The organism is Streptomyces sp. NPDC006551 (assembly GCF_040611675.1).
In the GTDB taxonomy this organism is placed as follows: domain Bacteria; phylum Actinomycetota; class Actinomycetes; order Streptomycetales; family Streptomycetaceae; genus Streptomyces.
Genome location: NZ_JBEXOT010000026.1, coordinates 1 through 56,290 on the forward strand (window position 1 = coordinate 1; position 56,290 = coordinate 56,290).

At 70.5% G+C, this 56,290-nt stretch carries 47 protein-coding genes and 4 pseudogenes; 32 read left to right on the top strand and 19 right to left on the bottom strand.

From position 1 onward, the window contains the following. Positions 1–127: acyl-CoA dehydrogenase family protein (locus ABZY12_RS22040; protein ID WP_356892975.1), on the bottom strand; the 127-nt coding region annotated here is incomplete at its 3' end. 166 nt (positions 128–293) lie between these two features. Further along, positions 294–1,244, bottom strand: coding sequence for an RNA polymerase sigma-70 factor (locus ABZY12_RS22045; protein WP_356892827.1), 951 nt, complete (start codon positions 1,242–1,244; stop codon positions 294–296). A gap of 173 nt (positions 1,245–1,417) precedes the next feature. Here ABZY12_RS22045 and ABZY12_RS22050 point away from each other — a divergent pair, with 173 nt between their 5' ends. The 3 genes from ABZY12_RS22050 (at position 1,418) to ABZY12_RS22060 (ending at position 3,192) form a co-directional block, all read left to right on the top strand. Beyond that, positions 1,418–1,903 carry a carboxymuconolactone decarboxylase family protein gene (locus ABZY12_RS22050; protein ID WP_356892977.1) on the top strand — a complete coding sequence of 162 codons (486 nt, stop codon included), beginning with the start codon at positions 1,418–1,420 and terminating at the stop codon, positions 1,901–1,903. Positions 1,904–2,142: 239 nt separating this feature from the next. Then, positions 2,143–2,502, top strand: a complete 360-nt coding sequence (locus ABZY12_RS22055) for a hypothetical protein (protein WP_356892829.1) — start codon at positions 2,143–2,145, stop codon at positions 2,500–2,502. Positions 2,503–2,691: 189 nt separating this feature from the next. Beyond that, entirely contained in the window at positions 2,692–3,192 is a 501-nt protein-coding gene (locus tag ABZY12_RS22060; RefSeq protein WP_356892831.1) for an N-acetyltransferase family protein, read from the top strand. Positions 3,193–3,235: 43 nt separating this feature from the next. Here ABZY12_RS22060 and ABZY12_RS22065 read toward each other — a convergent pair whose 3' ends face one another. Next, entirely contained in the window at positions 3,236–3,649 is a 414-nt protein-coding gene (locus ABZY12_RS22065; RefSeq protein ID WP_356892833.1) for an arsenate reductase ArsC, read from the bottom strand. 90 nt (positions 3,650–3,739) lie between these two features. Between ABZY12_RS22065 and ABZY12_RS22070 the strand changes: the two genes are divergently transcribed. From ABZY12_RS22070 to ABZY12_RS22080, 3 genes are read left to right on the top strand one after another with little or no spacing between them, the layout of a single operon-like run. Further along, positions 3,740–4,048, top strand: a complete 309-nt coding sequence (locus tag ABZY12_RS22070) for a metalloregulator ArsR/SmtB family transcription factor (RefSeq protein WP_069737852.1) — start codon at positions 3,740–3,742, stop codon at positions 4,046–4,048. Next, complete coding sequence (arsB, locus tag ABZY12_RS22075; protein WP_356892836.1) at positions 4,045–5,142, top strand: ACR3 family arsenite efflux transporter; 1,098 nt, start codon at positions 4,045–4,047, stop codon at positions 5,140–5,142. Before ABZY12_RS22070 ends, arsB begins: the two co-directional genes overlap by 4 nt. Continuing rightward, complete coding sequence (locus ABZY12_RS22080) at positions 5,139–6,200, top strand: ArsO family NAD(P)H-dependent flavin-containing monooxygenase (protein ID WP_356892838.1); 1,062 nt, start codon at positions 5,139–5,141, stop codon at positions 6,198–6,200. Before arsB ends, ABZY12_RS22080 begins: the two co-directional genes overlap by 4 nt. A gap of 49 nt (positions 6,201–6,249) precedes the next feature. Here ABZY12_RS22080 and ABZY12_RS22085 read toward each other — a convergent pair whose 3' ends face one another. After that, a complete protein-coding gene (locus ABZY12_RS22085) occupies positions 6,250–6,615 on the bottom strand; it encodes a metalloregulator ArsR/SmtB family transcription factor (protein ID WP_356892840.1) in 366 nt (121 codons plus the stop codon). Positions 6,616–6,756: 141 nt separating this feature from the next. Here ABZY12_RS22085 and ABZY12_RS22090 point away from each other — a divergent pair, with 141 nt between their 5' ends. Further along, positions 6,757–8,127 carry an NAD(P)-binding domain-containing protein gene (locus ABZY12_RS22090; protein ID WP_356892842.1) on the top strand — a complete coding sequence of 457 codons (1,371 nt, stop codon included), beginning with the start codon at positions 6,757–6,759 and terminating at the stop codon, positions 8,125–8,127. A 6-nt stretch (positions 8,128–8,133) separates the two neighbouring features. Next, a pseudogene (locus ABZY12_RS22095) lies at positions 8,134–9,321 on the top strand (MFS transporter); the annotation flags it as partial. Positions 9,322–9,379: 58 nt separating this feature from the next. On the opposite strand, the gene rox reads toward ABZY12_RS22095, so the two are convergent. Next, on the bottom strand, positions 9,380–10,831 hold the full coding sequence (gene rox / locus ABZY12_RS22100; RefSeq protein WP_356892844.1) for a rifampin monooxygenase: 1,452 nt from the start codon (positions 10,829–10,831) through the stop codon (positions 9,380–9,382). A gap of 254 nt (positions 10,832–11,085) precedes the next feature. Here rox and ABZY12_RS22105 point away from each other — a divergent pair, with 254 nt between their 5' ends. Genes ABZY12_RS22105 through ABZY12_RS22120 form a run of 4 tightly spaced genes read left to right on the top strand, consistent with a single transcriptional unit; the run spans position 11,086 to position 17,740 of the window. Beyond that, a complete protein-coding gene (locus tag ABZY12_RS22105; RefSeq protein ID WP_356892846.1) occupies positions 11,086–11,508 on the top strand; it encodes an SseB family protein in 423 nt (140 codons plus the stop codon). Beyond that, positions 11,498–12,148: a hypothetical protein gene (locus ABZY12_RS22110; protein ID WP_356892848.1), complete on the top strand. Its 651-nt coding sequence runs from the start codon at positions 11,498–11,500 to the stop codon at positions 12,146–12,148. Before ABZY12_RS22105 ends, ABZY12_RS22110 begins: the two co-directional genes overlap by 11 nt. Before the next feature lie 47 nt (positions 12,149–12,195). Further along, positions 12,196–16,968, top strand: a complete 4,773-nt coding sequence (locus ABZY12_RS22115) for a putative T7SS-secreted protein (protein ID WP_356892850.1) — start codon at positions 12,196–12,198, stop codon at positions 16,966–16,968. Positions 16,969–16,981: 13 nt separating this feature from the next. Then, entirely contained in the window at positions 16,982–17,740 is a 759-nt protein-coding gene (locus tag ABZY12_RS22120; protein ID WP_356892852.1) for a hypothetical protein, read from the top strand. 105 nt (positions 17,741–17,845) lie between these two features. On the opposite strand, the pseudogene ABZY12_RS22125 reads toward ABZY12_RS22120, so the two are convergent. Then, positions 17,846–17,974: pseudogene (locus tag ABZY12_RS22125) on the bottom strand (TetR family transcriptional regulator); the annotation flags it as partial. Between the two features lie 524 nt (positions 17,975–18,498). Beyond that, the gene (locus ABZY12_RS22130; protein WP_356892854.1) at positions 18,499–20,403 is read right to left on the bottom strand and encodes a rhamnogalacturonan lyase; all 1,905 of its coding nucleotides are present in this window, start codon (positions 20,401–20,403) and stop codon (positions 18,499–18,501) included. A gap of 659 nt (positions 20,404–21,062) precedes the next feature. Here ABZY12_RS22130 and ABZY12_RS22135 point away from each other — a divergent pair. The 9 genes from ABZY12_RS22135 (at position 21,063) to ABZY12_RS22175 (ending at position 31,844) form a co-directional block, all read left to right on the top strand. Next, a complete protein-coding gene (locus ABZY12_RS22135; protein ID WP_356892856.1) occupies positions 21,063–23,915 on the top strand; it encodes a hypothetical protein in 2,853 nt (950 codons plus the stop codon). Between the two features lie 267 nt (positions 23,916–24,182). After that, on the top strand, positions 24,183–25,691 hold the full coding sequence (locus ABZY12_RS22140) for a DUF4246 domain-containing protein (protein WP_356892858.1): 1,509 nt from the start codon (positions 24,183–24,185) through the stop codon (positions 25,689–25,691). A 553-nt stretch (positions 25,692–26,244) separates the two neighbouring features. Beyond that, the gene (locus ABZY12_RS22145) at positions 26,245–26,355 is read left to right on the top strand and encodes a keywimysin-related RiPP (RefSeq protein ID WP_215072813.1); all 111 of its coding nucleotides are present in this window, start codon (positions 26,245–26,247) and stop codon (positions 26,353–26,355) included. A gap of 25 nt (positions 26,356–26,380) precedes the next feature. Next, on the top strand, positions 26,381–28,249 hold the full coding sequence (locus ABZY12_RS22150; RefSeq protein WP_356892860.1) for a lasso peptide isopeptide bond-forming cyclase: 1,869 nt from the start codon (positions 26,381–26,383) through the stop codon (positions 28,247–28,249). Between the two features lie 28 nt (positions 28,250–28,277). Next, positions 28,278–28,532, top strand: a complete 255-nt coding sequence (locus ABZY12_RS22155) for a lasso peptide biosynthesis PqqD family chaperone (protein ID WP_356892862.1) — start codon at positions 28,278–28,280, stop codon at positions 28,530–28,532. Further along, positions 28,529–28,960 carry a lasso peptide biosynthesis B2 protein gene (locus ABZY12_RS22160; RefSeq protein WP_356892864.1) on the top strand — a complete coding sequence of 144 codons (432 nt, stop codon included), beginning with the start codon at positions 28,529–28,531 and terminating at the stop codon, positions 28,958–28,960. The genes ABZY12_RS22155 and ABZY12_RS22160 overlap by 4 nt, the downstream gene beginning before the upstream one ends. A 78-nt stretch (positions 28,961–29,038) precedes the next feature. Continuing rightward, positions 29,039–29,656 carry a hypothetical protein gene (locus ABZY12_RS22165; RefSeq protein WP_356892866.1) on the top strand — a complete coding sequence of 206 codons (618 nt, stop codon included), beginning with the start codon at positions 29,039–29,041 and terminating at the stop codon, positions 29,654–29,656. 351 nt (positions 29,657–30,007) lie between these two features. After that, positions 30,008–30,364: a hypothetical protein gene (locus tag ABZY12_RS22170; RefSeq protein ID WP_356892979.1), complete on the top strand. Its 357-nt coding sequence runs from the start codon at positions 30,008–30,010 to the stop codon at positions 30,362–30,364. Between the two features lie 187 nt (positions 30,365–30,551). After that, on the top strand, positions 30,552–31,844 hold the full coding sequence (locus ABZY12_RS22175; protein ID WP_356892868.1) for a cation:proton antiporter: 1,293 nt from the start codon (positions 30,552–30,554) through the stop codon (positions 31,842–31,844). Between the two features lie 62 nt (positions 31,845–31,906). On the opposite strand, the gene ABZY12_RS22180 is transcribed toward ABZY12_RS22175, so the two are convergent. After that, complete coding sequence (locus tag ABZY12_RS22180) at positions 31,907–32,206, bottom strand: SHOCT domain-containing protein (protein WP_356892870.1); 300 nt, start codon at positions 32,204–32,206, stop codon at positions 31,907–31,909. A 43-nt stretch (positions 32,207–32,249) separates the two neighbouring features. Beyond that, positions 32,250–32,702 (bottom strand): DUF6325 family protein, encoded by a 453-nt coding sequence (locus ABZY12_RS22185; protein WP_356892872.1) that lies wholly within the window; start codon positions 32,700–32,702, stop codon positions 32,250–32,252. Positions 32,703–32,921: 219 nt separating this feature from the next. Here ABZY12_RS22185 and ABZY12_RS22190 point away from each other — a divergent pair, with 219 nt between their 5' ends. Together ABZY12_RS22190 and ABZY12_RS22195 are read left to right on the top strand one after the other, a co-directional pair. Further along, positions 32,922–33,356 carry a DUF2550 family protein gene (locus tag ABZY12_RS22190; RefSeq protein WP_356892874.1) on the top strand — a complete coding sequence of 145 codons (435 nt, stop codon included), beginning with the start codon at positions 32,922–32,924 and terminating at the stop codon, positions 33,354–33,356. After that, positions 33,356–34,552 carry a DUF2254 family protein gene (locus tag ABZY12_RS22195; RefSeq protein WP_356892876.1) on the top strand — a complete coding sequence of 399 codons (1,197 nt, stop codon included), beginning with the start codon at positions 33,356–33,358 and terminating at the stop codon, positions 34,550–34,552. The genes ABZY12_RS22190 and ABZY12_RS22195 overlap by 1 nt, the downstream gene beginning before the upstream one ends. A 218-nt stretch (positions 34,553–34,770) precedes the next feature. Here the strand turns inward: ABZY12_RS22195 and ABZY12_RS22200 are convergent, their stop codons facing one another. After that, positions 34,771–35,760, bottom strand: coding sequence for a DUF1214 domain-containing protein (locus ABZY12_RS22200; protein ID WP_356892878.1), 990 nt, complete (start codon positions 35,758–35,760; stop codon positions 34,771–34,773). Between the two features lie 311 nt (positions 35,761–36,071). Here ABZY12_RS22200 and ABZY12_RS22205 point away from each other — a divergent pair, with 311 nt between their 5' ends. The 3 genes from ABZY12_RS22205 to ABZY12_RS22215 all read left to right on the top strand — a co-directional run bounded on the left by ABZY12_RS22205 (position 36,072) and on the right by ABZY12_RS22215 (position 38,206). Continuing rightward, a complete protein-coding gene (locus tag ABZY12_RS22205) occupies positions 36,072–36,476 on the top strand; it encodes an SHOCT domain-containing protein (protein ID WP_356892880.1) in 405 nt (134 codons plus the stop codon). Between the two features lie 147 nt (positions 36,477–36,623). Next, on the top strand, positions 36,624–37,169 hold the full coding sequence (locus tag ABZY12_RS22210) for an LURP-one-related family protein (RefSeq protein WP_356892882.1): 546 nt from the start codon (positions 36,624–36,626) through the stop codon (positions 37,167–37,169). Between the two features lie 365 nt (positions 37,170–37,534). Further along, complete coding sequence (locus ABZY12_RS22215) at positions 37,535–38,206, top strand: GAP family protein (protein WP_356892884.1); 672 nt, start codon at positions 37,535–37,537, stop codon at positions 38,204–38,206. A 55-nt stretch (positions 38,207–38,261) separates the two neighbouring features. Here the strand turns inward: ABZY12_RS22215 and ABZY12_RS22220 are convergent, their stop codons facing one another. Then, complete coding sequence (locus ABZY12_RS22220; protein WP_356892886.1) at positions 38,262–39,389, bottom strand: magnesium and cobalt transport protein CorA; 1,128 nt, start codon at positions 39,387–39,389, stop codon at positions 38,262–38,264. 201 nt (positions 39,390–39,590) lie between these two features. Here ABZY12_RS22220 and ABZY12_RS22225 point away from each other — a divergent pair, with 201 nt between their 5' ends. After that, positions 39,591–40,706 (top strand): winged helix DNA-binding domain-containing protein, encoded by a 1,116-nt coding sequence (locus ABZY12_RS22225; RefSeq protein WP_356892888.1) that lies wholly within the window; start codon positions 39,591–39,593, stop codon positions 40,704–40,706. A gap of 41 nt (positions 40,707–40,747) precedes the next feature. Here ABZY12_RS22225 and ABZY12_RS22230 read toward each other — a convergent pair whose 3' ends face one another. Next, positions 40,748–41,563 carry a LuxR C-terminal-related transcriptional regulator gene (locus tag ABZY12_RS22230; protein ID WP_356892981.1) on the bottom strand — a complete coding sequence of 272 codons (816 nt, stop codon included), beginning with the start codon at positions 41,561–41,563 and terminating at the stop codon, positions 40,748–40,750. A 117-nt stretch (positions 41,564–41,680) separates the two neighbouring features. On the opposite strand from ABZY12_RS22230, the gene ABZY12_RS22235 reads away from it, so the two are divergent. Next, on the top strand, positions 41,681–43,393 hold the full coding sequence (locus tag ABZY12_RS22235; protein ID WP_356892890.1) for an AMP-binding protein: 1,713 nt from the start codon (positions 41,681–41,683) through the stop codon (positions 43,391–43,393). Further along, entirely contained in the window at positions 43,390–45,054 is a 1,665-nt protein-coding gene (locus ABZY12_RS22240) for an AMP-binding protein (protein WP_356892892.1), read from the top strand. The genes ABZY12_RS22235 and ABZY12_RS22240 overlap by 4 nt, the downstream gene beginning before the upstream one ends. Before the next feature lie 55 nt (positions 45,055–45,109). Here the strand turns inward: ABZY12_RS22240 and ABZY12_RS22245 are convergent, their stop codons facing one another. Both ABZY12_RS22245 and ABZY12_RS22250 read right to left on the bottom strand, forming a co-directional pair. Further along, positions 45,110–45,658, bottom strand: a complete 549-nt coding sequence (locus ABZY12_RS22245) for a GNAT family N-acetyltransferase (RefSeq protein WP_356892894.1) — start codon at positions 45,656–45,658, stop codon at positions 45,110–45,112. A gap of 20 nt (positions 45,659–45,678) precedes the next feature. After that, a complete protein-coding gene (locus tag ABZY12_RS22250; RefSeq protein ID WP_356892896.1) occupies positions 45,679–46,422 on the bottom strand; it encodes a TIGR04222 domain-containing membrane protein in 744 nt (247 codons plus the stop codon). A gap of 166 nt (positions 46,423–46,588) precedes the next feature. Here ABZY12_RS22250 and ABZY12_RS22255 point away from each other — a divergent pair. Next, positions 46,589–46,816: pseudogene (locus ABZY12_RS22255) on the top strand (pyridoxamine 5'-phosphate oxidase); the annotation flags it as partial. Positions 46,817–46,971: 155 nt separating this feature from the next. On the opposite strand, the pseudogene ABZY12_RS22260 reads toward ABZY12_RS22255, so the two are convergent. Beyond that, positions 46,972–47,355: pseudogene (locus tag ABZY12_RS22260) on the bottom strand (hypothetical protein); the annotation flags it as partial. A gap of 999 nt (positions 47,356–48,354) precedes the next feature. Between ABZY12_RS22260 and gcl the strand changes: the two are divergent. Next, positions 48,355–50,142, top strand: coding sequence for a glyoxylate carboligase (gene gcl, locus ABZY12_RS22265; RefSeq protein ID WP_356892898.1), 1,788 nt, complete (start codon positions 48,355–48,357; stop codon positions 50,140–50,142). Between the two features lie 123 nt (positions 50,143–50,265). On the opposite strand, the gene ABZY12_RS22270 is transcribed toward gcl, so the two are convergent. Then, positions 50,266–51,237 (bottom strand): ArsR family transcriptional regulator, encoded by a 972-nt coding sequence (locus ABZY12_RS22270; RefSeq protein WP_356892900.1) that lies wholly within the window; start codon positions 51,235–51,237, stop codon positions 50,266–50,268. A gap of 58 nt (positions 51,238–51,295) precedes the next feature. Between ABZY12_RS22270 and ABZY12_RS22275 the strand changes: the two genes are divergently transcribed. After that, positions 51,296–52,498: an MFS transporter gene (locus ABZY12_RS22275; RefSeq protein WP_356892902.1), complete on the top strand. Its 1,203-nt coding sequence runs from the start codon at positions 51,296–51,298 to the stop codon at positions 52,496–52,498. A 381-nt stretch (positions 52,499–52,879) separates the two neighbouring features. Here ABZY12_RS22275 and ABZY12_RS22280 read toward each other — a convergent pair whose 3' ends face one another. The 3 genes from ABZY12_RS22280 to ABZY12_RS22290 form a co-directional block, all read right to left on the bottom strand. Next, positions 52,880–54,343, bottom strand: coding sequence for a catalase (locus ABZY12_RS22280; RefSeq protein ID WP_356892904.1), 1,464 nt, complete (start codon positions 54,341–54,343; stop codon positions 52,880–52,882). Positions 54,344–54,509: 166 nt separating this feature from the next. Then, on the bottom strand, positions 54,510–55,400 hold the full coding sequence (locus tag ABZY12_RS22285; RefSeq protein ID WP_356892906.1) for a 2-hydroxy-3-oxopropionate reductase: 891 nt from the start codon (positions 55,398–55,400) through the stop codon (positions 54,510–54,512). A 41-nt stretch (positions 55,401–55,441) separates the two neighbouring features. Further along, positions 55,442–56,275, bottom strand: coding sequence for a TIM barrel protein (locus ABZY12_RS22290; protein ID WP_356892908.1), 834 nt, complete (start codon positions 56,273–56,275; stop codon positions 55,442–55,444). Positions 56,276–56,290: the final 15 nt, after the last annotated feature.

A 56,290-nucleotide genomic window follows, 5' to 3' on the forward strand; every position in this document is an offset into this window, starting at 1 on the left:
GGAACCGGCCCTCCTCGTCCACCGCCGCCGCGAACGGCGCGATCTTCGCCTCCGCCAGCGCACGAACCGTCTCCCGGAGCATGTCGTGCTCCTCCGACGGACGATAAAGGTCGAAGTCCTTGCCCATGATCCCGAGCTCCCCTAGAACGCGTCGGCAACGCTTGTGGCATCGCAGCGTGGCACTGAGTACCCTCAGCAAAACACACTCAGTGCCATGATGCCAGTGGCGACGATCGCGGGCGTGGGGTGGGGGCAGGGATCGAAGACCTCATTCGGTCCGAGGTCTCCCCGGCTCAGCGGCGCAGGGCGGTCTCCCGTCGCATGTGGGACAGCTTCTCCGGATTGCGCACGGCGTAGAGGCCGGTGATGAGGCCCTCGTCGATGCGCACCGCCACGACGGTGTCGATCTCACCGTCGAGCCGGATGATCAGTGCCGGGTGGCCATTGACCTGCGTCGGCCGCAGCGACACCGCGGCGGCGACCTTGCCCAGCCCGCCGATCAGCAGGCGGGCCACCTTGTCGGCCCCCACCACGGGCCGCAGGACGGCTTGCTTGATTCCGCCACCGTCGCCCACGAGGACGACATCCGGCGCGAGGATGTCGAGCAGGCTCTGCAGGTCGCCCGTTTCGGTCGCCCGTCGGAACGCGTCGAGCGCGTCTCGGGTCTCGGCCGGGGAGACGGCCCCGCGCGGCCGTCGCGCCGCGACGTGTGCCCGGGCCCGGTGCGCGATCTGGCGGACCGCGGCCGGGCTCTTGTCGACGGCTTCCGCGATCTCGTCGTACCCGAGGTCGAACACCTCGCGGAGCACGAACACCGCCCGCTCGGTCGGCGCCAGTGTCTCCAGCACCAGCAGCATCGCCATCGAGACGCTCTCCGCCAGCTCGACGTCCTCGGCCACGTCCGGGGCGGTGAGCAGCGGCTCGGGCAGCCAGGAACCGACGTAGGACTCCTTACGGCGGCCGAGCGTACGCAGCCGGCTCAGCGCCTGGCGGGTGGTGATCCGGACCAGGTAGGCGCGCTGCTCCCGTACCGTGCCGAGATCGACCCCCGCCCACCGCAACCAGGTCTCCTGGAGGACGTCCTCCGCGTCGGCGGCCGAGCCGAGCATCTCGTAGGCGACGGTGAACAGCAGATTGCGGTGGGCGACGAAAGCCTCGGTGGCGGGGTCCGTGGGTCCGCCGCCGACAGGCCGCCCGGCCGTGTCCTCTGTGTGCTCCGTGCGCTCGCTGTGGTCGCTCTTCACCGGTTGCTCCTGCCTGTCCGCTCTCGACGGTGCCACGCGCACAAGACGCCGGTCATCGTCGATCTGTGACACCCGCGAGCGGTGGCGCACGTCACACGGCCGCCCCGTCACACGGAGCGAATAGCCGGCATCTCGTGTTCGTCCCGTACGACACCACGAGTGAGGACGACGTCATGGACGCCCGTTTCAACCTGTTCGAGAACGAGACCGCTGCCAAGTTCGCCAAGCGGTTCGCCAACGCCGCCCTGGTGATCCACCAGTCGCCGCTGCCGGCGTCCACGCAGGAGCTGGTGTCGCTGCGCGCCAGCCAGATCAACGGCTGCGGGCACTGCATCGACATGCACACCAAGGAGGCCGCGGCCGCCGGTGAGACCGCGGTCCGGCTCCACCTCGTCGCCGCGTGGCGCGAGTCCACCGTGTTCACGGAGGCCGAGCAGGCCGCTCTGGCGCTCGCCGAGGAGGGCACCCGGCTCGCCGACGTCCACGAGGGCGTGTCCGACGAGACCTGGGCCCGGGTGCGCAAGCACTACGACGACGACCAGCTCGCCGCGCTGATCGCCTTGGTCGCCCTCATCAACGCGGCCAACCGGCTCGCCGTGATCGTGCACCAGAAGGGGGGTTCCTACGAGCCCGGCATGTACGCCGCCGTGATGAACTGACCGGCGGACGAACCCGGTCCGGCCCCGGGTCATACGGCCCGGGCCGGGTCCGTAATGTTTGGCGGCGGCTACGGCGACCCGGAACGCGTCACGGAGACCGGCGACCCGGCGGGCACCGGGCGAACACCCGCGTCGGACCCCGTATCGCCCGAGCCCGACACGGGTCGGCTCGGGCGAGGAGCCGCCCATGGCGCCACCGCCGCAGCCACGCGACCGGCCCTTGAATAGAATCGGCTTCCATGTCGAAGCCTGACCAGTTGCTCGTTGACATCGCCGCCATGGTGGAGTCCGGGCAGAGCAATCAGATGTCCCTGACGGTGGTCACCGGTGGCGCCGTCATCACCGGTCGATTGGCCCCCGAAGCGGTGTGGCGCCAGCGCGTGTCGGAGGTCCTGACGGATTCGGAGCGCCTGAGCGAGTTCTCCGGGATCTTCCGTACGTCCGAGGAGAAGGGCGAGCCGCCCAGGCATCTGCACTTCCACGTCGCCCGGATCCTGCAGGGGCCCGTGGGGATCCCGGAGACGGGCGGGATGTACCGCGTCTCGATCGATGAGGTCAGCGCGTGGACGGTGGGCGACTTCAGCTACTCCGACCATTGAGCCGCCACTAGGACAGCATCGGACGCCACAGGGGGGTCGGCCGGCGGCGTACGCCGGTCGGCCCCTCCGCGCCGTCGAGCCATCGGTCCGAGGGGGGCGGCCGCGGCGGGGCAGAGTTCGGAGGCCTCGCGTCCCCCCGGCACACCGACGCTGTACACCGTGAACCGCACGTGTGAGAGGGGGCGCCCGATGGGTGCCGAGTTCGTCGTGACCCGTATGACCGCCGAGCACGCCGAGCAGGTTCTGGCGATCTATCAGGGAGGGATCGACGAGGGGAACGCCACCTTCGAGACCGCCGCCCCCACCTGGGCCGAGTTCGACGCCGCGAAGCTGCCCGAGCATCGCTTCGCCGCGGTGGACGGTGACGGCCGGGTCCTCGGCTGGGTCGCGGCCGGCCCGGTCTCCGACCGGTGCGCGTACACGGGCGTCGTCGAGCACTCGGTGTACGTGGACCCCGGCGCCCGGGGCCGTGGGGTCGCCTCCGCACTGCTGAAGGCGCTGGTCGACTCCACCGAGGCCGCCGGGATCTGGACCATCCAGTCCGGGATCTTCCCGGAGAACACGGCCAGTCTCGCCGTGCACCAGCGCGCCGGCTTCCGCGTCATCGGCACCCGCGAACGCATCGGCCGCCACCACGGCCGCTGGCGCGACACCGTCCTCGTCGAACGGCGCAGCCCGGTGATCGGCTAGGGGGCGTTTTTCGCCGGGCCCCTGCCCGGTCGGCTCCGGGCGCTCACGCGGTCCGCGCCGGGGCGATCTCCTCGATCAGCCCCTCGACGAGCTTCTTGATCTGGTCGCGGATCGGACGGACCGCCTCGACGCCCTGGCCGGCCGGGTCCTCCAGCGTCCAGTCGAGGTAGCGCTTGCCCGGGAAGACGGGGCAGGTGTCGCCGCAGCCCATTGTGATGCAGACGTCCGACGCCTTGACCGCGTCGATCGTGAGGATCTTCGGCGTCTCGGCCGACATGTCGATCCCGACCTCGCGCATCGCCTCGACCGCCGCCGGGTTGACCTGGTCGGCCGGGGCCGAGCCGGCGGAGCGCACCTCGACGCGGTCCCCGGCCAGGTGCGAGAGCCATGCGGCGGCCATCTGCGAACGGCCGGCGTTGTGGACGCAGACGAACAGGACGGAGGGCTTCTCGGACATCAGAGGTCTCTCTTGTCTCACGACGAATCAGGTGCGAGTGACATCAGCACCCGGTGGTGTCATCCACCGCTGATGTGACAGTATCAGTCCATGATGACGTCAGTCGACACTGAACTGATCCGGGTCCTGGGTGACCCCCTGCGGCTCCGGATCGTGACTCTGCTCGCCCGCGAGACGCTCTGCACCACGCATCTGGTGGAGGAGACGGGCGCCCGGCAGACCAACCTCTCGAACCATCTGAGAGTGCTGCGTGAGGCCGGTGTCGTCGAGACCGAGCCATGCGGACGCTTCACCTACTACAAGCTCCGTCCGGACGTCATCGCCCAGCTCGCCGGCCAGTTCGCCGACCTGGCCGAGTCCGCTCGTACCGCTGCCGAGAACAAGAGGGCCTGTCCGTGACCCCCACCCAAGCGCCCGCGACCACCGAGGAGTCCTCGGTCGTCGCGAAACTGTCGACGCTTGACCGTTTCCTCGCCGTCTGGATCCTGCTGGCCATGGGCCTCGGCCTCGGCCTGGGGCGGCTGATCCCCGGCCTGAACGACGCCCTCGCCAAGGTCGAGATCGGCGGGATCTCCCTCCCGATCGCGGTCGGCCTGCTGATCATGATGTACCCGGTCCTCGCGAAGGTCCGCTACGACAAGCTCGACGCCGTCACCGGCGACCGCAAGCTGATGGTCTCCTCGCTGGTCATCAACTGGATCCTGGGGCCGGCGATCATGTTCGCCCTGGCGTGGATCTTCCTGCCCGACCTGCCCGAGTACCGGACGGGCCTGATCATCGTCGGTCTGGCCCGCTGCATCGCCATGGTCGTCATCTGGAACGACCTGGCCTGCGGCGACCGCGAGGCGGCCGCCGTCCTGGTCGCCCTGAACTCCGTCTTCCAGGTCATCGCCTTCGGCGTGCTCGGCTGGTTCTACCTCGACCTGCTGCCCGGCTGGCTCGGCCTCGGCGCGGGCGAGCACCTCGACATCTCGATGTGGAAGATCGCGCTCAACGTCGTGATCTTCCTCGGTGTCCCGCTGGTCGCCGGCTTCCTGACCCGCCGGATCGGCGAGCGGAAGCTGGGCCGCGAGTCGTACGAGTCGGCGTTCCTGCCGAAGATCGGCCCCTGGGCCCTCTACGGCCTGCTCTTCACGATCGTCATCCTCTTCGCGCTCCAGGGGAAGACGATCACCTCCCAGCCCCTCGACGTGGTCCGGATCGCGCTGCCGCTGCTCGTCTACTTCGCGGTGATGTGGTTCGGCGCGTTCCTGCTGGGCAAGGCGATCGGCCTGAACTACGACCGCACCGCCACCCTCGCCTTCACGGCCGCCGGCAACAACTTCGAGCTGGCCATCGCCGTCGCCATCGCCACCTTCGGCGTCACCAGCGGCCAGGCCCTCTCCGGGGTCGTCGGCCCGCTCATCGAGGTGCCCGTCCTCGTCGCGCTGGTGTACGTGTCGCTGGCCTGGCGCAAGAGGTTCACGGCGGCCACGGGGCACGCGGTCACGTGATCCGGGTCCACGATGTCGTGGTGATCGGCGGCGGCCAGGCCGGGCTGGCCACCGCCTACCACCTGCGCCGCCTCGGCCTGGACTTCGTCGTCCTCGACGCCCAGCCCACGCCGGGCGGCGCCTGGCAGCGCGCCTGGGACTCCCTGCGCGCCTTCTCCCCGGCCGCGTACTCGTCCCTCCCCGGGTGGCTCATGCCGGCGCAGGTGGGGGAGACGTACCCGGACGCCTCGCACGTCGTCTCGTATCTCGGCGACTACGAGCAGCGGTACGACCTGCCGGTGATCCGGCCCGTCCACGTCGAAGCGGTTCACGACGAGGGCCGGGTGCTCCGGGTGGAGTCCGCCTCCGGTACGTGGTGGGCTCGGGCGCTGGTCAGCGCGACGGGGACGTGGTGGCGGCCCTTCCTGCCCGCCCTCGCGGCGTCCGCGGAGTTCGGCGGGGAGCATCTGCACACGGTCGACTACCGCCGCCCGTCCGACTTCGCCGGCAAGCGGGTCGTGGTGGTCGGCGGCGGCAATTCCGGCGCGCAGATCGCCGCCGACCTCGCGTGCGAGGCCGACCTGACCTGGGTGACCCGGCGCCCGGCGCGGTTCCTCCCCGACGACATCGACGGCCGCGCTCTCTTCGACGTGGCCACCGCCCGCCGACGCGCCCTCGACGAGGGCCGCACCGACAGCGGCGGCGTCGCCTCGCTCGGCGACATCGTCGCCGTACCGCCCGTACGCGAAGCCCGCGACGCCGGTCTCCTCAAGGCTCAGCCGATGTTCGGCCGTCTCACCCGCACCGGCGTCGAGTGGGCCGACGGCACGACCGCCGAGGCCGACGCGATCATCTGGTGCACGGGCTTCCGCCCCGCCCTCTCCCACCTGGCCCCGCTGGGCCTGCGCCGTACGCGCGGCCGCATCCCCACCGCCGGGACGCAGGCCCTCAGGGAGCCCCGCCTGCACCTCCTCGGTTACGGCGACTGGACGGGCCCGGCCTCCGCCACCCTCATCGGCGTCGGCCGCCCGGCCCGCGAAGCCGCGCGGGCCATCGGCGAACTGCTCGACCTGGCCTGAGCCCCCGCGGCTTCGTGCCGGGTGGCGAGCTGGATCGCCGGGGCGCGGGTCAGGCCGTGGCGGCCTTGGTCAGCAACCGGCCCATCGCCGCGAGGACGGACGGCTCGACGCGGTAGTAGACCCACGTCCCGCGGCGCTCGGAGGAGAGCAGGCCGGCCTCCTTGAGCTTCTTCAGATGGTGGGAGACGGTCGGCTGGGAGACGCCGACGTCGGAGATGTCGCACACGCACGCCTCTCCGCCCTCGTGGGAAGCCACGGCGGAGAAGAGCCGCAGACGGACGGGGTCGCCGAGGGCCTTGAACATCTTCGCGGTCCGGTCGGCCTCGTCCGCGGTCAGCGGACGCTCGGTCAGTGGCGGGCAGCACGGCTCGACGAGCTCCGGCTCCAGCAGCGGCAGCACCTTCACGTTCGACATGCGTCTATGTTGACACACGTCGAATCAGAGGATCCTCGTCCTCGCGGATTCGATGAATGTCTATGTTGACGCCCATCGAAGCAAGTGTCATGCTGGCCGCATAAGACATCGACGAACGTCGAAACAGCAAGGGGAGTCATCGTGTCCGAGTCGCTCACCGAAGCCGCCGCCACCCTGCCCACCGTGGTGATCGGAGCCGGCCCGGTCGGCCTCGCGGCCGCCGCCCAGCTCGTCGACCGCGGTATCGAGCCCCTGGTCCTGGAAGCCGGCCCGAGCGCCGGAACGGCCGTTCGGGAGTGGGCGCACGTACGGCTCTTCTCGACCTGGGCCGAGCTCACCGACCCGTCCGCCGAGAAGCTTCTCGCCCCCACCGGCTGGGTGAAGCCCGACGGCGCCACGTACCCGTCCGGCGGCGACTGGGTCGCCCGGTACCTTCAGCCGCTGGCCGGCGTCCTCGGTGAGAAGGTCCGCTTCGGCGCCGGCGTGACAGGCGTGTCCCGCGCCGGCCGTGACCGCGTCGTCGACGCCGACCGCGAGCGGCAGCCCTTCACCGTCCATGTGCGGTACGCGGACGGCCGCGAGGAGCGCCTGGTCGCCCGTGCCGTCATCGACGCCTCCGGCACCTGGTCCACCCCGAACCCGCTCGGCGGCGACGGGCTGCCCGCCCTCGGCGAGCGCGCGGCGGCCGACCGCGTCTCCTACCGAGTGCCGGACCTCGACGACCCGGCGGTCCGGGCCCGTTACGCCGGCCGGCGCACCGCCGTCGTCGGTACCGGCGCCTCCGCGTTCACCGCGCTCGCCCTCCTCGCCGACCTCGCCGAGGAGAACGGCGACACCCACGCCGTCTGGATCCTGCGGCGCGGTATCGGCGGCTCCACCTTCGGGGGCGGCGAGGCCGACCAACTGCCTGCCCGGGGCGCCCTCGGCCTGCGCGCCAAGGCCGCCGTCGACGCCGGCCGCGCGTCCGCGGTCACCGGATTCCGCACCGCCGCCGTCGAGCGCGACGGCGACCGGCTCGTCCTGGTCGCCGAGGACGGCCGCCGACTCGACCCCGTCGACGAGGTCATCGTCCTCACCGGCCTGCGCCCGGACCTCTCCTTCGTCTCCGAGCTGCGTCTCGCCCTCGACGAGCGCCTCCAGGCGCCGGTCGAGCTCGCCCCGCTCATCGACCCCAACCAGCACTCCTGTGGCACCGTCTACCCGCACGGCGTCAACGAGCTGTCCCACCCCGAGCGGGACGTCTACCTGGTCGGCATGAAGTCCTACGGCCGCGCGCCGACGTTCCTGGCCATGACCGGCTACGAGCAGGTCCGCTCGATCGCCGCCGCGCTGGCGGGTGATCAGGAAGCCGCCGAACGCGTGGAGTTGACGCTCCCGGAGACGGGTGTGTGCGGTGGCGCGGGCCTCTTCGACGAGCCCGAGGCGAACCCGGGCGACGGCGGCGGCTGCTGCGCCGCCCCGGCCACGCTCCAGATCGGCATCGGCGCCCCGGCCGCCTCCGGCGGCTGCTGACCGGCCGTGCCCGGAGTCGGCACCACCCGGGCCGCGACCGGTACGGACGTACCGGCGCGGCCCCGCGCCGTCCTGCCCGCCCTCTGCGCCACCCAGATCACCGGCTGGGGCGTCGTGTACTACGCGTTCCCCGTCCTGCTCGCCCGGATCACCGCCGACACCGGATGGTCGACCGGCGCCGCGACAGGGGCCTTCTCCCTGGCACTCCTCGTCTCGGCGGCAGCGGGCATCCCCCTCGGCCGCGTTCTCGACAGGCGCGGCCCGCACCTCGTCATGACGGCGGGCTCGGTCCTCGCCGTGGTCGCGCTCCTGGCGGTGGCGGCGGCTCCCCACCTGTCCGCCTTCTGCGCCGCCTGGGCCCTCGCCGGCGTCGCGATGGCAGCCACCTTCTACCACCCCGCCTTCGCCGCCCTCACCCGATGGTGGGGCACCGACCGGGTCCGCGCCCTGACCACCGTCACGCTCGCGGGCGGCCTCGCCTCCACCGTGTTCGCCCCGCTCACCGCCGCCCTCGCCGAACACCTCGGCTGGCGCGCCACCTATGCCGTACTCGCCGCCGTTCTCGGCCTGGTCACCATCCCCGCCCATGCCCTCGCACTCCGAGCCCCCTGGCCGCCCGCCCCCGCTCAGGACGCCCCACAGCCCACCGGAACGGACCGAACCGCGCGCAGCCGCCCCTTCGTCCTCCTCGCCACCGCTTTCACGCTCTCCGGGTTCGCCATGTACGCGGTCGTCATCGGCCTCGTACCCCTCCTCCAAGAACGCGGCGCCGGCCCCACCACCGCCGCATGGGCGCTCGGTCTCGGCGGCGTCGGCCAGACCCTCGGCCGCACCCTCTACGCCACCCTCGCCGCCCGTACGACGGTCACCACCCGCACCGCCGCGCTGTTCACCCTCGGCGGCGCCACCACCGCGGCCCTCGCCCTCGTCCCGGGACCGGTCCCGCTCCTCGTTCTGCTCTCGGTCCTCGCCGGAGTCGTCCGCGGCAACCTCACCCTGCTCCAGGCCACCGCCGTCACCGACCGCTGGGGCACCACCCACTACGGCCGCCTCTCCGCCCGACTCGCGGCACCCGCCACCCTCGCCGCGGCCCTGGCTCCCTTCGCCGGCGCGAGCCTCGCCGGCGTCCTCGGCGGCTTCTCGCCCCTCTTCCTCACTCTGGCCGCCGCTTCTCTGGCCGCGGCCGTTCTGGCGATCGGCACGGGTCCGACCCACCACCGGGCCCCACCCTCTCGGGCCCGGGACCGCGCGCTCAGCCGGTGGCGGCGCCGAACCACGTGGACAGGTGGCCGAGCAGCTCCCGCTGGTCGTCACCGACCCACGCCACATGGCCGTCCGGCCGCAACAGCGCCGCGGGCACGTCGAGTTCGTCCTTGAAGTCACTGGAGTCGCTGACGTCGACCACGTGGTCGACCCGGTCCGCCCAGCCCGCCACCGAGAGCCGGCCGGTCCGGTCGAGCAGCAGGCCACGGCCGCCGCGCATCAGTTCGTAGAGGCGCCCCTGCTCGAGCCTCACGTCCCGCATCCGGCGGCCCAGCAGTTCGTGGCCCTCGCCGAAGTCGTAGCGGACATCGACCGCGGTGATCATCCCGGTCACGTACCGGTTCACCTCCTCGAAGTCCATCAGCTTCGCGAACAGCTCCCGCAGCGCGGTCGCCCCGGGATCGGTTCCCAGCAGAGTGATCTGCGCGCGCGTGTTGTCCAGCACGGCGGCTCCCACCGGGTGCCGTTCGGCGTGGTAGCTGTCTAGCAGGCCCTCCGGCGCCCAGCCGTTGACCTCCGCGGCCAGCTTCCAGCCGAGGTTGAACGCGTCCTGGACGCCGAGGTTGAGTCCCTGCCCGCCGGTCGGCGGGTGGATGTGCGCCGCGTCGCCGGCGAGCAGCACCCGGCCGACGCGGTAGCGCTCGGCCTGCCGGGTGGCGTCGCCGAACCGGGACAGCCAGCGCGGCGAGTGCACACCGAAGTCCGTGCCCGCGTGGGCCCGCAGCTGCCGCTTGAAGTCGTCGAGGGTCGGCTCGGTCGCACGGTCCTCGGCCACCCCGTCCGCGGGCACGACGATGCGGCACACACCGTCCTCGCCGGGGGTGACGCCGAACCGCAGTTGCGTCCTGCGGACTTCCTCGACGACGGCGGCGATCGTCGCCGGATCCTCGGTCACCTCCATCTCGCCGAGGAGCGTCTCGACCGTGGCGGGCTCGCCGGGGAAACCGACGCCGAGCAGCTTGCGCACCGCGCTGCGGCCGCCGTCACACCCCACGAGGTAGCGCGAACGCAGCAGCGTGCCGTCCGCCAGCTCGACGGTCACCCCGGCCCCGTCGTCGTCCTGGCTCAACCCGACCACTTCGCAGCCACGCCGGATCTCGGTACCGAGCTCCAGCGCACGCTCGTCGAGGATCTGCTCGGTGACCGGCTGCGGGGTGGCGACGCCGTACGGGTGCGCCGTGTCCAGCCGGTCCGGCCACGGCTTCATGATGCCGCCGAAGAGACCGCCGACCTGGAACTTCTCGCTGACCGCGAGGAAACGGCCGAGCAGCCCACGCTGGTCCATCACCTCGACGCTGCGCGCGTGCAGGCCCTGCCCGCGGGACTGCTTGGTCGGCTCGGTCGACTTCTCCAGCACGACCACCCGCACGTCGTGCAGCCGCAGTTCGGCGGCCAGCATCAAGCCGGTCGGTCCGCCGCCGACCACGATCACGTCCATCATCAACAAAACGTCCGTTCCACGCAGGTTCTGGTCTTGGGCCGATCATTCTGCGGCAGGAGCCGGGCCTTGCCGCAAGGCCCCCGGTGCGCTATAAGTTGAGAGTGGCAAGGAGTGGGTGACCTCCTTGCCCTTTGTTTTTCCCGGCCTGCGGATGGTTTTTCCGGGCCTGCGGATGCCGGTACGAGAACCGTCCGCCCCTTCGCGCGCGTCCTGCTCTACGGTGCCATCAGTCACCTACTCGTCAGGGAGGTACCGTGCGGCAGTCCAAGGCGGCGCTCGCCGAGCGCATCGCCGAGCGGAGAGGGGGAGGCGACGACCCCCGCGCTCTGGTCGGCGAGATGCGGCGATCGGTCCTTCTGGTGCCGGTGGCCGACGGAGGTCTCTGGTCGGTGCGTGCGGGCGGGGTGCGGTGGATCTGCGGGTTCACCGACGAGGCCGCGCTCGCCAGGTTCGCCCTGCACCACGCGTCCGGTGAGCAGCCCATGGACTACGCGGCGCTGCTGGGCGCGCGTATCGTCGACGAGATCGTGCCCACCCTGGGCGAGCCCGCCGGTCTCGCCGTCGACATCGCCACCGAGGACGGGTCGATGTTCTTCCCCCCGGTCGTCGGCATCGTCCCGGACGCGGCCGCGGTCGACGCCGGTGAGGCGGGTCAGGAGCGCGGTCATGAGCGGTGACGGCATGGACCTGCAGCTCGACAAGGATTCCGTCGCCAGGTTCACCCGGGGCGTGGGCGCGACCATCGACCAGCTCGGTGAACTCGGCGGTGCCACCGGTTCGGTGATGGGAAAGGGCTTCTCGGAGCTGGCGATCACCGGCATGGAGGCCGGGCACCACGGCCTCTCGGTCGACTTCGAGGACTTCTGCGAGCGCTGGGAGTGGGGCGTGCGCGCCCTGGTACGTGACGCCAGCACGCTCGCGAACCAACTCGGCCTGGCGGCGGGCACCACCTGGGAGCACGACCAGTACGTCGCGGGCACGCTCAAGGTGGGCGCCAACGCCGTGTTCGGCGGGAATCCGCACGCCAGTGAGGAAGAGATCACCAAGCAGAACTGGGGCGACATCTTCACCCCGGACTCCCTGGATCCCGACTGGAGCCCCGAGTCGTTCGAGAAGGCCGGTCAGGACATGGCGCAGACATGGAAGGACACCGGCCGCACCGTGCTCACCGAGGGCCAGGGCGGCCGGCGGTCGGAGATTCTCAACGAGGCGCTCGGCATCTCCGACGACCAGTGGAACCAGGCTCTGGACGACGCCTTCGGCCCGTCGCCGGAGGAACGCGCGAATCAGCAGCAGGGCGACTCCGGGGGTAACTGACGGTGGGAATCGGCGACTTCATCAGTGTCTTCCGGGGGTGACTGACGGTGGGTATCGGCGACTTCATCAGTGACATCACGCCGGACGTGGTCGAGGACGCGGTCGAGGACGGCGTCGAGTGGGTGGGCAACCGGGTCGAGGACGCCGGGAACTGGACCGCCGACCGGCTGGACGACGTCGGCTGGCAGTCCGGGGCGGACTGGGTGCGCGAGCAGTCCCGCTCGGTCGCGAACCGCATGGGCGCCGAGGTCGACGAGATGGACCTCGGGCAGACCGAGGACAAGACCAAGCTGATCTACGGCAGCGCGAGCAAGATCAACTCCACCGCCACGAAGCTCCGCGCCTTCCAGACGGCCTTCGACGACACCGGCGACGGTCTCAAGGGCCTCGACTCGTCCCGGCTCAAGGGCGAGATGGCCGACGCGCTGCGCACGGCGGTGAGCACCCAGCCGCCCAAGTGGTACGCCGCTGCCGACGCCTGCGCGAAGGCGGTCGGCGCGCTCGAGGCGTTCGCCGACACCGTCACCTGGGCGCAGGGACAGGCGCAGGCGGCCATCGACAAGTGGAAGGAGGGCGTCAAGGCCTCCGAGAACGCCGCCGACGCCCACCGCAAGAAGGTCGACGACTACAACAGCGCCGTCGACCGCTACAACGCCCAGCCCGCCGACAAGCGCGACCCGGCCTCGCTCCCGCCCAAGCCCGCGGCGACGTTCGACGACCCCGGCACGAAGCTGATGAAGGAGGCCCAGGACATCCTCGCCGAGGCCCGCAAGCAGCGGAACTCGGCGGCGGAGACCGCGCGCACCCTGGTGCAGGCCGCCCGCGACATGGCCCCGCAGAAGCCCTCGTACGCCGAACAGGCGGGCGACGGGCTCCAGGAGCTGCAGATCATGGGCGACCACGTCGGCGGCGGCATCATCAAGGGCACGGCGGGACTGCTCAACTTCGTCCGCAGCGTCAACCCCCTCGACCCGTACAACATCACGCACCCCGCCGAGTACGCCACGTCCCTCAACAGCCTGGCCGCCGGTCTGGTAGTCGCCGCCAACGACCCCGTCGGCACCGGCAGCCAGATGCTGAAGGACTTCATGAAGGACCCGGCCGAGGGGTTCGGCCGGCTGATTCCCGACCTCGCGCTGACCGCGGCCACCGCCGGCGGCGGCGCCGCGGTGAAGGGCGTGCGCATCGGCGCCGACGCCGCCGACGCCGCACGGGCGCGCAATGTGCTCGACGACGACCCGGACGGCGCCCGCAACAACTCGGACGGCGACCGCGACGCCGGCGGCGACCCGGTGGACCTCGCCACCGGCCGGATGTACCTGCCCCAGACCGACGTCGAACTGCCCGGCATCCTGCCGCTGGTCTTCACCCGTCGCACCGAGTCCGGGTGCGCGGTCGGCCGCTTCCTCGGGCCCGCCTGGACCTCCACCGTCGACGAGCGTCTGGAGATCGACGCCGTCGGCGTCCTGCATGTCACCGCCGAGGGGCTCCTGTTCCCGTACCCGCACCCGGCTCCCGGCGCGCCCACCCTGCCGGAATCGGGCCGGGCCCGCACCCTGCTGGCCCGCGACGCCGACGGCGACTACACGGTGACCGCCCCCGACAGCGGCCTGACCTTCCACTTCACCGCCCCGCCCGGCAGCGAACCGGGGGGCGACGGGGTCGCTTGGCTGTCGGGCGTCACCGAACGCAACGGTCACACCATCACCGTCGACCGCGACGAGGACGGGCTGCCGCTGGCCCTGGTCCACTCGGCGGGCCACCGGCTGAAACTGTCCGCCGCCGAAGGCCTGATCACCGGCCTGACCCTGGCCGGCGCCGGGGAGGACGGTGCGGACATGCCCCTGATGAGCTACGGCTACCAGGACGGCGATCTCACCACGGTCACCAAGCCGTCCGGCGCCACCACCACCTTCGTCTACGACGAGCGTCGCCGCGTCACCGCCTGGATCGACTCCAACGGAAGCCGTTACGACTACGTCTACGACGACCGCGACCGTGTCGTCGCGGAGGGCGGCGAGGCGGGCCACGTCCAGATCACCCTCAGGTACACCGACCCCCATCCCGAGACGGGCCACCACACCACCACGGTCACCACCGCCGAGGGGCACGCGACCCGCCACCTCTACGGTCCCGGCTGCCGTCTCCTGGCCATCACCGACCCGCTGGGCAACACCACCCGGTTCACCTACGACCCGCGTGGCAACCTCCTGACCCGCACCGACCCGCTGGGCCTCACCACCGCCTTCTCCTACGACGAGGAGGGCCGGGTCGTCTCCGCCGTCCGCCCCGACGGAAGCGAACTGCGCACCGCACGCGGCCCGTTCGGCCTTCCGGTGGAGGTCGTGGGTGCGGACGGCACCCGCCTGGTCCATGAGTACGACGAACGCGGCAACCGCACGGCCGTCACCGACCAGGCCGGCTCCACCACCCGCTACACCTACGACCACGCCGGCCGGCTCACCTCGGTGACCGACGCCCTCGACGCCACGACACGCGTCGTGTGCGACGCGGCGGGCCTCCCCGTGGAGGTGACCGACCCGGCCGGCGCCACCACCCGCACGGAGCGGGACGGCCTCGGCAGGCCTGTCCGCATCACCGATCCGATGGGCGGCGTCACCCGCCTGGAGTGGGACGCCGACGGGCAGCTCGCCCGGCGCACCGGCCCGGACGGCGCCATGGAGTCGTGGACCTACGACGGCGAGGGCAACCTGCTCACCCGTACCGACGCCTCCGGCGGCGTCTCCCGCTTCGAGTACACCCACTTCGACCTGCCGGTCGCCCGCACCCGGTCCGACGGCGGCCGCTACGAGTTCGAGCACGACGCCGAGCTGCGCCTCACCCGCGTCGTCAACCCGCAGGGGCTGACCTGGACGTACGCGTACGACTCCGCCGGCAACGTCGTCTCCGAGACCGACTTCGACGGCCGCACCCTCACCTACCGGGTGGACGCCGCGGGCCGGCTCGCCGCCCGCGTCGACGCGCTGGGCGGGACCATCTCGTTCGAGCGTGACGAGCTCGGACAGGTGGTCCGCAAGGATGTCGACGGCCGGGTGACGGCCTACGCCTACGACAGGGCCGGCCGTCTGCTGGAGGCGGTCGGACCGGACGGCGAACTCCGCTATCAGTACGACCGCCGCGGACAGGTCAAGGCGGAACTGGTGGACGGCCGTCCTCTCACCTACGCCTACGACGAGCTGGGCCGCCGCAAGCGCCGCACCACACCGACCGGTCACGTCACCTCGTACGCCTACGGCGCCGACGGACGGCCCCTCCGGCTGACCACCGGTGATCAGCACGTCGACTTCACCCACGACGCCGCGGGCCGCGAACTCGCCCGCGTCTTCGGCGACGCGCTCACCCTGGCGTCCGCCTGGGACGAGGCCGGACGGCTCGCCGCCCAGCACGTCACCGCCGGGGGCCGCGCCGTCAACAGCCGCGCCTACGCCTACCGCGCCGACGGCCACCTGACCTCCGTCGCGGACCGCCTGTCGGGCACCCGCACCTTCGATCTCGACCGGGCGGGCCGGGTCACCGCCGTCCATGCCCACGGCTGGACGGAGCGGTACGCCTACGACGGCGCCGGCAACCAGAGTTCGGTCTCCTGGCCTGAACACCACCCCGGCAGCGAGGCCACCGGAGCGCGCGCCTACACCGGCACCACCATCACCCGGGCCGGAGGCGTCCGCTTCGAGCACGACGCCCTCGGCCGGGTCGTCCTGCGACAGAAGAACCGCCTCTCCCGCAAGCCCGACACCTGGCGCTACACGTGGGACACGGAGAACCGCCTCACGTCCGTCACCACCCCCGATGGCACACGCTGGAGGTACCGCTACGACCCCCTCGGCCGCCGCACCGCGAAACAGCGCCTGGCGGCCGACGGCGAGAGCGTACTGGAGGAGGTCCGCTTCACCTGGGACGGCCTCACGCTGTGCGAACAGATTAGCCACCGGCCGGACGCGCCGAACACGGTCGCCCTCACCTGGGACCACCGCGACGTCGCCCCACTGGCCCAGACCGAGCGCATCCTCACGGCCGACGACCGCCAGGAGGAGATCGACCGGCGGTTCTTCGCCATCGCCACCGACCTCGTCGGCACCCCCACCGAACTGATCGACGAGTCCGGCGACATCGCGTGGCGCTCCCGGACCACGCTGTGGGGCACCACCGCCTGGGCCCGTGACAGCAGCGCCTACATCCCCCTCCGCTTCCCCGGTCAGTACTACGACCCCGAGACCGGCCTGCACTACAACTACCTCCGCCACTACGACCCGGAGACCGGCCGCTACACCTCCCCGGACCCCCTCGGCCTCGCTCCCGCGCCGAATCCCGTCGGCTATGTGGACAACCCGTACAGCGCGTGCGACCCGCTGGGTCTCATGCCCAAGTACACGAAGGAGGAGAAGGCCCAGATGGCCCGGGAGAAGGCCATCCAGACCACGGACGAGGTCATCGAGAGAGCGCAGGGGGGCCGGATGAGGAAGGACGGCGACTACCACGGGGACACCAGGCACGGCTTCAGCGACGAACGGGTCCTGGAGATCCTCAAGAACCCGGACGCGGTCTACCACTCGACGGCGAACAGCGGAAACCTGATCTTCCGGCAGGGTGAGGACGTCGTGGTGACCAGGGGTGGCGGCGCCGGAGCGGGCAACGCCATCACGGCGTACGGTCCGTCCGGCATCAAGGGCGACTCGGGCGTGAAGGCGCTGGGCGGCCTGCCCACCGACCCCGGCGGGCCGATCACCCACACCGACGTCGTGGAGGGCAGGATTCCTGCCAAGAACGGCTACATGGCTCCGGCCGTACAGATCCGATGAGGCGGCATCCACCATGAGACTCACCCTCGACGGCGACTGGCACGCGACGGTGACGGACGACCCGCTGCGCATCACCCCGCGCTTCGGCGACCAGAGCACGCGTGTGCTCGTCGCGGAGTACACGGACGCGGAGGAACGCGAGCGGTTCCTGACGGACACGTTCGGCAGCTCGGACTGGTTGTGGGACACCCCCGACGAACTCCGGTTCGACCAGGCCGACCGCAAACTGGTCGGCGTCAGGCTCCAGTTGCCCGACGAGTCGGCTCCGGCCGAGGACAGCGCCCGCGTGCCCGCCTCACCCGCCGTCCGCCCAGGCGGGCTTCGCGCGGAAGAGGCCCGGGATTTCCGCTGTGAGGTGACCACGGTGCTCTGCTGCGCACCGGAAGCCGCCGTGCTGACCTGCCTGCGCGACCTCGACGTCCTCGACGAGCCGCTGGACGCCCGCATCGGCATCGCCCCGGACGTGGCGCTCCTCGTCCAGGCCGGCACGGTCGTCGGCTGGAGCCTGACCGACCCGGCCCGATACCTGACCACCGGCTTCGCCGCCCCCGACACCGCCCCGCCGTCCCAGGCCACCCGGCTGCTGCTCGCCGAATGCCTGGACCTGATCACCGTACCGACGCGCTACGCGATCATGGACCGCGACCCGGCCGCCCTGGCCCGCCTCCGGGCGGCCGACCACGCCCTGCGCGACCAACGCGAGGACCGACACCGCGCCGACGCTCTGCTCTCGATCATCGCCAACCTGGTGGAGGACTACGGGAACAGCTGAGACAGGAACCGCGTCACCGTCAGCATGGGCCGGTACGAGGCCGCACGGCAACGTGGGTGAACGCGCACCTGGTTCCCGATATCGGGGACGCGGGTGCGGGGGCGGTCAGTCGGTGGATGCCCGGGATGCGCCGAGGGGGGAGCGGTGCCGAGCCGGGATCCCTTCGACGGTTCTCATCAGGCGGTCCCCCGCTTGATCGATGCTTCCGTTGTGGGTGCTGACCTGCGCGTCTTCCGCCGGTGGCCGACGCGCTCTCTCGTACCGTTCGTCTGCTCGAATCCCTCGGCCACCAGGTGGAGGAGGTCGAGGTCGACCTCGGGGCCGACTGGGGGGAGTTCGTCCTGGCCAGTGCCCGTCAGCGGACGGCGAATCTCACGGCCTCGGTCGACGGGCCGGCCGCCGCCTTCGACCGGCCCGTCGACTCCTCGACCCTGGAGCCGCCCATCCTCGCCGGCTACCAGGCCTGTGGCGACCGACGCGGAGACGGGGCTACTGATCGGTCGGTACGCAGCTCGCCGCCGGACACGGGCTCGAAGGCAGGCTCTTCCGCCTCGCCGGGCGACTCGAACAGGCAAGCCCGTGGTCGGGCCGGACCCCCGGGGTGTGGGCAGGAAACCACGGGGGCCACTGAGGAGTGTTCCTGGGGCCGGGGAGGCCATGGCGGGGCGGTCATGTGGTACCGGAGCCTGACGGTGTTGCCGGAGCCCACGATGTCGCGGTCTCCGCCGTCTGGTCGGTCAGCACGGCCGCCGGCACCTTCACTTCGTGCCGAGGTAGTAACTCACCTGCGGCGGTTGGTTGTAGCCGGTGTTCTGCCAGGCCACTCCGAGCCGGTAGACCGGGTCGTGCATCAGTGTCGGCAGCCGGAACTCGGTCGGGTGCGGAGTGGTGTAGAGGCGCAGCGCCGTGGAGTCGTTGTTGCGCCAGATCATCTCCTCGCGCCAGTCGCCCAGGAGGTCGGCGGAGAGCGCCGGGTTGCCCTTGGTCCAGTTGCTGGAACGGGCGTCCTGGTCGTACCAGACGCGCGTCAGCTCCGTGGAGCCGTTGTACTTGAGGATCTGCCCGTAGCCGGAGCCCGCCGTACCCGACCAGCGGTGGTCGAGGAGTTCACGGTTCGCGTCGCCGTCCCACCAGATCGCCGAGTTGTACGACGCGCCGCCACCGAAGCCCGGGACCGCGTCGCTGATCTTCGTACCACCGGCGGCGTACAGCCCGCCCCCGCTGGACCAGCACTCGGCGCCCGCGTGCGCGTTGGTGAGGTCGGCGCAGATGCCGCGCCCGACGTCGGTGCCGGTCTTCTGGCCCCAGAGGACCTCGCCGGTCCTCGCGTCGTGCATCTCGAAGCCGTACGCCGAGCCGGTGTGCTCGTGCACGTTGAACGCCTCCAGGCCGGGGCGGGCCGGGTTCAGATCGCCGACGTGCAGCGCGTCGCCATGACCCAGCCCGGTGGTCCACAGCCCGCTGCCGTCGTCGTCCACGGCCATGGCGCCGTAGATGATCTCGTCCCTGCCGTCCGCGTCGACGTCCGCCACGGCGAGATTGTGGTTGCCCTGCCGGTCGAAGCCCTTGCCCGCGTTGGTGGAGGAGTGGGTGTCGAACTTCCAGCGACGGACCAGGTCGGTGCCGTTCCAGTCGTACGCGGCGATCGCGATCCGCTCGTAGATGCCGCGGCTGAAGATCATGCTGGGCGTCGAGCCGTTGACGTACGCGGTGGCGGACAGCAGCCGCCCCTCCCGGTTGCCCCAGGTGTCGCCCCAGTCGGCGACCGAGCCGCGGGCCGGCTCGAAGGGCATGGAGTCCATGACCCGGCCCGTCTGCCCGTTGAAGACCGACAGATACTCGGGGCCGCTGATCACCGCGCAGTTGGCGGCGAGATGGGAGGCGCCCGCGTCACCGATGACGGTCCCGGCGGAGTCCCTCGACCCGTCGGAGGTACGGACGGCCATCTCGGCCCTGCCGTCGCCGTTGTAGTCGTACACCTGGAAGGAGTCGTAGTGCGAGCCGCTGCGCACATTGGTGCCCAGGTTCACGCGCCACAGGCGGGTGCCGTTCAGCTCGTACGCGTCGAAGACCGTCGGCCCGGTGCAGGTACCGGAGTTGGCCACGTCGGTGGCGTTGGAGGGCACCCACTTGAGGACGAGTTCGTAGGCGCCGTCCCCGTCGAGATCGCCCACGCTAGCGTCGTTGGCGGAGTAGGTGTAGGCGACGCCGTCGCGGGTGGTGCCGCCCGGCGGCTTCTGCAGCGGGATGTCGAGCCGGCCGGAGGCCCAGACGCCGGCCTTCTGGCCCGGCTGCTCCGTACCGCCCACGACGGCGCGGACCTCGTACGAGGACGAGGTGCTGCCACCGGCGTCGAGGAAGTTCGTCTTCGTGGTCTCCGAGACGAGTGTCCCGGCCCGGTAGAGCCTGAAGGAGACACCGGACGGGTCGTTCCCGAGCATGCGCCAGGTGACGAGGACGCCGCCGCTCGCGGGGACGGCTACGAGCCCCCGGTCGAGCCGTTCGGCGACACGGGCGGCGGCCAGTGCCCGGACGGCGGGCTCTTCGGCCGCGGACGCCGACGGGTTGAGGGCCGGCAGGCCGCCGGCCCCGGCGAGCACGGCGGCGAGGAGCGCTCCGGCGAGCCGGCCTGAGCGGTGGAAGGGGTGGCGTGATCGGGACATCACTCGACCTCGTTGTCGGGGACAGAGGAACAGCTGCACCCGGTGGTCGCCGCCGACACCACTCGAGGTTGCCGGTTCGATCGACCCCGTCGCGACGAGCAGGGGACATGGGCGGCTGTGCCAGGCCGGTTCCCCGTGGGGACGAAGCGGATTCACATCGACAGATGCATTGACAGATCCTCAACGGACCCGTCTACCCTGCGGGTTGTACTGCGCCAAAGGAGCGAACACCCACGCGTCATCCGGGTGTCGCTCGTAACGGGGGGAACGTTTGTACGGGGATTCGCGCTGCCCTGACTGCAGCGGCGGTCGTGGCAGGCCGCCACTGGACGCGGCGCCACACAGGACGGACTGCCCAGACCGGCCGGGGCAGCCGTCGATTCACGCGCTGACGGGCGCCAGGCGACCGCTGATTCGGCGCAGCGGCGGCTGACCCGGCGTCGCGTGGCCGGCCATCGGCTGCCTTTACGAGGAGTCCGCGCAGCAGCGCCTGGAGAAGACCGCGGTCGGCTAGTGGCCGAGGTCGTGAACTGGGCACGCGCACATGGCTGCGGCGGTCGCTCCCAGGTCGACATGACGCGGACGCGTCACCTCACAGGTGAGTACTTCCTTTCGGTTCACCCCGAATGTCCACGACCTCGCTCGAGAGAGAAGACACGATGCTCAGACAGAGGCTGAAGTCGGTGCTCGCCGCGCTGACCGGCATCTTGATGGCCGGCGGCCTTGTGGCGATGACGCCACAGGTCGCGCAGGCCGATCCACCACCCCTGCCCCTGCCCGTCCCGTCCTGTGAACCCGGCCCTTGGTATGTGAGCAAGCACTACGAGGAGTTCGCACCGGCTGACGGGCCTTGGCGGGTGGCGCCCGGAGACAACCTCGAGGTGACCGTCACCAAGTCCCGCACCATCGAGGTGGGCGCCCAGTTCACCGCCGGCATATCGGCCGAGAAGCTCGTGGCCAAGGTCAACGCCGAGATCAGCATCAGCGCGAAGGCCTCATGGACGAGCTCGGTGGGTCTGAAGACCAACACCGTGTCCCCGTCCCACGAGATCACCTACGTCTCCTACGGCGTTTTCACCGAACGCGTCTTCATGATGCGCAACTGGTCCCCGGCCGGGTGCAACGTGGGGTGGCCCTATTCTCTGCAGAGCTTCGCGAGCGCCATGTGGGTGCAGCTCCCGAAGAGCGAGGGATTCAAGAAGGAAACGCGCTCCCCGGGACGGGGTGGTCTGGGGATACCCGGTGCGACCAACCCGCCCGCTCCGCCGCAGCCGCAGCCGGTGACCTCGGTGTATGGCCTGGCGGACGGAACGGTTCTGCACACCACGGACACCAAGCGCGTCTACAAGATGGTCGGTGGCGCGCCGGTCTGGCAGGCCACATGCGACGGCGGCATCTGCGGCACGGAGCTGCGTCCTACGTCCCAGTCGGTCATCGACGCGGGTCCGAAGACACCGCGCAACGGCTCGTCGGCCATCGACCAGCGCGGCCGCATATACATCTTCGTCGGCGGTGCGCCACTGCATCAGTCGCACTGCAACTCACCGGTCAACTGTGGCCGGCCGCCGAAGATCTCGGACTGGTCGATCGACGCCCGTGACCACATGAATCAAGCCCCGGCCGACGGCAACCTTGTGCAGGGCTGGAACGGCGGCAACGCGACACCGGTCGCGCAGACCGTCGGTGGGGCGCGGCTCAACTTCGCCAGCCCGCAGGAGGTCATCGACACGGGTTACGGCACGGACTGGCCCTCCAAGGTCGTCATCGTGTCGGACTACTCGTTCAACAATCTCGGAACGATCCCGAAGGACGGCACGCTCGTCCAGGGCACGGGTGGCGGCGCCTCGACGCCGGTGGCCATGTTCGTGGCCGGGTCGCGGATCAACTTCGCCTCGCCCGAGGAAGTGGTCGAGACGGGATACGGGACGAACTGGCGCGAGAAGGTGCGCGCGATACCGAGCCGTGTCTTCAACGAGTTCCATGCCGACATCCCGCCGGACGGCTCGCTCATCCAGGGAATCGCGAACGGCGTACCGACCCCTGTGGCGATGATGCTCGGCGGTGCGCGGGTCAACTTCGCCTCGCCGCAGGAGGTCGTCGACTCCGGCTTCGGTACCGACTGGGCGACCAAGGTCCGGACGGTGCCGGCGCGCGCGTTCAACATGATCCGTGCCGACGTGCCCGACGACGGCACGCTGATCCAGGGCACAGGCGGAAGCACGCCCGTCGCTGCGATCATCGGCGGTGCGCGGGTCAACTTCGCCTCGCCGCAGGAGGTCGTCGACTCCGGCTTCGGCACCGACTGGGGGTCGAAGGTCCGCCCGCTCCCCGGACGGGCGTTCAGCCTGATTCCTGACCGGATCGGGGACGGCACTCGGGTGAAGAAGGCCGGCACCACCTCGCAGGCCGGCATCGTCGGTGGGGCGAAGGTGCCTTTCGTATCGATGGACGAGCTGGTTGCTTCCGGTTTCGGGGACAAGCCGATGTGGACCATCCCCGACCGGGTGTGGGAAGCGATGACGACGAGGATCGCGGACGGCACCCGTATCAAGAAGAGCGGGTGGTCGTCGGAGGCCGCGGTGGTCGGTGGTGCCAGGGTCGACTTCCACACGGAAGCCGAACGCAACGACGCCGGTTACGGCGCCGTGATGCTCCAGGTCATTCCGGTCCGTGTGTGGGACGCGATGACGACGAGGATCGCGGACGGCACGCGCATCGCGAAGAGCGGGTGGTCGTCGGAGGCCGCGGTCGTCGGTGGTGCCAGGGTCGACTTCCACACGGAAGCCGAACGCAACGACGCCGGTTACGGCACCAAGGCTCGCCAGGTCGTTCCGGTCCGTGTATGGGACGGGATGACGACCACGATCGCGGACGGTACGCGGGTGAAGAAGGCCAGTAGCAGCTCGCAGGCCGGCGTCGTCGGTGGGGCGAAGGTGCCGTTCATGTCGATGGACGAGCTGGTGGCCTCCGGGTTTGGGGACAAGCCGATGTGGACCATTCCTGATCGGGTGTGGGATTCCCTCCCGGACCAGATCGCGGACGGTACGCGGGTGAAGAAGGCCAGTAGCAGCTCGCAGGCCGGCGTCGTCGGTGGGGCGAACGTGCCGTTCATGTCGATGGATGAGCTGGTGGCCTCCGGGTTTGGGGACAAGCCGATGTGGACCATTCCTGATCGGGTGTGGGATTCCCTCCCGGACCAGATCGCGGACGGTACGCGGGTGAAGAAGGCCAGTAGCAGCTCGCAGGCCGGCGTCGTCGGTGGGGCGAAGGTGCCGTTCATGTCGATGGACGAGCTGGTCGCCTGCGGGTTTGGGGACAAGCCGATGTGGACCATCCCCGACCGGGTGTGGGACTCGCTTCCCACTCAGATGTCCAACGGGACCCTCCTCAAGTCACCTGACTCGCCGACGGTCTGGCGGATGCTCGACGGCAAGAGGGTCGAGTTCACTGATCCGGCCGGAACCGTATGGGTAGTTCCCCAGCGAGTTCTGGACGCAGTTCCCCAAGGCTGAACATCACGCATGGCGGGGCAGGGGGCGGTCTTCGCTCTCTGCCCCGCTCCTGCTCGCCGCAGAGCGTGAGGTTTGTCGACTCCTGCTCCGCCCGAGCCGCCACCGCGGAGGAGGAGGAAGACCGGGTGCCGGGGCGCGAACCGGACATCACGCGACGACGTCGAAGCCCTGGCTCCCGGACCAGCGATGACAGGGACCACAGCGGCGGTGTCAGTCCGCTGAAGTATCCTTCCCGCCACCGCACACCGACTGTAGGGACCAAGAGATTTGACCGGCCTGGCTGCTTTCCCGATGCCCTTTCAAGCTTCCCGTTCCATATCGTTCGCGACACCCCGGACGCTGCGGGAACTTCAGATGATGCGGTGCAGCGCGCACATTCGGGCGAAGCCCGGGTGGTTCGACAAGATGAACGATGCCGGCATCGTCGCCAGGTGGACGCGAGAAGCGGTCGCCCAAGGCCTCACCGAAGCGCAGGTTCGTTACGTGCTTGCCGAACTCCGGCATTACGCCGCGCTGCGGGACGGACGAACCGGCGTCGAGGTGTCCGCTGTCGACGGGGTGTGGCAGTCGGACACACTGGTCGACGACGAGCTCAGATCCCGGCTGCGTGAGGCGGTTCGGGTTCTGGAGCAGGTTCCCGAAGCGGAACAGGACTGGCATCCCGGATCCGACGGCCAGGTACTGGATCTGGTTCATCCCTCACTGTTCTGCCTGGTGAGAGAGGTGAGCGGTGCGCCCGAGAGGGCTTGGCAGAACCCGACGGACCGCTACTCGAAGTACGAGTTCTCGGAAAAATTCCAGTGGCTCCCCACGGACGTCGACGTCAGTGACGACGGCGATGTCACCTTCCGTTCGTACGTCAACAACGTCCACCCCGACAATCATCGCGAACTGGCCTCGGTCCTGCCGGACTTGTTCGCGCGCTTCCGCCCGCTGCTGGAGAACGTGCTCACCGATCTGCGCCATCCGCGGCCCCTGCGGATCGAGGCCGATCCTTACGGGTGGTACGACTCGGAGCCGGAGTATCCGGACAAGTCGTCCTACGGTGATGACGGTGCCTACAAGGAAGCCCTTCGCGCATGGGAACAGGCCCAGGACGACTGGTGGGAGAACCGCCGTCCGGCCGTCCCGGACGCCCCGGTCTTCACCCCGCCCGAGTTGCCCGATGAATCCGCCCGGGTCGACCTGCGCGGCCGCCGTCTCCAGGTCATCGTGAAGCTCGCCTCCATTCATCTCACCCCGGACAAGCCCGAGTACGCCGGCGGTTCCTGGCACGTCGAGGGGATGCTGAACGAGCGGATCGTCTCGACCGGGATCTACTACTGGGACAGCGAGAACATCACCGAAAGCCGGCTGAGTTTCCGGGCGGCGCTCGACGACCCGGACTACGAACAGAACGACGACAACGGCCTGCGTGAGGTCTACGGCCTGGAGAACGAAGACGCACTGAACCAGATGCTGGGATCGACATCGACCCCAGCGGGCCGCTGCCTGGCGTTCCCGAACATCCTGCAACACCGTGTCGGCTCATTCCGCCTCGCGGACCCTACCCGCCCCGGATCTCGCAAAATTCTCGCGTTCTTTCTCGTCGACCCGTCGGAAAAGATCGTCTCGACATCCGATGTGCCACCGCAACAACCATGGTCGGACACCTCGACCATGACGCTTGAACAGGCCAAGAACTACCGCGAACAACTCATGCAGGAACGCAAGTTCTTCGTCGACGAACACAACGAGCAGCTCTACGAACGAGAATTCTCCCTCTGTGAGCACTGAACCTCTTCCATCCTGATGACACGCAGGTCAGGAGGGTGTGGACGCTGCGTCGAGTCGCAGCGGCGCGAACCGGTACTCCCCTCGCCGACGTGCTGGGACGCCCAGATCCACAGACAGCCGCGTGATCTGACTGTCTAGGTTCCCACCGTCTGTAAGGCAGCGGTATCCAGCCATTCGGATATGGGGAGCGGCGGCGAGGATGTGCGGCGGCGGGGCCGTTGTGCGCCCCGGTGGCTCCGTCGCACTGCCATCGGCGTACGCACGTCGTCAAGCGCGCTGCACACCACTCGATACACAGGTCAGAACGCTTTTCATGCTCGTGTGCCATGCCCCACGCCGAAAGCCTTGCGTCTGACCGTCCATGCCGTTGCTCCAGGGGCGAATCCGGCCACATTCGGAATGTGCGTATAGTCCGACTTTTCTGGGTGGTCTTGTTGCGGCTTGCCCTCATGCGCATAGCTATTGAGTGCACCGCTTCCTCGCCCCGGGCTCCCGATGAGTCCCGGGGCAAGCGGCTGGGAGGCGGTCGTGACACCCGCACCTGAGGAGAGTCATGAAGAAGGCATACGAAGCGCCGACGCTCGCCAAGCTCGGGACGTTCCGGAAGAAGACCGGGCTCCTGCAGAGCTCCGGCAACGACCGGCTGATCCTGAGCAAGAACTGACGACCGACGGTTCTGACTCGACGTCATGACTGAACTGCACGAGAGTGCGGGAACGGGCCCCGGCGACGCGCACTTCGCGGTCTTCACCGACCGCGAGGAGGCGGCCGCCGCGGCCCGCTCCTTCTCCCGCCCCGGAACGCGCGTCCTGAAGTACGCCTCGGGCCGGCCCTGGCTGGTGGGGCAGTGGCACGACCAGGACATCGTGACCGCGCGCGCCGGCCACGCGGCCCTCGCCGTCATCGGCTGCTGTCCCGTCGACGCCGCCGAACTCGAGCGCCGTGCCGGGCGGTTGGCTGACCTTGCCGAGCTCGACGGGCTGGCTCGTACTCTTCCCGGGAGCTTCCATCTCGTCGGCGCGCTCGACGGACAGCTCAGGGTGCAGGGCACCGCGTCCGGGCTCCGGCTGGTGTTCCATGCCTCCGTCGGTGGTCTGCGGGTGGCCGCCAGTCGCGCCGACGTACTCGCCGCCGCGCTCGGCGCCGAACCGGACTCGGAGCAAGTCGCGGTCCGGCTGCTGTGGCCGGTGCCCCATCCGCTCGCCGAGGCGCCCATGTGGCAGGGCGTCACCGCCGTACCGCCGCAGGAGGCGCTGATCGTCGCCGCCGACGGCCGGACCGTGCGTCACTCGCGCTGGTGGACACCGCCCGAGCCCGTACGGACGCTGGCCGACGGCGCGCCCGCCGTCCGGGAAGCGCTGGTCGCGGCGGTCGACGCCCGTACGAGACAGGGCGGCGTCGTCAGCTGCGACTTGTCCGGCGGCCTGGATTCCACCTCCATCTGCTTCCTCGCGGACCGCTCACCGGCCCGGGTGGTGGCGAGCACCTGGCCGGGGCGCGATCCCGCCGACACCGATCTGTACTGGGCCGAACAGGCCGCGCGCTCGATGCCGGAGGTCGAGCACGTCGTCTGGGACGCCGACGCCTCCCCGCTGGTCTACAGCGATCTGCTGACCATCGATGATCTGCTGGACGAACCGACCATCGGCGTCATGGACCGCTCGCGCGTCCTGCATCATCTGCCGGGCATGGCCGAGCGGGGCAGCCGGCTTCACCTGACGGGCATCGGCGGCGACCATGTGGCCTGGTGCTCCGAGGCGTACTACCACCGGCTGGCACGCACTCGCCCCCTGTTCGCCCTGCGGCAGTTGCGCGGCTTCCGAGCCCTGTGGCAGTGGCCACTGGGCGGCACGGTACGCGCGCTGGCCGACTCCCGGCCGTACGGGACGTGGCTCGCCGACTCGAGCGGCCACCTGCGCGCCCCGGTGCCCGCGACCGTCAGCACCAGCCTCGGCTGGGGCATGCCGCCCCGGCTCTTCGACTGGGTCACTCCGGACGCCGAGCGGATTGCCCGGCGAGCGCTGCGCGAGGCGGCCGAGTACGCCGTCCCGCTCCACCCGGACCGTGGCCTGCACGCCGATCTGGACCAGATCCGCTCCTGCACCCGCATCATCCGCCAGTGGGACCGGATGGCGGCCCGGGCCGGCGTGCCGATGGCCTCGCCGTTCCTCGACGATCGCGTCATCGAGGCGTGCCTCGCGGTCCGCCCGAGCGAGCGCGTCACACCTTGGCAGTACAAGCCCCTCCTGACCGCAGCCATGAGCGGGATCGTTCCCGAGACCTGCCTGCGGCGCACCAACAAGGCCGCCGCCTCCATGGACGCCTCCAACGGGCTTCGGGAACACCGCGCCGATCTGCTGGCGCTGTGGGAGGACTCGCGGCTGGAACAGCTGGGTCTGGTCGACGGGAAGGCTCTGCGCCGCCTCGCCCAGCGGCCGGCCACACCCGAACTGCGCGAGGCGATCCTCTACTCGACCATCGCCGCCGAAGTGTGGCTGCGTGGCCTCTCCCGGACCCCGAAGGCCACAGCCGGCACCGGTACCTCGAACGGCCCCTGAACTCCACCACGCGAAAGGTACGCACACCATGGCACTGCGGTTCGGCGCCGACGTCTCCACGGCGGACACCGACTACGGCACGGTCCTACTGGACGAACGCACCGGGGAGTACTGGGAGTTGAACCCCAGCGGCTCCCTGGTGGTCAAGACGCTCATGGCGGGCGGTGACGAAGCGGACGCGGTCGCCGCGCTCACCGGCGAGTTCGAGATCGACCTCGCCCAGGCGAGCCGGGACGTCGAGGCCCTCGTACAGCAGCTGCGGGTCTCGGGGCTGGCCGAATGACGACCCCCAGCGCCCTGGAGAGGCCCACCGGAGTCCCCTTCGCGCGGCGCCTCGCCGCCCGTCTCGTCCTGCTCCCCGCGCTCGCGCTCTCCCTCCTGCCGCCCCGGCGGATCCGTGCCGTGCTCGGCTTCGCGCGGCGCGGTGCCGCCCCCGCCACCACCGCGCAGGCCGCGAACGCCCGGGGTGCGATGTGCGCGGTGAGCCTGCGCTGCGCCGGCCCCAAGGGCTGCCTGCCCCGATCGCTGGGAGCCGCGCTGCTGTGCCGGCTGTCGGGGACCTGGCCGACCTGGTGCACCGGGGTGCGCGTGGTGCCACCGTTCACCGCGCATGCCTGGATCGAGGCGGACGGCCGGCCCGTCGACGAGGGCGTACCCGACGACTACTTCACGCGGCTGATCACAGTCGGCCCCCAGAGCCGATCGGGTTGATGATCACCGGTCCTGGATCAGGCGCAGGCGGAGGCGGAGGCGGGCGGCGACCGCTCCACCCGAGCCGCGGTCGCGAACATGTACCGGTTGACCGCCGGACACTGTGCCTCCGTCGTCGTCGCCGTGCTCACGCTGGTCGGCTCGGCTCGGCTCGGCTCGGCTCTGGCTCTGGGTCTCGCCCAGCCGCTCGTCGCCGAGCAGACCGTCGACGCGAGTGGCCGCGGACAGGTGCTGTGGCCACTCCTGCTGGTCCTCGCCGTGCTCTTCGTCACCGAGGCGGCGACGGGCGCGGTGGGCCGTTTCGTTCTGGAGCCTCGCCAGGTTCTACGGACCGGACTCCGGACGTCTGCTCTTCGACGGCCTGCCCGCCACCGAACTGAGTCGCACCACCTGCCGCGAACGCACCACCTGCCGCGAACGCATCGCCGTCGTCGACCAGGGCACCCACGTCGTCCACGGCACGCTGCGCGACAACCCGCGCCCGGCGCCACCGACGCCGAAGTACGGCGCGTCGCCGAGCTCGCCCGCCGGGAGGGAGTCGCGCGAAGGCTGCCGGGCGGCCTGTCGGGAATGCTCGGCCCTCGCGGTGGCACCCTCTCGGCCGGCGAACGCCACAGGGAACTGCTCGACAGCAGTCCTACCTACCGCAAGCTCGCTGCCGGACAGATGCTCCATCCGGCCACGACCACGCCGTGAACCTTTCGCCGGCCGCCGAGCCGGGCGTCACTGCCGTCCATGCCAGGTCGAGGACAGGGCCGTGGCCGAGCTGAGCGGACCGCCTCGACGTCACGACGATTCTCGCCCTATGAGGGCAACTGCGTTCTGGGAGGTTGTGAGGTGGGGACCGGCGCGCTCGAGCGGAGGGCGGCGGTGTGGGCCTCGTCTTGAGATGCGGCCCGTGGCCGGGGCGCGGACATTGGAGATAGTGCCTGCTCGTCCGGCGGGCGTTCATCGAAGGAGCACGCCATGACCGATCAGTGGGGTCGGACCTCTCAGAACCGGTCGGCAAGTGATTTGGGGGGCGGGCGGGCATTCGCCGCGGGGACGATGGTGCTCGCCTCGGTACTGATGATCCTCGGCGGGATCATGGCCATCCTTCAAGGCATCGCCGCGATCGCCAATGACGAGGTCTTCGTCAACACCCGTGATTACGTCTTTCAGCTCGATCTCACCGGATGGGGCTGGATTCATCTCATCCTGGGCCTCATCACCTTGCTGGCCGGGGTCGCGTTGCTGAAGGGTTCCACTTGGGCGCGGATCGTCGGTGTCGCGCTGGCCTCCTTGCTGGTGATCGCGAACTTCATGTGGCTGCCCTACCATCCGCTGTGGGCGCTGGCGCTCATTGCGGTCGACGTGCTGGTCATCTGGGCGCTGTGCACGGCTCCCCGCCCACCGGAGGACTGACCGACCGGATCGGGCTGCCGACGGTGCTCCGCAGCGCACGGGGAGAGCGTCAGGCTGGCGGCGGCAAGCCGGTCATTCGCTCCAGAGGGTCGCGCCGGGGCGTGCGTCTCGCGACGCAGATCCCTGACGGTCCGGAACGCGCGGGGAGTGCCGCTCGCGGCGAGGAGTGCGGATGAGCCAGTGGGCGGTGGTGGTGGCGGCGGGCGCGATCGCCGGGTACGGGGTGTTCTCCCGGCGGCTCGCGACCACGGTGGTCTCCGGACCGCTCGTGTTCGTCGTATGCGGTCTGGCGATCGGTCCGCTGGGCCTCGACCTGCTGAACCGGGAGCGGGATCCGGAGCTCACTCGGGCGCTTTTCGAGAGCGCGCTGGTGTTGATGCTGTTCACGGACGCCGCTTCGATCCGGGTCGGGGCCCTGCGCCGGGAGGGCTTCCTGGCCCTGCGGCTGCTGGCCGTGGGGTTGCCCGCCACGATCGTGCTGGGATGGCTGCTGGCATGGCCCCTCCTCCCCGGCCTGGGCGTGTGGGAACTGGCTCTGGTTGCCATCGTCCTCGCGCCGACGGATGCCGCGCTCGGGCAGCAGGCGGTCTCCAACAAGCGAGTCCCGCCGCTGATCCGTCACGGCCTGTCCGTGGAGTCCGGACTGAACGACGGCTTGGCCTTGCCCTTCTTCCTCCTGGCCCTGGCGGCCGGCGGCGGAAGCCATGCGCACGCAGGCGTCGGCGAGACGTTCCTGCGTGCCCTGCTGCTCAGCGGCGCGCTGGGCATCGCCGCCGGGTGGGGCGGGGCACACGTGCTGCGTTGGTCGGCACTGCGGGGCTGGAGCAGCCCCACATGGTGGCCGTACACGACGCTCGCCGTCGCGGCGATCGCCTACGTGCTGTGTGTGGCGGCCCAGGGCAGCGGCTTCATCGGCGCCTGGGCCGCGGGTCTTGCCTTCGGTCACCGGATGCGCCGGGCACCGTCGGGACGGCGACCTCGAGCCGACAGCCCCGATCCCGCACGCAGTACGGAGTTCAGCGAACGGCTCGGCCTCCTCCTCGCCTCGCTGAGCTTTCTCGTCTTCGGCGCGGTGATCCTGGGACCGGTGCTCGCGAACCTCACCTGGCGTATGGTCGCCTACGCGCTGATCAGCCTGACCGTCGTCAGGATGTTGCCCGTTGCGCTCGCGCTGATCGGCACCGGGCTGCGCCCGGCCTCTCTCGCCTACATGGGCTGGTTCGGGCCACGGGGGCTGGCGTCGCTGGTGTTCGGACTGCTCGCCCTGGAGGAGGGGATGCCGGGGTCGCCCCTGTTGAGCGGTGTCATCGCGGTGACCGTGGGGCTGAGTGTCTGCCTGCACGGTGCGTCGGCCCCGTTCCTGGGAAACCGCTACGGCGACTGGTTCGCCGGAAGGCTGCGTACTGACCCGACCAGCCTGCGGGAGAACACTCTCGCCGACCCGCGGCACGCGGCACCACCGCAGACAGGAAACACCTGAGATCGTCCCGGGACCACACGGAGCCCGGGACCACACGGAGCCCGGGACCACACGGAGTGTGCTCAGGTGCCGAGGATCAGCGCCTTCTGCGCTTCGAACTCAGCCTCGGTCAGGACACCCTGCTCTTTGAGAAGGCCGAGGTCCTTGAGCTGGGTGATTTTGCTGCCCATGTCGTCGGCCGGGGGAGCCGCCGGGGCGGCTTGAGGGGGAGCGTCCTGGTAGGCCGGTGGTTGCGGCGGCGCCGTTGGTGTTTCCTGCGCGGCCCAGCGGCCGGCCTGGCGGCGCGAGACCCGGTTGGAGACGGCAGTGGCGGTTCCCGAGACCACGGCAGTTCGGGCGATTCCGCGGAGCAGGCCTGGCATGACGGTTCTCCTCGGTTGGGCTGAACTGGACTTGGGGCGGGGTTCAGGCCGTGGTCTCAGCGGCATCGAGCGCGGCCATGATCTCCTGTACGGGGATGCGGCCGCTCGCGACGAGTCGGCCTCCGCCGCGCCGCAGTGCCGCGGCGAGCGGCGCCGCCCACACGTTCTCGTACACGAGGATGCCCGCGGAACTGCCTTTTTCCAGGACGCCGCTCACATCGTCGATCTCAGCCTGGCCGAGCAGCCCTGAGGAGACGCCGTCGAAGACGGTGAGGTCGAGCCCGCCATCGCCGGTCAGCTCGGCGAGTTCCACACCGACGACCGACCCGTCCGGTTCCTTCCGCACGAACAGCAAGTCCAGAATGCGGATGACGCCCCGGTCGACGAGGTCGACCAGGAGAGGCAGCCCCTCACCGGTCATGCGGCTCTGGGGGAACTCGATGACGAGGTAGTCGATCGGTCCCGTCTCGCCGGTGTCGATGGCTTCGCTGCTCACGTCGGCTCCTCATCGAGTCGGGCCCAGTAGCCGGACGCTGAGCTCCGGAGAGTCGTCCACCCCGAGCCGTCGTTCCCGGCATGAAATGTGGAACGGTGCGGTGGCGGCACCTTCGTGCATCGCGCCTGTGTCCCATTCCACCAGCGGGCGGCCCTGTGCGCATCTCGGCTGGACTGTTCGGTCAGGCGGTATGACTGGTACGGCGGGATAATTGAAACCATGCTGATCGCGCTGCTCGCCGTCCTGGGTGTGGATCTGATCGTGGTCGTCGCCCTGCTGGCCGCCGTGCTGGCACGTCGACGCTGGGTCAGCCACCGGCCAGGGGCTTTCAAAGGCGCGATCCGGGTGGACGAGGGCCAAGTGCCGGGGCTGGGTGGGAAGTGGCGGCGGGGATACGGCCGCTGGGTGCGCGACGTCCTTGTCTGGGAGAAGGCCCCCTTTCTCTTCCGCAGCGAGTTCGTCCTGGTCGATGAGGTCGCGGGTCCTGCGCGTACGGCCGAGCCTGGTGAGGTGAAACGGCTGGGTAAGAGCGTCACGGTCGTGTCCCTGGCCGTAGAGGGCGGAGCGCGGATCGCGGTCGCTGTTGAGTCGGGCGCGCGGGAAGCGGCACTGGGCCCCTTCGCCGTGCGCGGGCGTCGATCGCACCGAACCTGATGACGCCCGCAGGTCCCTGGCGGCGCACCAGCCGTCTGCACGCCGGACGCACCCAGCTGCTGTTCACCCTCATCGGACTGGGACTGGGCCTGGCACTGCCGAGGGTCTCCGTCGGCCCGCAGCTGGCAGCACGCCAGGTCACGGACATGCTGCTGGGGCTGGGCTTCGGTGTTCTGGGCGTGAGCGGCATCATCTTCTCGCTGCTCTTCCTGGTGGTGCAGTGGGCCCATACCACCTTCACCCCACGCCTGACCATCTTCCGCCAGGAACCGATCGTCTGGCGGACCTTCGCCTTCGCCATCGCTCTGGCCGTCTTCTGCGTCACCGCCGCCCTCACCATCGGCACCCGTCCCAGCGTGTCGGTGTCGGTACCGGTGCTCGCCGGAATCCTGTTGCTCATCCTGCTGACCCTGCTGCGGAACCTGCAGCTGCAAGCCTTCGCATCCATCCAGATCGCGCCGGTTCTCCACGAGGTCACCGCGCGGGGCCGCGCCAATCTTGAACCGCTCTGCCCCCCGGAGCACGCGGGCGGTCCATCCCCGACAGCGACCGCGCTGCCCCCGCTCACCTCTACCGTCACCTGGCCCGAGCCCATGGCCTTGCTGCAGCAAGTCGACGGAGAGAGGCTGCTGAAAGCCGCCCATGAGGCGAATGCGGTCATCGTCCTGCACACGATTCCGGGCACCACTCTGCACCGCGGCATGAGGGTCGCCGACGTGCACGGCGGGCAGCTGTCGCCGCCGGCCGTCCTGGACGCTCTTGTCACCGGAGTCGAGCGGACCTTCGAGCAGGATCCGTTGCTCGCCTTCCAGCTGCTGGCCGATATCGCGCTGAGGGCGCTTTCTCCGGCGGTGAACGACCCTGCCTCCGCCGTCCACGCACTGGACTGCCTCCAGGACCTGCTCAGCGGGCCGGGGCCGGGACGGGCGACCGCGGGTTGGCTGCGGATCACCGCCCAGGACGGGGTGGTGCGGGTGCTGATGCGGCTCCCCGACGGGGAGGCCTTCCTGCGCACCAGTCTCGACGACGTCATCGCCGCGGCGAACTCACCGGCCGTACTCCTTCGCCTGCGAGGTCTGCTCCGGCACTTGCGCGACTGCCACACGTTTCCCGACGAGACACTGACCCGCCGCCTTGCCTGGGTCGAAAGCGAGCTCGCCGAACGCTTCCCTGCGGTGTGGAGCGAAAGACCGTGACCGGAACCGGGCGGGAAGCGAGCTGAGACCTCCCCACCACACGGTGAACCCGGCATCCCCGCGGGGCGCGTCGGGCTGTAGCAGTAGCAGTAGCAGTAGCAGTAGCAGTAGCAGCAGGAGCAGGAGCAGGAGCAGGAGCAGCAGCAGCGCCGAAGCCGAAGGCCGTCAGCCGGACCGCACGGCAGGCGGAGTACGCATGCCGGCACCGGTCACCGACGTCATGAACCCGCGTCGATGGTGGGGAAGGTCCAGGAGCCGTCGAGAATTGCCTGGTGGGGGCGGTAGAGCCGAACCAGGTAGTTCCAGCCCTCCATGATGGGCAGGCAGTTGGCCCGGCCGTCTGCGCAGCCTCCGAAACGGACGGTGATCGAACCGTCGTCATTGGGCACCCCGGTGACGCTGTTGACGCTGTAAGCATCCCGGTCGTTGGCCTCGAAGAATCCGTCCGCGTTGTACAGCGAGATCGACCAGAAGGCATCCACGGGAACGTCACGGACCGTCAGTTCGTACTCACCGACGGGCAAGCCCGGGTTGACGGTGATGTAAGACGCCTCCGTCTCCGGCAGCCCGCCCCACCCGGCCGCCGTTCCGACGAGATGGCGTACGGGGTCCACGGCGTCGCGCGTGCCGAAGGCGCGTTCCACTCCACTGAGGCCCTTGGCGAGTTCGAGCAGGGCCTGGCGGGTGGCGGTGAGGCTCTCCTCGTCGTAGTCGGCCGGTTCGAACGGGTGGTCCGACACGGCCGTGAGTCCGAACCCGTCCTGCAGCTCGCCGACTGCGGCCAAGTCGTCGGAATCGGCAGGGTCGACGAGTACGCGCAGGGCGACGACTACGAAGGGGGTATCGAACTCCTCCACGGTCAGCTCGTAGACACCGGGCTCGCGGAAGATGCGGTTGATGTAGTGATCCTGATTGACGACCATCACCGAGATGTAGCGATCGCCGGGGTCGGGGATGCTCAGCGTCGCACCGCGGCTGATGTCGACGACCGCGAAGCTGTAGAGCGTGTCCCGGTTCATCCGGATGACGGGCTGCTGATCGATGGGGGTGGGGGTGCGGTTGTGAGACCAGTTGTTCACGCCGCCGGCTGCCCGCTGGAGGTCGTTGAACATCCTGTCGGTCTCAGCACGTACGAAGTTGTCGACGTTGACCCGCAGGGCATTTGACATTATCTCCTCCAAAATTCCCCCATTGTCGGATCCTTGCATGGGGGCGTGGCTACGGCAACACAGGGTGACCAGTCGACTCGCGACGGCTCGACCGAGGCTTGGGTGTCCGGATCCGCCCCGGGCCGGCAGGCCGCGACTGCGTGGTGCCCGCGTTGTCCAGTCGGTGGTGCACGGGCATGGGCCGGGGATGCGACGGTCGGTGCGAGGCGGCCCGTGGGCCCGGTGAGGCAGCCACGACAGGCACTGGGTGAAGTGCGGTGGTAAGACAGATATGAACGCCGCCTATTTCAGGGTGACGCGTATCGCCGCGTGACCGCCGCTCCCCGGCAGTCGCCGCGGCAGGGAGCGCCATGGACGACTACCCACTGCTCAACCTCTTCTTGACGATGCTGGAACTCTTCCTCTTCGTCGTCTGGTTCTTCCTGCTCTTCAAGATCGTCACAGATGTCTTCCGCAGCCACGACCTGGGCGGCTGGGGAAAGGCCGGCTGGACTGTCTTCATCATCGTGCTCCCCTTTCTCGGCGTCCTCATCTACCTCATCGCCCGCGGCAAGAGCATGGCTTCGCGTGACGTTGAGCAGGCCCAAGCAGCCGACGCGGCGTTCAAGGCCTACATCAAGGACGCCGCCGCCACACAGGGCAGCGGCGATGCCGACAGCCATGCGGAAGTGCTGGTCAAGCTCGCCGACCTGCGAGCCGGCGGGGTGATCACCGAGGCCGAGTTCCAGAAGGCGAAGGACAAATTGCTCGCCTGATCGCATGGGCGGGCGCCACACCCGGAAGGGGAACGGCGTCCCCGGTCCTCTCGAGGACGGTCGGCGGTCGCGACCGTGTGATCCGTCGAGTCGCGAGCGGGCGAGGCCGGTCACAAGAGTCGGCGACCAGGAGAAGGGGATGGAGCGATGTTCGAGGAACGCAAGGACCGCCGTCGTGCGAACCAGGCTTTCGATCGCGGGGAGGGCGTCACCCGCTACCGCATGCGGGAGAAGGCGGTTTCGTTCGGGAACGACTATTGGATCGACAACGAGGCGGGCGACCACCTGTACAAGGTCAACGGCAAGGTCCTGCGCGCCCGCCGCACGTACAAGATCGAAGACCGCTACGGACGGAACGTCGCCACCGTCCAGAGCCGCCCTCTGCGAATCAAGGACTCGATGGCGATCGAGGACGCCGACGGTCGCCGCGTCGCCCTTGTCAAGAAGGCGCTCGTCAGTCCCTTGCGCGACCGCTGGGTCATCAAGCCCGAGAACGGGGAGGAACTCACCGTCCAGGGCAACATCGTGGACCACGAATACGCGATCGAACGCGACGGCTACAAGATCGCCGAAGTCTCCAAGCGATGGTTCCGCGTCCGTGACACCTATGGCCTGGACATCGGTCCCGCGGCCGACCCCACGACCGTCCTTGCCGCTGCCGTCGCCATCGACGCCATGACCCATGACGACTGACCCCCGGTACGCAGCAGCAACGGCTCCTCCGGCTCCCGCCGCGGAAGGTAGAGGTGAGCGATGGGCCGCTCCAAGAAGAGCACCGCACGATCAGCCGTCGCGGGCTTCCCCGAGAAGGAGAACCGACCCGTCGGACACCGACCGACCGGACACGCAGACCACCGGACACAAGCCGACCGGTCGGGAAAAGCCTGGGCCATGAAGCGACCGCTTACCGTGAACGCGCTGCCTGAGAAGAGCGTCGCGGGGGGCAAGCGCGCCCCCCGACGCGCTCCGCAGCAGCCGGCATCCGGAACCGACAGCTGCCGCACACCGGTTCGCCGACCGGTCCGGCGAAGGGCCGATCGGGATGGCCGGGTGGGGTCATGACGCTTGACCTGATCCTCATCGGCCTGGGCATCACGCTCTATCCGCTGCCGATCATGGCCTTCGTCATGGCGGTCTCCGCGCCCCGGGGTGTGTGGAACGGACTGGCCTTCGTCCTTGCCTGGCTCGCCTGCCTCGTCGCTGTGATCACCATCGTCCTGGCCCTGACCGGCGGACAGCCGCCCCCGCCCAAGTCACCCCCCTCGACAGCCGCACTGGCCGCCAAGCTGGCCTTCGGGATCGCCCTGGTCGTCTACGGCCTCCACCGGCGTCGCCTTCGCGGCACCGCCCGCGACTCCTCAGGCCCCTCGGCGCCCGATTCCCCCACCACACGTACTTCCCGGATGTACCGCAGCTCGATCTGGTCCTCCGCGGTCGTCGCTGTGCTTCTGCAGCCCTGGGGCATGGTCGGCGCCGCCGCGGCAACCGTCGTCCAGGCCGACCTCTCCCGTACGGAGTCCTTCCTGGCCCTGCTCGGCTTCTGCATCCTGGCCACCTTCAGCCTTCTGGCCATGGAAGTGTCCCTCGTCTTCGCGCCCCAGCCGGCGCACCTGGCGCTGACGAAGCTGAGCACCTGGCTCCAACGACACCAGGAACAGGCCCTCGTCGTCCTCTGTCTCCTCCTAGGAATGTGGGTGGCAGGAAGAAGCCTCTACCAGCTCACCAGCTGACTCACTTCACGTTGAGCACGGCAGATGAGGAGGGCGATGGCCCACTCCCCAGCGCCTACAGCCAGTCCCGCCTCTTGAAGATGAAGTAGAGGCTCGTGCACACCGCTGCCATCAGCAGAATTGCGAACGGATAACCGAACGTCCAGTTCAGCTCAGGCATGGTGTCGAAGTTCATGCCGTAGATGGTTCCGACCAGTGTGGGTGCGAAGAGGATTGCCGCCCACGAGGAGATCTTCTTGATCTCCTCGTTCTGTGCGAAGCCGGCCTCCGCCAAGGCGCGCATCTCCGCGTTCTGTTGTTGGGTGACCAGCGTCGCGTTCACCGTAAGGATCTCCGTCAGGGCCTGGCGGAAGCCGTCCACGCGTTCGCTGGTGTGGGTGACGTGGTCGGCCACGTCGCGGAGGTAGCGCTGGAGTTCCTCGTCCGTGCCGTACTTCGCGAAGCCGGCCATCAGGCCGTGCAACATGCCGACCAGAGGGCGGGTGGCGCGCTGGAACTCGACCATTTCGCGGGAGAGTTCGTAGATGCGACGCGAGACGGCGGGGTCGCCGCCGAAGACCTCGGTCTCGATCTCGTCGATGTCGTTCTGGACTCCCGCCACCACCGGGGCGTAACCGTCCACGACCGCGTCGAGGATCGCGTACAGGACCGCCTCCGGACCCAGGGCGAGGAGTTCGGGGTTCTCCTCCATGCGGTGGCGGACCGCCGAGAGGTCCGGGGCGGCGCCGTGGCGGACCGTGATCACGAAGTCCTGGCCGACGAAGACGTGGAGCTCGCCGAAGTCCACCTCCTCCTGCGCGTCGAGATAGCGGGCCGCGCGCAGGACGACGAAGAGCGTGTCGCCGTACCGCTCCAGCTTGGGGCGCTGATGGGCCTCCAGCGCGTCCTCGATCGCCAGCTCGTGCAGATCGAACTCCGCCGCCAGCGAGTGGAGTTCGGCCTCGGTGGGACGGTGGAGGCCGATCCAGGCCATGCCGTCCGGGTACTTGCGCAGCTGACGGAAGGTCTCGGCGAGCGAGTCGGGGGAGGAGACCCGGTGCCCGTCGCGGTACAAGGTGCCCTGCACCACGCTCCGCCGGCCGGCCGGCCGCGTGGCGTCGTTCGCGGCGGGCTCCACCGGCGTGGCGTCGGCCGGCGGGTCCGGCTGACGCCGCCATGCTGCGCGGGGGCGGCGCTCCGACATCGTGGGTCCACCTTCGCGGTCAAGATCCCGGCCGGGGTCTCGGCCAGGGTCTTCGGTCAGGGTCGTTGATCAGGGGCGTGATCAGGGTCTTCGGGCAGGATATACGGGGCGAATCGCGGCGGCGCGATGTCGTCGCGGCCGGCGACCCACCGCCCCTCTTGAGGACCGTAACAGTCCTCAAGCCCGAGTAGCGTTCCGTCCATGGCCTCCAAGACGACCGCCCCGGTTCTCGCCGCCCGTGCGCTGGGCCGCGCCACGCTCGCGCGGCAGCTGCTGCTGACACCCGCCGCGCTGTCCGCCGAGGACGCCGTCTCGCACCTCCTCGGCCTCCAGGCGCAGAACACCAAGCCGCCGTACTACGCGCTCGCGGCCCGGCTCGAAGGATTCCGGCCCGAGGAGCTCTCCGCGCTCATGGAGGCGCGCGAGGTCGCCCGGATCGTCACCATGCGCTCCACCATTCACACCCACACCGCCGACGACGTGCTCACCCTGCGGCCCCTGGTCCAGGCGGCTCGCGACCGCGAGCTCAAGATCTTCCGCAAGGGGCTCGACGGCGTCGACCTCGACCGGCTCGCCGTCCTCGCCCGCGAGCTCGTCGAGGAGCGCCCCCGTACCCCGAAGGAGATCCGCGAGGCGCTCCTGGTGGAGTGGCCCCACGCCGATCCCCTGGCCCTCACCGTCGCCGCGCGCTGTCTGCTGCCCCTGGTCCAGGTCACCCCGCGCGGCCTGTGGCGCAGAAGCGGGCAGGTGCGCCTGACCACCGCCGACGCCTGGCTCGGCCGCGCCGCCGGGCCGGCCCCCGCCCCCGACGCCACCGTGCTGCGCTACCTCGCCGCCTTCGGCCCCGCCTCCGTCAAGGACATGCAGACCTGGTCCGGTCTCACCCGGCTCCGGGACGCCTTCGAACGCCTCCGCCCCCAGCTCCTCACCTTCCGCGACGAGCACGGCGTCGAGCTCTTCGACCTGCCCGACGCCCCGCGCCCCGACGAGGACACGCCGGCTCCGCCGCGCTTCCTGCCGGAGTTCGACAATCTGCTCCTCTCCCACGCCGACCGCACCCGCCTCCTGTCCGCCCACGCCAAGGACCGCAGGTGGAAAGGGAACCAGGCGTACCGCGTCTTCCTGTACGACGGCCTCGTCGCCGGGCTGTGGGACCTGGAGGAGACCAAGGACCGCACGACGATGACCGTCCAGCCCTTCGGACGTACGAGCAGGAGCGAGCGCGCGGAGCTGACCCGGGAGGCGGAACGGCTGCTCGCGGTGATGGCCCGGGAGGGGCTTCCGTACGAGATCCGGTTCGGTGCCGTCGACGCGTAGGGCGATCACCGCTCGGTGCCCCGCCCGCCCCGGCCCGCCCTCTATGGCAGCAGTCCGGCCCTGCGGGCCGCCACCACCGCCTCCAGCCGGGTGTGGGCCCCCAGCTTGCGCATCGTCGAGCGCAGATAGCCCTTCACCGTCTCCGGGCGCAGCCCCAGCCGTGACGCCGCCACCGCGTTGGTCGCGCCCGACGCCACCGCCGCCAGCACATCCGTCTCGCGCGGCGTCAGCGTCACATCCGTCGGCCGTCCCGGTCCCTCGGAGGCCGTCTCCAGGCGCCCGCACACCGAGAGCAGCCGCGCGCGCAGCTCCGGGTCGTCGATCCGGGGGGCCAGCGCCCGCAGCTCTCCGTGCGCCTGCCGGACCTCCTCCCACGAGGGCCCCGCGTGCCCCACGGGACCCACGTCCCCCGAGGCGGGGGCGGTGAGGAGCCGGTGCACCTCGTCGCGTACCGCGAGCGCCTGTTCCACGTCCCGGGCCGCCGCCACGGCCGCGTCGAAGACGCGCTCACCGATCGGCAGGGCGTCGCGCAGCGCCCCGTACAGCACACCGCGCACCGTGCGCCGTACGACGACGGGCACCGCGATCACCGAACGCAGGCCCTCCGCCGCCACCGCCCCGTCGTACTCGTGCGTGATGTGCCGCGCGGACGGGTAGTCCGTGACCGCGCACGGCCGCGACAGGGCCAGACACTTCCCGCCGAGCCCGCTCCCCGTCGTGACCGCGAGTCCGTGCAGGGCCGGCGTCAGGGCCCCGTTCAGCTCCGCGATCCTCAGCCGCCGGCCGTCGTGCAGCAGCCCGCCGAAGACCACCTGCAGCCCGGTGGCGCGGCGCAGCCGCAGCAGCGCCGCCCGCATCTCCACGCCTTGCGTCTGCTCGGGCACGGAACACTCCTTCACCCCCGAACGGGGGTAGTGAGACCTGGGTCACTGATTACACGATGTCCGTGACCGGTCCCGCAACGAGGAGGACACATGACGGCTACCAGCGCGACGGAGAGGTTCCGGGCCGCCCGCGACTTCCTGCTGGAGCACCGCGCGGACTACGAGACGGCGTACGAGGGCTTCGCATGGCCCCGGCCCGACCGATTCAACTGGGCGCTCGAATGGTTCGACGTCATCGCGGCCGGCAACGACAGGACCGCCCTGCACATCGTCGAGGAGGACGGCTCCGAGACGAAGGTGAGCTTCGCGGAGATGTGCGCCCGCTCCAACCGGGCCGCCAACTGGCTGCGCACCCAAGGGGTGCGCGCCGGTGACCGGATCATCGTCATGCTCGGCAACCAGACCGAGTTGTGGGAGACCGCCCTCGCGGCCATGAAGCTGCGCGCGGTCGTCATCCCGGCGACGCCGCTCCTCGGCCCCGCCGACCTGCGCGATCGCGTCGAGCGCGGCCGGGCCCGGCACGTGATCGTGCGCGCCGAGGACACCGGCAAGTTCGACGAGGTACCGGGGGAGTACACCAGGATCGTCGTCGGTGCGGACGGCGCTGTCGGGCGGATCGGCTGGCTGCGCTACGAGGAGGTGTACGGCACGCCCGAGACACCCGGGACGTCCGAGGTCTTCGAGCCGGACGGCGTCACCCTCGCCGACGACCCGCTGATGCTGTACTTCACCTCCGGAACCACCGCCCGGCCCAAGCTGGTCGAGCACACCCACACCTCGTACCCCATCGGCCATCTCGCGACGATGTACTGGATCGGTCTGATGCCCGGCGACGTGCATCTGAACATCTCCTCGCCCGGCTGGGCCAAGCACGCCTGGTCCAACCTCTTCGCGCCGTGGAACGCGGAGGCGACCGTCTTCATCCACAACTACACCCGCTTCGCCCCGGCGCGGCTGATGGCCGAGATGGAGCGGCACGGCGTGACCAGCTTCTGCGCCCCGCCGACCGTCTGGCGGATGCTGATCCAGGCCGACCTCACGCAGTTGAAGAAGCCCCCGCGCGAGGTCGTCGCCGCCGGTGAACCGCTCAACCCCGAGGTCATCGAGTCCGTACGCCGGGCCTGGGGCGTCACCATCCGGGACGGCTTCGGCCAGACCGAGACCGCCGTGCAGGTCTCCAACAGCCCCGGCCAGCGGCTCAAGGAGGGCTCCATGGGCCGGCCGAGCCCCGGCTACCGGGTCACTCTGATCGATCCGGTGACCGGGCGGCCGGACGTCGACGAGGGCGAGATCTGCCTCGACCTCTCGACCGATCCGGTGGGGCTGATGACCGGTTACCACGGCGACCCCGAGCGCACGGCCGAGGCGATGGCAGGCGGCTACTACCGCACCGGCGACATCGGCTCCCGCGACGCCGAGGGCTACATCACGTACATCGGCCGCAGCGACGACGTCTTCAAGGCCAGCGACTACAAGATCAGCCCCTTCGAGCTGGAGAGCGCGCTCCTGGAACACGAGGCGGTGGCCGAGGCGGCGGTCGTCCCGGCCCCCGACCCGCTGCGGCTCGCGGTCCCGAAGGCGTACGTCGTCCTCGCGGAGGGCTGGGAGCCGGACGCCGACACGGCGAAGGTGCTCTTCGCCCATTCGCGCGCGGTGCTCGCCCCGTACAAGCGGGTGCGGCGCATCGAGTTCGCCGAGCTGCCGAAGACGGTCTCGGGCAAGATCCGCCGGATCGAGCTGCGCGAGCGTACGGCGAACGGCGACGGCGCGGGCACGGAGTACAGCGAGGGGGATCTCGCATGAGCACCGGGACCGGGGAGCTGAGTCCGTCCGACGCGGCGAGTCCGGGCGGCGAACCGCCGCTGTCGTACGCGCACGGAACCGGCACCACCGAGCTGCTCGGCGACACCATCGGCGCCAACCTCGACCGCGCCGTCGCCACCTGGCCCGACCGTGAGGCGCTGGTCGACGTGCCGACCGGACGCCGCTGGACCTACGCCCGATTCGGCGCGGATGTCGAACGGTTGGCGGCCGCGCTGCTCGGCAGCGGGGTCTCCAAGGGGGACCGGGTGGGGATCTGGGCGGTCAACTGCGCCGAGTGGGTGCTCGTCCAGTACGCGACCGCCCGTATCGGCGCCATCATGGTGAACATCAATCCGGCCTACCGCGCCCATGAGTTGGAGTACGTCCTCCGGCAGGCCGGGATCTCGCTGCTCTTCGCGTCACTGGCGCACAAGACCAGCGACTACCGTGCGATGGTCGAGCAAGTGAGCGGCAGTTGCCCGGAGTTGCGAGAGACCGTCTACTTCTCCGACCCGACCTGGGACGCGTTGCTCGCGCGTACGGCCGGGGAGCTCCGGCCGGCCGCTCTCTCCTGCGACGATCCGGTCAACATCCAGTACACATCGGGCACGACCGGCTTCCCCAAGGGAGCTACCCTCTCCCATCACAACATCCTCAACAACGGCTATTTCGTCGGGGAGATGATCGCCTACACCGAGCAGGACCGGATCTGTGTCCCGGTCCCGTTCTACCACTGCTTCGGCATGGTGATGGGCAATCTCGCCGCCACCTCGCACGGCGCCTGCGTGGTCATCCCGGCCCCGTCCTTCGACCCCGCGGCCACCCTCCGCGCGGTCGAGGAGGAGCGGTGCACCTCGCTGTACGGCGTGCCGACGATGTTCATCGCGGAGTTGAACCTGCCCGACTTCGGCACGTACGACCTCTCTACGCTCCGCACCGGGATCATGGCGGGCTCGCCCTGCCCGGTGGAGGTGATGAAGCGGGTCGTCGCGGAGATGAACATGGCCGAGGTGTCGATCTGTTACGGCATGACCGAGACCTCGCCCGTCTCCACGCAGACCCGGCGCGAGGACGACCTCGAGCGCCGTACGGGCACGGTGGGCCGGGTCATGCCGCATGTCGAGGTGAAGATCGTCGACCCGGCCACGGGCGTCACGGTGCCGCGCGGGACGGCCGGCGAGCTGTGCACCCGCGGCTACAGCGTGATGCTCGGCTACTGGAACGAGCCGGAGAGGACCGCCGAGGCGATCGATCCGGGCCGCTGGATGCACACCGGCGATCTGGCGGTGATGCGCGAGGACGGATACGTGCAGATCGTCGGCCGGATCAAGGACATGATCATCCGGGGTGGCGAGAACGTGTACCCGAGGGAGATCGAGGAGTTCCTCCACGGCCACGAGAAGATCGCCGACGTCCAGGTCGTCGGCGTCCCCGACCCCCGCTACGGCGAGGAGATCCTCGCCTGCGTGATCCCCCGCGACCCGGCGGATCCGCCGACCGTGGAGGACGTCACGTCCTTCTGCCGCGACCGGCTGGCGCATTACAAGATCCCGCGCCGGGTGGAGATCCTCGCGGAGTTCCCGATGACGGTGAGCGGGAAGGTACGGAAGGTGGAACTGCGGCAGCGTTACGGGGCGGGGGACGGGAGCGGGGCCGGTTGAGGGGGCGGGGCCGGGATGACGGCGGGGGGTGCCCGGGGCCGGGCGGCCCCCGCGCTCAGATGTCCGAAGGCTGAAGGCGAGGTGCGGCGGGGGTCAGCTCGCGGCGCATGCAGACCCGCGGCCAGGTGGCCAGGCCGTGCGCGGCCTCGGCCCGCTGGATGGCGCGGAGCCCCGCGGTGAGGCCGGGGTCCGCGTCCTCGAGGGCCCGAAAGCCGAGGCGGGTGTAGTACGGGGCGTTCCACGGGACCTCGATGAAGGTCGTCAGCGTCAGCGCGGTCAGCCCCTGCCGTGCCGCACCCGCGGCCAGGTGCTCGATGAGTGAGCGTCCGATGCCGCGGCGGGCGGCGGCCGGGTGCACCGAGACCTGCTCGATGTGGGCCGCCCCGTCGACGGTGTCCGTCAGCAGATAGCCGACCGGGCGGTCGTCCGCGCTCACCGCCACCCAGGCGCGGCCGTCCCTCCGGTAGGCCTCCAGGACCTCCAGGGGCAGGGGCTCGTCGTCGGCGATGACCGCCATACCGAGGGTTCGGAAGGGCTCGCCGGCGGCCCGTTCGATGTCCTGGAGCAACAAGAGTTCGGCCGGTGCGGCCACCCGGATGCGCATAGGACGAGTATGGCGCGGCCTCAGAGCCTGCCGGGGTCGGCTTCGCCACCGCGGGCGAGCAGGCCGCCGTCCCGGGAGAAGCGGGGGAGGAAGAGGGCGAGCGCGGGGTCTCCGTGGAGAGCGACGTACAGCTGGACCAGCTTGCCGTCCGTGACGTCGGCGCGGTGGGCGGGCAGCGGGTGCCGCTCGCGCAGACAGGCGAGGAGCCGGCGTGTGGCGCGTGGCGTCGGCGGCAGCAGGAGCAGCGCCGCCGCCGCGAGCACCGGTACCGCACCCAGGCCCAGCGACAGGGCGAGTTCCGCACCGGACGGCGCGGTGGCCAGCAGCCCTCCGGCCACCGTGAGCGGTACGCAGCCGAGCAGGGCCCGCGCGGCCCGCAGCCTCCCCGGCGGGCGCAGCAGCCCGTCCCGCCCCAGCTCGGTCCGCAGGGCGTCGACGGCCCGGCGCGCCGGGGGCCGGGAGACCAGCGCCCTGACGTCCAGGGCGCGTTGGAGCGAGCGGTGCACGCCCAGCTGGACCGGGTCGGGGGCCCGTCCCGGCCCGCCGTTGGCGCGAATCGTGCCCTTGCGGCCGGCGGCCACAGCCCCCCGCTGGTGCAGGGCGACGAGCGCGACGGTGACGGCGGCCCGCGGTCCGCCCCGCAGCAGAGCGAGCGCCTGCGGCGAGAGCTCCACCCGCCGCGGGCTGCGGATTCGCAGAAGAGTGGCCGCGAGGGCCAGTTGACCGCAGGCCACAGCGAGGAACCACCACATCTCCGTCGGCATCACGCCCACCCCCCAAGGGAGTTCTGCCCACGGGAAGCGTGATCGTCACGCGCGGGTGGCCGGAATCAGCGGCCTGGAACCCCCGGCCGGCACGCCGGCCGGACCGGAGGCTTTCGGCGGTGCCGGGGCGGACGTTCGGGCAGCGGTCCGTCCGTGGGCTTAGGCGGATATCTTCGATGTGGTGCTGCTGCAGGGGGAGGCGGAGCGCTATTCCGCGAGGGATGTGCCGAAGGACGCCGCGGATGCGTTCGCGGGTAAGTTCGGTGGGGATCCACGTACGGCAGACGCCCCCTTCGTGTACCTGCGTGTCGCGCCGCGAACAGTGCGCGCCTGGCGTGGAGAACCGGAGCTGCGCGGCCGGGTCATCATGCGCGAGGGGGTGTGGCTGGGGTAGCACGGGTCCCTGGGCGCAGACGTCCGCCGGCCACGATGAGGTCCGCATCCCCGTACGGCGCCTGCTGCCTGTGCGGCGCCCGCTCCAGTACGGAGGTACGAGAACGGCGGCGGTCCGGCGGTCCGGACGGCCCCGCCGGGCACGGATCGCGCCGCTCACCGGCCCGTGGTGGAGATCAGCTTCTCGGCGTGGGAGTTGACCGGCTGCGGTGTGCCGGTGAGGTCGAGGACGAAGAGCGGGATGCCCAGGTCGTCGGCGCGGGACCGGGCGTCGGGGGTGTAACCCGCGAGGGAGAAGAAGACGCTCGCGGCCGAGCTGCTGAGGCCGTTGAGCCAGAGGCACTCCACGGCGCGCAGCGTGGACGGCCGGGTGCTCGGATCGACCTGGGCGACCAGGCCGGGCGCCCGTAGGTCGGCCCCGGACGCGGACCGCTCCTCTGGCTGGACGACATCCCGGTACCCCAGCCAGCGCAGATACCCGGCGGACGCGGCGACGGCGTCCCGCGCGGTCCGGATGACCACGGGCCGGAACGCCGCCCGAGGGGCCGCGACGGCGGGCACGGAAGGCCCGCCCACGTCGCCATGCCGCCGGGCCGCGCCCTGGCCTCGGTCGCCGTCGTCCGGGGCCTTCCCGAGCCCGGTGTCCGCCGCGTCGGGGAGGCTTCCGGGCTCGGCGGCCGGCAGGCCGGGCCGCGCCGTGCCATCGGGCCGGGCCGTGGCGTCCCGGCCGTCGCCCTCCGGACCGCCGCGCCCTCCGGGAAGCCGACCGTACTCCCGATCCCGGTCGCCGACTCGTGCCACGTCCTCCGTCCAGGCGCCCGCGCCGTCCCGGTGCTCGGGCCGCGCCGCGTCGCCCTCGCCGCCCGTCCGCGGCCCGCCACGGGGCAGACCGCGCCCGCCGTCCTGCGCGCCCGCCCGTGTCCCCGTACGCGTGCCGTCGGGACCGCCGGTGCGGGCGGGCTCGGGCGCAGGCCGTCGGCCGCCCTGCCCGGGGACACTCGGCGTCCCGCCCCGCCACTCCCCGCCTTCCGGCGCCGTACCGGCCGCCCCGTCGGCCGGCCCCGGCGGAAGGACCGGAACGCGGAGGACCGTGCCGCAGGTGCAGCCCAGCTCCGGGTGGGGCCATTCGTCCTCGCGGCCGCAGGCGACGCAGCGGACCGTGACCCACTCGTCCGTCCAGTTGCGGTGCGTGATCGGCTCGCCCGTCGCCCCCGGGACCACCGGTGGCACGACCGGTGTGCCGCAGGCGCACGGGAAGACCGGCACCGCATAGCTCTGCGTCCGCAGACATTCCGGGCAGCGCACCCGTACCGACTCACCCATACCCACGCCGAACCCCCTGTCTTTCCGACCCCATCGTCCACCAATTCAGCCCGGCAGGGGAGGGAGTTCGGCCATCGCCGCACCCGGCTCCCTTGACGGCTCTCACCACCCCGACCTACATTGCTTCCACATAGCAGAACAATACTTCCGCAATACGGAATCCCGCCCGGAGTGATGGGGCGCCCGATTCCGCCTGGCCGAAGCAGGAGCCCTCCCATGCCTCGTATGACCGCCGCCGCAGCGGCCGTTGAGATCCTCAAGCGCGAAGGTGTCAGCAACGCGTTCGGCGTGCCCGGCGCGGCGATCAACCCCTTCTACCGCGAGCTCAAGAACGTCGGCGGCATCAGCCACACCCTCGCCCGTCACGTCGAGGGCGCCTCCCACATGGCCGAGGGCTACACCCGTGCCAAGGCCGGCAACATCGGTGTCTGCATCGGTACCTCCGGCCCCGCCGGCACCGACATGATCACCGGTCTGTACTCCGCGATCGCCGACTCGATCCCGATCCTGTGCATCACCGGCCAGGCCCCGGTCTCGAAGCTCCACAAGGAGGACTTCCAGGCCGTCGACATCGCCACGATCGCCAAGCCGGTCACCAAGGCGGCGACGACCGTCCTGGAGGCCGCGCAGGTCCCGGGCGTCTTCCAGCAGGCGTTCCACCTGATGCGCTCCGGCCGTCCCGGCCCGGTCCTCATCGACCTGCCGATCGACGTCCAGCTGACCGAGATCGAGTTCGACCCGGAGACCTACGAGCCGCTGCCGGTCTACAAGCCGCAGGCCACCCGCGCCCAGGCCGAGAAGGCCATCCGCTTCCTGCTGGAGTCCGAGCGCCCGCTGATCGTCGCCGGCGGCGGCATCATCAACGCCGACGCCTCCGACCTGCTGGTCGAGTTCGCCGAGATGACCGGCGTCCCGGTCATCTCCACCCTCATGGGCTGGGGCACCATCCCGGACGACCACGAGCTGGCCGCCGGCATGGTCGGTGTCCAGACCGCGCACCGCTACGGCAACGAGACCTTCCTCGCCTCGGACTTCGTCCTCGGCATCGGCAACCGCTGGGCCAACCGCCACACGGGCTACAACCTGGAGGCGTACACCAAGGGCCGGAAGTTCGTCCACGTCGACGTCGAGCCCACCCAGCTCGGCAAGATCTTCGCCCCCGACTACGGCATCGCCTCCGACGCCAAGGCCGCGCTGGAGCTCTTCGTCCAGATCGCCAAGGAGCTCAAGGCCGAGGGCAGGCTGCCGGACTTCTCCGCCTGGGCCGCCTCCGCGCAGGAGCGCAAGGCCACCCTGCAGCGCCGCACGCACTTCGACAACATCCCGATGAAGCCGCAGCGCGTGTACGAGGAGATGAACAAGGCGTTCGGGCCGGAGACGCGCTACGTCACCACCATCGGCCTCTCCCAGATCGCGGCCGCGCAGTTCCTGCACGTCTACAAGCCGCGCCACTGGATCAACTGCGGCCAGGCCGGCCCGCTCGGCTGGACCATCCCGGCCGCGATCGGCGCCGCCACCGCGGACCCGGAGACCCCGGTCGTCGCCCTCTCCGGCGACTACGACTTCCAGTTCATGATCGAGGAGCTGGCGGTCGCCGCCCAGCACAAGATCCCCTACGTCCACGTTCTCGTGAACAACGCCTACCTGGGTCTGATCCGTCAGGCGCAGGGCGGCCTGGGCATCAACTTCGAGGTCAACCTCGAGTTCGAGAACATCAACACCCCGGAGATCGGCGTCTACGGCGTCGACCACGTCAAGGTCGCCGAGGGTCTGGGCGTCAAGGCCATCCGCGTCACCGACCCGAACGAGCTGGGTGCCGCCCTCGAGGAGGCCAAGAAGCTCGCCGTCGAGTACAGCGTGCCGGTGGTCGTCGAGGCCATCCTGGAGCGCGTCACCAACATCTCGATGAGCAAGACGGTCGACATGAGCGACGTCACCGAGTTCGAGGAGCTCGCCACCGAGCCCGGCCACGCGCCGACCGCGATCAAGGCCCTCAAGGTCTGATCAGCCCCTGGGGGAACGGCCCCCGCCCCGAGAGCACCGGGGCGGGGGCCTTCGCGCGTCACCTCACGCCTCACCACGTCACGCCGGGTCACGCCACGCCTCACCACGTCACGCCACGCCAGGTCACGCCTGCGCCCGTACGAGCGTCTCCCCGGCTCGTGTCCAGGAGTAGAGGACCGATCTTCCCGCCCGCCTGCGCCGTACGAGCCGGGCGTCGAGCAGCACCTTCAGATGCCGCCCCACCGAGCCGAGCCCCTGACCGGTCAGCGCCACCAACTGACTGGTGGTCTTGGGGGATTCCAGGCGTACGAGAACTCCCGCCCGCGCCGTGCCGAGCAGCGCGCCGAGCGCCTCGGGCACGGCCGGACCCTCCAGGTCGGCCAGGGCGCCCGCGCACGGGTACACGACGGCGTACCGTTCCGTCCCCTCCCACGACACCCAGCCCCGGCTCGTGGTCACCGGCACGAACAGCAGCCGCCCGCCGTCGACCGAACGCGGCGGAAGAGCCCGGGAGTTGACCTGCAACCGCCCGTCGCCGAGCCAGCGCAGCCTGCCGGGAGACAGCTCGTCCAGCGCCGCCGCCCACCCGCCCCGGCTCAGCCGCGCCGTGCGCGCGACGACGTCCGCCTCGATGATCCGGCGACGGCGCGGCCAGCTCGGCAGGACCGTCTCCCGCCACACCCACGTCAGTATGTCGGCCATCCGCTCCGGCAGATCGGCGGCCGACCGCAGCGGCTCGGGTACGGGCCCGCCCAGCGACACCGAGAGGTGACCGACGGCGGAGACCGGGTCCGTCTCCCGTACGGCGGTCAGCTCCTCCTCGAAGCTCCGCTCGCCGTCGCCGAGCGGGGTCGGGGTGACGAAGTCCGCGTTCCAGGTGGGGCCGAGCGCGGCCCGCACGAGCAGGGCGTCGACCGGATCGATCGTCAAACGGCTTCGGTACGAGGGAAGATGAGCCTCCAGCCAGGACCGCTCACCCGGATGGGCCGCCGCCGCCCGGTCGAGCGTCTTGAGCGCGGCGACGGCCTCGGTCAGCGGCGACACGACGAATCGGCCGCCCGCGAGCGCGTCCGCGTCGATCTGCCACCAGCCCATGTTTCGCCTCCCCGCGAAACAATAACGCCCCGCGCGGTGCTCCCGGAGACTCCCGATCATGCGCAGTTACCGCGAACTGTTCCGCACGCCCGAATACACCCCGCTCTTCCTCACCGCCGCCGTCCAGGTCGCCGCCCAGACGGTGGCCGGTCTGGGGCTGGCCACGCTCGTCTTCCGGTCCACCGGCTCGCCGTTCCTCTCGGCGCTCGCCCTCTTCGGCCCGTCCCTCGCCCAACTCCTCGGCGCGACCACGCTGTTGTCCGCCGCCGACCGGCTCCCGCCGCGTGGCACCATCGCCGGCATCGCGCTGCTCCACGCCCTCGGCACCGCCGCGCAGGCCGTCCCCGGACTTCCGGTGGGAGCGATCTTCGCGATCCTGCTCATCGAGGGGCTGGCCGGCTCGGTGGGCGGTGGCGTGCGCTACGGGCTGTTGACCGAGATCCTCGCCCGGGAGGGGTATCTGCTCGGCCGCTCGGTGATGAACATGGCCGTCGGGCTCTGCCAGATCGCCGGATTCGCCACCGGCGGTCTGCTGGTCGCGCTGCTGTCGCCGCGCGGCGCTCTGCTGACCGGCGCCGCTCTCTATCTCCTGGCGGCGGTCATGGCCCAGGCAGGTCTGTCCCGCCGGGCGCCGCGCGCCACCGGCCGGCCCTCGGCCGCCGAGACCTGGCGGACCAACGCCCGGCTCTGGTCCTCCCGGTCCCGCCGGCGGCTCTACCTCGCCCTCTGGATCCCCAACGGCCTGATCGTCGGCTGCGAGTCCCTCTTCGTCCCGTACGCCCCCGAGCACGCCGGGCTTCTGTTCGCCTGCGGCGCGCTCGGGATGCTGGCCGGGGACACCGCCGTGGGCCGCTTCCTCCCGCCGGCCTGGCGCGCCCGCCTGGGCGCACCGATGCTGACACTGCTGGCAGCGCCGTATCTGCTCTTCGTACGGGATCCGGGGCTGCCGCTCGCGCTCGCGGCCGTGACGGTGTCCGCGGTCGGGTACGGCGCGAGCCTCATCCACCAGGAGCGGCTGATGGCCCTGGTTCCGGAGGAGTTGAGCGGCCACGCGCTCGGGCTGCACACCTCCGGCATGATCGCGCTGCAGGGGCTGAGCGCCGCGCTGGCGGGCGCCGTCGCCCAGCTCACCTCGCCTGGCACGGCCATGGCGCTGCTCGCCGCGGCCTCGCTCGCGGTGACCCTCGCGCTCGTCGTCACCGAGGGGCCTTCGGGCGCGTCACGACCGTCTCCTCGCAAGGAGCGTCGGTCGGCGGCTTGAGCGCCGCCACGCGCGGGGCCGGGCGCGGGCACGCGGAAGAGCGCGGAACCAGGGACCGTAAACCTGGTTCCGCGCTCTCGTCTGAAGACCGCCCGACGGTGCGAGGCTGGCGCGACAGGACGTTCGCGCCGCCGGGCGGAGCAGAGGGGGAGGTGGTGGGCGTTGGGACCGCGGCGGCGACGACGGGCGTCCCGGACGGTCCCCTTCCTTCAGGTCAAGAAGGGGAGCCGGACGTCCTTACCACCGCACTGGCTCGTTCACCGCCGCGGTCCTCACGCTGTCCGTACCGTCGGCCACCCCTCATCCGGGCCGCCGGTCCGGACGGCGTACGACATCTGACCTCCCGTCGGATGCCGTACGCGGTCTGGTCGCCGCGCTGGATCAGTCCTCGCGCAGGGCGCGGACCGCCTCCTCCACGCGCTTGCCGTACTCCGGGTCGGCGGCGGCGAAGTGCGCGATGTTCTTCTCGATGACGTCCTCGCGGGAGACCTGGGACAGACCGCCGGCGATGTTGGCGATCAGGCGGCCCTTCTCGTCCTCCGACATCAGGCGGTAGAGCTCACCGGCCTGGAAGAAGTCGTCGTCCTTGTTGTGCAGCGGGGCCTCGTGCGTGCCGGTCCAGCCGGCGATGGCCAGCGGGGCGGAGAGCGCGGCGTCGGTCTGTGCGGGACCGGCGTACGAGTTGGGCTCGTAGTTCTTGTCCGTGCGCGAGCCGTTGCGGGTGGCCATGAAGCCGTCGCGGCCGTAGTTGTCGGCACCCCCGGGTACAGCCTTCGGGGCGTTCACCGGCAGCTGGGTGTGGTTCACACCGAGGCGGTAGCGGTGGGCGTCGGCGTAGGCGAAGAGGCGGCCCTGGAGCATCTTGTCCGGCGAGGGACCGATGCCCGGGACGAAGTTGTTGGGGGAGAAGGCGGCCTGCTCGACCTCGGCGAAGACGTTGTCCGGGTTGCGGTCGAGGACCAGACGGCCCACGCGCTGCAGCGGGTAGTCCGCGTGCGGCCACACCTTGGTGAGGTCGAACGGGTTGAAGCGGTAGTCCGCGGCCTCGGCGGCCGGCATGACCTGGACGTACAGGGTCCAGGAGGGGTTCACACCGCGCTCGATGGACTGCAGCAGGTCGGTCTGGTGCGAGTTGGCGTCGCTGCCGACGACCTCGGCGGCCTGCTCGGCGGAGAGGCAGCGGATGCCCTGGTTCGTCTTGAAGTGGTACTTGACGAAGAAGGCCTCGCCCGCCTCGTTGGTCCACTGGTAGGTGTGGGAGCCGTAGCCGTTCATGTGACGGTACGAGGCCGGGATGCCGCGGTCGCCCATCAGCCAGGTGATCTGGTGCGTCGCCTCGGGGGCGTGCGCCCAGAAGTCCCAGACGTTGTCCGGCTCCTGCTTGCCCGTGAACGGGTCACGCTTCTGGGAGTGGATGAAGTCGGGGAACTTGATCGGGTCCTTGATGAAGAACACCGGGGTGTTGTTGCCGACGAGGTCGTAGTTGCCCTCTTCGGTGTAGAACTTCAGGGCGAAGCCGCGCGGGTCACGGACGGCGTCCGCGCCACCGAGCGAGTCGGCCACGGTCGAGAAGCGGATGAAGGTCTCGGTCCGCTTGCCGACCTCGGAGAGGAAGGCGGCCTTCGTGAAGCCCGTGACGTCGTCCGTCACCTCGAAGTAGCCGTACGCGCCGGAGCCGCGGGCGTGCACCACGCGCTCCGGGATCCGCTCACGGTTGAAGCGCGCGAGCTTCTCCAGCAGGTGCTGGTCCTGCAGGAGGATGGGGCCACCGACGCCGGCGGTGGCGGAGTTCTGGTTGTCGGCGACAGGGGCGCCGGACTCGGTCGTAAGCACGCGCTTCGACATCGTGACCTTCCGTACGGGAGCTCTGCTGGCGGGGTGCGAGGAGCGTAGATTCGCCTCGAACATCACGTCAACAGTTTGTTGAAGATGGAGGGTGGTGTTCCGGTCGGCGGCGGCGCCTGGGCGCGACAGGACAGGTGTCAGCGCCGCCGCCGACCGGAAATCTGGGTCAGACCTGCTGGCCGGAGAGGCGCTCGACGGCGCGGAGCAGGGCCGAGTGGTCCAGGCCGCCGTCACCCTGCGCACGCAGGGAGGCGACGAGCTGGGCGACGACGGCACCGACCGGAAGGGCCGCTCCGACGTTGCGGGCGGCGTCGGTGACGATGCCCATGTCCTTGTGGTGCAGGTCGATCCGGAAGCCGGGCTTGAAGTCCCGGTTCAGGAAGTTGTCCTTCTTGCGGGTCAGGACGGTGGAGCCGGCCAGACCGCCGTTGAGGACGTCCAGGGCGGCCTGGAGGTTCACACCGGACTTCTCCAGGAAGACCACGGCCTCGGCGCATGCCTGGATGTTGACCGCGACGATGAGCTGGTTGGCGGCCTTCACCGTCTGGCCGGAGCCGTGCGGACCGCAGAGGACGATCGTCTTGCCGAGCGCCTCGAGGATCGGCAGGGCCGCGTCGAAGTCGGCCTGCTCGCCACCCACCATGATCGACAGGACGGCCTCGATGGCGCCGGCCTCGCCGCCGGACACCGGGGCGTCCAGGACGCGGATGCCCTTCTCGGCGGCGTTCTTGGCCAGGTCCACGGAGGTCTGCGGGGTGATCGACGACATGTCGATGATCAGCGCGCCGGACTTCGCGTTCTCCAGGATGCCCTCGGGGCCGTAGGAGATGGCCTCGACCTGCGGGGAGGCGGGCACCATCGTGATGATCACGTCGGCGTCCTTGACGGCCTCGGCGATCGATCCGGCGGCGGTGCCACCGGCCGCGGCGAGGCGGTCCAGCTTGTCCTGCTCCAGGGTGAAGCCGGTGACGGAGTAGCCGGCCTTGATCAGGTTCTCGGACATGGGGGAGCCCATGATGCCGAGACCGATCCATGCGACCTTGGGGAGATTGCTCATGGTGAGGGTGCCTCTCGAAAACTGGTGGTACGGGGAGGAGGTCAGCGGGCCGCGCGGGCCTCGGCCGGGAGCCACTCGAAGGACGCGGCCGCGTCGGCGGCCTTGTACTCCAGGCCGACCCAGCCGTCGTAGCCGGCCTTCTTCAGCTCGTCGAGGAGCTGCTCCAGCGGCAGGTCGCCGGTGCCCGGCGCGCCACGGCCCGGGTTGTCGGCGATCTGGACGTGGCCGGTCTTGTCGGCGTACCGGTCGATGACCTCGCTGACGTTCTCGCCGTTCATCGACAGGTGGTAGATGTCGAGCAGGAACTTGGCGTTGCCGAGCCCGGTGGCCGCGTTGACCTTGTCGACGACCTCGATCGCGGCGGGGGCGCTCACCAGCGGGTAGAGCGGCGACTCCGGCTTGTTCAGGGTCTCGACCAGCAGGATCGCGCCGATCCGGTCGGCCGCGCGGGCGGCCAGGGCCAGGTTCTCCAGGGCGAGGGCGTCCTGGATCTGCGGGTCCACGCCGTCGACGCGGTTTCCGTAGAGCGCGTTGAGCGCCTTGCAGCCGACGGAGGCGGCGAAGTCGGCCGCCACGTCGATGTTGGCGCGGAAGCGGTCCGACTCCTCACCGGGGACGGAGAGGGCGCCGCGGTCGGGGCCGGGCAGCTGCCCGGCGTAGAAGTTCAGGCCCACCAGCTGGGTGCCGGCGTCGTCCAGAGCCTTCTTGAGCGCGTCGAGCTCGCTCTGGTCGGGGGTGGCGGTGTCGATCCAGGGCCACCACAGCTCGACCGCGGTGAAGCCCGCCGCGGCGGCGGCCGCGGGGCGCTCCAGGAGCGGGAGTTCCGTGAAGAGGATCGACAGGTTCACATCGAAGCGCTGGTCCGTGTATCCCATGAGGGGCGGCGCTCC

Bases quoted from the DNA above. Each gene is read 5' to 3' on its own strand.
- ABZY12_RS22050 (WP_356892977.1), top strand. From the start codon at position 1,418: ATGGACGCCCGTTTCAACCTGTTCGAGAACGAGACCGCTGCCAAGTTC.
- ABZY12_RS22055 (WP_356892829.1), top strand. From the start codon at position 2,143: ATGTCGAAGCCTGACCAGTTGCTCGTTGACATCGCCGCCATGGTGGAG.
- ABZY12_RS22060 (WP_356892831.1), top strand. From the start codon at position 2,692: ATGGGTGCCGAGTTCGTCGTGACCCGTATGACCGCCGAGCACGCCGAG.
- ABZY12_RS22065 (WP_356892833.1), bottom strand. From the start codon at position 3,649: ATGTCCGAGAAGCCCTCCGTCCTGTTCGTCTGCGTCCACAACGCCGGC.
- ABZY12_RS22070 (WP_069737852.1), top strand. From the start codon at position 3,740: ATGATGACGTCAGTCGACACTGAACTGATCCGGGTCCTGGGTGACCCC.
- ABZY12_RS22085 (WP_356892840.1), bottom strand. From the start codon at position 6,615: ATGTCGAACGTGAAGGTGCTGCCGCTGCTGGAGCCGGAGCTCGTCGAG.
- rox (WP_356892844.1), bottom strand. From the start codon at position 10,831: ATGATGGACGTGATCGTGGTCGGCGGCGGACCGACCGGCTTGATGCTG.
- ABZY12_RS22110 (WP_356892848.1), top strand. From the start codon at position 11,498: ATGAGCGGTGACGGCATGGACCTGCAGCTCGACAAGGATTCCGTCGCC.
- ABZY12_RS22120 (WP_356892852.1), top strand. From the start codon at position 16,982: ATGAGACTCACCCTCGACGGCGACTGGCACGCGACGGTGACGGACGAC.
- ABZY12_RS22130 (WP_356892854.1), bottom strand. From the start codon at position 20,403: ATGTCCCGATCACGCCACCCCTTCCACCGCTCAGGCCGGCTCGCCGGA.
- ABZY12_RS22135 (WP_356892856.1), top strand. From the start codon at position 21,063: ATGCTCAGACAGAGGCTGAAGTCGGTGCTCGCCGCGCTGACCGGCATC.
- ABZY12_RS22145 (WP_215072813.1), top strand. From the start codon at position 26,245: ATGAAGAAGGCATACGAAGCGCCGACGCTCGCCAAGCTCGGGACGTTC.
- ABZY12_RS22150 (WP_356892860.1), top strand. From the start codon at position 26,381: ATGACTGAACTGCACGAGAGTGCGGGAACGGGCCCCGGCGACGCGCAC.
- ABZY12_RS22155 (WP_356892862.1), top strand. From the start codon at position 28,278: ATGGCACTGCGGTTCGGCGCCGACGTCTCCACGGCGGACACCGACTAC.
- ABZY12_RS22160 (WP_356892864.1), top strand. From the start codon at position 28,529: ATGACGACCCCCAGCGCCCTGGAGAGGCCCACCGGAGTCCCCTTCGCG.
- ABZY12_RS22165 (WP_356892866.1), top strand. From the start codon at position 29,039: ATGTACCGGTTGACCGCCGGACACTGTGCCTCCGTCGTCGTCGCCGTG.
- ABZY12_RS22170 (WP_356892979.1), top strand. From the start codon at position 30,008: ATGGTGCTCGCCTCGGTACTGATGATCCTCGGCGGGATCATGGCCATC.
- ABZY12_RS22180 (WP_356892870.1), bottom strand. From the start codon at position 32,206: ATGCCAGGCCTGCTCCGCGGAATCGCCCGAACTGCCGTGGTCTCGGGA.
- ABZY12_RS22190 (WP_356892874.1), top strand. From the start codon at position 32,922: ATGCTGATCGCGCTGCTCGCCGTCCTGGGTGTGGATCTGATCGTGGTC.
- ABZY12_RS22195 (WP_356892876.1), top strand. From the start codon at position 33,356: ATGACGCCCGCAGGTCCCTGGCGGCGCACCAGCCGTCTGCACGCCGGA.
- ABZY12_RS22200 (WP_356892878.1), bottom strand. From the start codon at position 35,760: ATGCAAGGATCCGACAATGGGGGAATTTTGGAGGAGATAATGTCAAAT.
- ABZY12_RS22205 (WP_356892880.1), top strand. From the start codon at position 36,072: ATGGACGACTACCCACTGCTCAACCTCTTCTTGACGATGCTGGAACTC.
- ABZY12_RS22210 (WP_356892882.1), top strand. From the start codon at position 36,624: ATGTTCGAGGAACGCAAGGACCGCCGTCGTGCGAACCAGGCTTTCGAT.
- ABZY12_RS22215 (WP_356892884.1), top strand. From the start codon at position 37,535: ATGACGCTTGACCTGATCCTCATCGGCCTGGGCATCACGCTCTATCCG.
- ABZY12_RS22220 (WP_356892886.1), bottom strand. From the start codon at position 39,389: ATGTCGGAGCGCCGCCCCCGCGCAGCATGGCGGCGTCAGCCGGACCCG.
- ABZY12_RS22225 (WP_356892888.1), top strand. From the start codon at position 39,591: ATGGCCTCCAAGACGACCGCCCCGGTTCTCGCCGCCCGTGCGCTGGGC.
- ABZY12_RS22230 (WP_356892981.1), bottom strand. From the start codon at position 41,563: ATGCGGGCGGCGCTGCTGCGGCTGCGCCGCGCCACCGGGCTGCAGGTG.
- ABZY12_RS22235 (WP_356892890.1), top strand. From the start codon at position 41,681: ATGACGGCTACCAGCGCGACGGAGAGGTTCCGGGCCGCCCGCGACTTC.
- ABZY12_RS22240 (WP_356892892.1), top strand. From the start codon at position 43,390: ATGAGCACCGGGACCGGGGAGCTGAGTCCGTCCGACGCGGCGAGTCCG.
- ABZY12_RS22245 (WP_356892894.1), bottom strand. From the start codon at position 45,658: ATGCGCATCCGGGTGGCCGCACCGGCCGAACTCTTGTTGCTCCAGGAC.
- ABZY12_RS22250 (WP_356892896.1), bottom strand. From the start codon at position 46,422: ATGCCGACGGAGATGTGGTGGTTCCTCGCTGTGGCCTGCGGTCAACTG.
- gcl (WP_356892898.1), top strand. From the start codon at position 48,355: ATGCCTCGTATGACCGCCGCCGCAGCGGCCGTTGAGATCCTCAAGCGC.
- ABZY12_RS22270 (WP_356892900.1), bottom strand. From the start codon at position 51,237: ATGGGCTGGTGGCAGATCGACGCGGACGCGCTCGCGGGCGGCCGATTC.
- ABZY12_RS22275 (WP_356892902.1), top strand. From the start codon at position 51,296: ATGCGCAGTTACCGCGAACTGTTCCGCACGCCCGAATACACCCCGCTC.
- ABZY12_RS22280 (WP_356892904.1), bottom strand. From the start codon at position 54,343: ATGTCGAAGCGCGTGCTTACGACCGAGTCCGGCGCCCCTGTCGCCGAC.
- ABZY12_RS22285 (WP_356892906.1), bottom strand. From the start codon at position 55,400: ATGAGCAATCTCCCCAAGGTCGCATGGATCGGTCTCGGCATCATGGGC.
- ABZY12_RS22290 (WP_356892908.1), bottom strand. From the start codon at position 56,275: ATGGGATACACGGACCAGCGCTTCGATGTGAACCTGTCGATCCTCTTC.